The organism is Comamonas trifloxystrobinivorans (genome assembly GCF_043359985.1).
Lineage (GTDB): Bacteria > Pseudomonadota > Gammaproteobacteria > Burkholderiales > Burkholderiaceae_C > Comamonas > Comamonas trifloxystrobinivorans.
This window is the reverse complement of sequence record NZ_JBHZGV010000013.1, coordinates 55449-113119: the sequence shown is the minus strand read 5'-3', so window position 1 is coordinate 113119 and position 57671 is coordinate 55449. Positions and strand designations below refer to the sequence as shown.

Sequence of the window (57671 nt, the reverse complement as noted above, 5' to 3'; positions counted from 1 at the left end):
GGCGGTGCCCACCGGTGTCAAGGTGGTGGAGGCGACCAACCCGAGCACCCTGGCGAAGTCGCGCAAGACAGATGCAGAAGCGGTGTTCATCCGCGAAGCGATGGAGCGCGACGGTGCCGCCATGTGCGCGTTTTACGCCTGGCTGGAGCAAGCTCTGGGCCGCGAGCATGTGAGCGAGTTGACGATTGACGAGCGCATGACGGCCGAGCGGGCCAAGCAGCCGGGCTATGTGTCGCTGAGCTTCCCGACCATTGCGGGCTTCAATGCGAACGGCGCCCTGCCCCATTACCGGGCCACGCCCGAGGCCTATGCGGTGTTGAGCACGCAGGCCGGGTTGACGGCCGAGGGGCTGTTGTTGATCGACTCCGGCGCACAGTACCTGGGCGGCACGACCGACATCACCCGGGTGTGGGCCATTGGCACGCCCACGGCAGCGCAAAAGCGCGACTACACGCTGGTGCTCAAGGGCACGCTGGGCCTGTCGCGGATGCGTTTTCCACAGGGCACCCTGGCGCCGATGCTCGATGCCGTGGCTCGCGCTCCCCTGTGGGCCGAAGGGCTGGACTTTGGCCATGGCACAGGCCATGGCGTGGGCTACTTCCTGAACGTGCACGAAGGACCGCAGTCGATCTCCAAAGCGGTGCCGGTGCCGGACATGGCGATGTTGCCGGGCATGATCACCTCGATCGAGCCGGGGCTGTATCGACCGGGGCAATGGGGCATCCGCATCGAAAACCTGGTACTGAATGTGCCGGTGACGCCTGCGGTGCCTGATGCCGAACCGGGCACGCCGGAATATGGCCGCTATCTGGCGTTCGAGACGCTGAGCCTGTGTCCGATCGACACGCGCTGCATCGACCGCAGCCTGCTGCGCGACGACGAGGTGCAGTGGATCAACACCTACCACGCCGAGGTGCGGCGCCGCCTGAGCCCGCTGGTGAGTGGCGACGCGCTGGCGTGGCTGCAGCTGCGCACCGAACCGCTGTGATCGCCCGCCGCCCTCGTCCATCTGACCGATAGGCCAAAGGACGGTGTCTCGCTAGACTGCGGACAGAACCGCATATCTCCTGGACACCATGAACATTTCGCATTTCAACGACCTGCTGGAAGCCGCCCGTCAGCAACCCGATGCCCAGCGCCTGCTGCTGGTGTTTGCCGGCGCTGGCCTGCCCGACGATGCCACGCCTGAGCAACAGGCTGCCTTTGAGGCCGGGCACGGCGGCGAGCTGACGCCTTTGATGTGCGTGGACAAGACGCCGGACGAGATCGGCAGCTTCGACAAGCTGGTGAGTGAGGCCGAACAGTTCGGTCACGACTGGGCCGTGGTGTTCGTGGCCGGGATGTCGGGCATCGGGCCGCGTGCGCCGTCGAGCGAAGATGCACAGCAGCACCTGCAGGGCATGGTCGATGCGATCAAGGTGGGGCAAATCGACCACTTCATCCCGTTCAACCTGGATGGCGATGCCATCAGATTGAACTGAGGCGACGCGTCACTCGGTCGGCAGCCATTGCGCGACCGGGATCGGCTCGGACTTCGGCGCCGGGTCGGGCGACCATCCACCGCCCAGCGCCTTGTAAAGCAGCACCGTGTGGGTGTTGAGCTCGATCTCGGCCAGCAGGGCTTCGTCTTCGCGTTTGAGCGCGTCGGCCTGGGCCTCCAGCGCGGCCTGCAGCAAGGCCTGTCCGGCACCGAAGTGCGCCATGCGCTCGCGGGCGAACTGGTGCGCCAGGTCTGCGGTCTGCGTCAGGTAGGCCACGCGTGAGGTGAAGGCACGGTGGGCGGTGTAGGCGTTTTCGACGTCTTCCAGCGCGCCCAGCACGGTCTTTTCATATTCGAGGGCAACGCCTTCGAGCTGGGCCTCGTTGGCCGCGATGTTGGCGCGGATGCTCCCCGCAGTGAAGATGGGCAGGCGCAGGCCCACGCCGAGCGACTGAGTAACGAAGTTGTAGCCCTCGATGTCGTCCGGATGGGCACGGCCCGCCGAGGCGCCCAAGCCGATATAGAACTTGGGGAAAAGCTCGGCACGGGCCGAGCCCAGCTTGGCTGCCTGCGAACGCACCTTGCGCTCGACGCCACGCACATCGGGGCGGCGCGCCAGCACATCACCGGGCAAGACCTTGGGCAAGCTGGGCGGGCGTTGGGCGCCCGGTGGCAGCGGCGGCAGTTCGGTCAGGCTTTGCGGCGGCTGGCCCATGAGCACGGCGATGCGGCGCAGGTGGCTGGCCAGCAAGGCCTTCAGCGGTTCGACCTTGGATTGGGCGTCGCGCAGGTGCATTTCGGCGCGGGCGACGTCGGCAGCCTCGGTTTGCCCTGACTGGGAACGCCCGCGGGCGTACTTGACGCCGCGCTCGACGACGTAGATGGCACGGTCGACCAGACGCAGGCGTTTTTCCACGCCGCGGGCCTCGAAGTAGCGAGTGGCGATGTCGGCGGCCACCATGAGCTGGGCGCCGTGCTGCTGCTCGTGCGCGCCCAGGATGAGCTGGTGAACCATTTCGGCATCGGCGTGGCGGGCGCCGAAGATGTCCACTTCCCAGGTGGCGGCCAACCCGTAGGCATGGGTGTTACCCTGAGGCATGCTGACGTTCTGCGGCAAGGATGGGGTCACATTGCCCGGCAGCGGGATGGGGATGTTGCCCGGCCAGCCGGGGATGCTGGTGTTGCCGAGCCCGGTGGGCACCGCTCCACCCTCGCGCGAGCGGCCTGCTCCGGCCGCCACCTCCACCGTGGGGTAGTAGGCCGACTCGGCCATGCCGTGGAAGGCCCTTGCCTCTTTGATGCGGGCCAGTGCGATGCGCACATCGACGTTCTGACGCAGGCCTTCTTCGATGTAGCCGCTCAGGACGGGGTCTTCCAGCTGCCGCCACCACTGGGCGATGTCGGTGTTGCTTTGCGCCGTGGCCGGGTCGACCGAGTCGAATTGCCCCGGCACCTGCACCGCCAGCGGGGGCATGTCCACCTTCACGGTGGTGCAGGCCGAGGCCAGCAAGGTCGCGGTAGCAGTCACCAGCAGGCGCAGGGCCGTGGGACGGGAGGTGGGTCGGTTCACCAGACGGCGATGGGCACGCATGTGTCACTCCGAAAAACAAGAGAGAGGGGTCAGCCCTGACGGGCGAGCATGGAGCGAAAGCGCATCAGCGCCAGCGCCAGGAAAGCGATTCCGATGCCACCCACGGCCAGCATCTGGGGCCAGACGATGTCCACCCCGGCGGCCCGGTACAAGATGCCCTGGGTGAGCTGGACGTAGTGGGTGGAGGGCGAGAGCTGCATCAGGTGCTGCAACCACATCGGCATGCTCTCGAAGGGGGTGGCCGAACCCGAGAGCATGTACATGATCACGAAGACCGGCACGGCCAGCAGGCCGAACTGCGGCATGGAGGCGGCCACGGTGGCCAGCAGGATCCCCAGCGCGGTCAGCGAGAAGAGATAGAGCCCGGTGCCCAGCAGGAACAGGCCCACTGAGCCTTCGATGGGCACGCCCAGCACCCCTTCGATGATGGCGAGCACCGAGACGGCCACCGCCAGCAGGATCACCAGGCCGTTGGCTGCAATCTTGGCCACAGCGATTTCGCTGGGGCGCACCGGCATGACCAGCAGGTGCTCGATGGTGCCGCGCTCGCGCTCGCGGATGACGGCCGCGCCCACGAGCACCACCGACAGCACGGTCACGTTGTTGATGAGCTGCATGACCGAGGTGAACCAGCTGGTGGAGGTGTTGGGGTTGTAGAGCACGTGCACGACCTGCCGGGTGGGCAGGCGCTTGTCCAGGCTGTCCACCTTGAACGCGCTGAGGGTTTCACGCAGCACGATCTCGGTGATGTAGGCGATGCCGAGCTGGGCCTGGGCCATGGCGGTGGCGTCCACGGTGAGCTGCACGGTGGTGGGGCGTTGGCCGTGGATGTCGGCCTCGAACTGCCGGGGAATGTCGAGGATGAAGAGGTAGCGCCCCTCGTCCATGGCGGCTTGCGCGGTGGTAGGCGTGAGGTCCACCGGCGTCTGGAACATGGGGGGTTGCAAGGCCGCTCGGATGCGCTGGGACAGGCCGGACTGGTCGTGGTCGATGATGCCGATGGTGACGTGGGTGACGTCGGCCTTGGCGCCCACAGCCACCACGTAGACGGCGACCGTGAAGGAGATGAGGATGGCGCCCATCATGGTGCGGTCGCGCAGCACGCAGCGCAGCTCTTTGAGGCTGAGGTGAAAGACGTTGAGCAGCCAGATCATGTCAACGCTCCTGCTTGCGCACGAACAGGCGCGCCGCGCTCAGGTAGGCCACCGCAAAGCCCATCATCACGACGCAGGCCACGCCCAGGGTCTGCCACTGCAGCTGCCAGTTCTTGGTGAACACGCCCAGGCTCACTTTCTGGAACCACGAGGCGGGGAAGCCCTGGGCTATGTAGAAGTTGACGCCGTCAAGCGTGGAGACAGGGCTGAGCACGCCGGCGAAGTTGGTGGTGATGATCACGCACAGGATGGCGGTGAGGAACTGCGCAGCGACCTGCGTTTGCACGAATGCCGAGATCAGCAGGCCCATGGCGGTGATGGCGAAGGCGTAGGCCGTAGCGCCCAGGGTGAGCGCCAGGAAGCTGCCCTTGAGCGGCACGCCCAGGCCCCAGATGAGCACGGCCACCAGGGTGAGGTAGCTCAGCAGGGTCAGGGCCACATAGGGCAGCTGCTTGCCGACCAGGAATTCGCTGATGGCGCCGGGTGAGGCGTAAAGGTTGACCATGGTGCCCATTTCCTTCTCGCGCACCATGCCGAGGGCGGTGAGCATGGCCGGGATGAGGGTCAGCGCCAGCATCAGGTTGCTGGGGCCGAACACGAAGAGGCTCTGGTACGAAGGGTTGTAGGCCATGCGCGGTGCCACCGTGATCGGCACCGTGGGGGTCTCCGCCCCGGGCGTGGACCGGGCCAGCTGCACGGCGTGCTCGATGGCCACCGCCTTGATCGAGTTGACGGTGTGGGCCGCGCGCACGAGGCTGCTGCCGTCCACATAGAAGCCGACTTCGGGTTGTCGCTGGCCGATCAGGTCACGGCCGAAACCGGGCGGCACGTCGATCACCAGCCAGGACTGCGAGGAGCGAAGTTGGGCGTCGATCTCCTGGGCGTTGCTCAGGGAGGCTTGCTCGACGAAGTGGGGCGAGTCGGCGAAGTGCTCGACGAAGCGGCGGCTGTCGGTGCTCTGGTCGCGGTCGAGCACCGAGAAGCGGATGTCTTCCACGTCGAAGCTCAGGCCCCAGGTGGCGGCGCACAAGACGATGATGGGGCCGATGATGGCGAAAGCCAGGCGGATGCTGTCGTGGCGCAGTTCCATGGCCTCGCGCTGGGCAAAGGCCCACATGCGGCTGAACCACAGGGCGGCGGCCGACGGCGGTTGGCTGGCCGCTGCTGATGGGGTCAGAGGGGCATCCAGCGGGTCGTGCTCAATGGGCGTGTGCGGCAGGTGCTCGGCTTCCTGATCGGCTTCCAGGTAGTCGATGAAGGCCTGCTCCAGCGTTTCGCAACCCCGCTCCAAGCACAGGTCATCGGGCTTGCCCACGGCCAGCACGCGACCGCGGTGCATCAGCGAGATGCGGTCACAGCGCTGGGCCTCGTTCATGAAGTGGGTAGAGACGAAGAGCGTGACGCCCTCCTCCCGTGACAGGCGGATCATGTGGCGCCAGAACATGTCGCGAGCGGCTGGGTCCACGCCGGAGGTGGGCTCGTCGAGAATCAACACCTCGGGCTTGTGCAGGCAGGCGGCGGCCAGTTGCAGGCGCTGGCGGATGCCCAGCGACAGGCTGGCCGGCATGGTCTCGGCATAGGCGCGCAGCTCGAAGGTGTCGAGCGAGGCTTCGATGGCCTGATCTGCGGTGGCCGGATCCATGCGGTACAGGCGGGCGTGCAGTTGCAGGTTCTGGCGCACGGACAGCTCTTCGTACAGCGAGAAGAGTTGCGACATGTAGCCGATGTGCAGCCGGGTGCGCAGGTCGGAGGCGTCCACTGGCTTGCCCAGCAGGCGCGCCGAACCCTCGGTGATGTCGAGCAAGCCGGTGAGCATCTTCATGGTCGTGGTCTTGCCACAGCCGTTGGAGCCGAGGAAGCCGAAGATCTCGCCACGGGGAATGCAGAAGGTCACGTCGCGCGCGGCCACGAAATCACCAAAGCGGCGGGTCAGGCCTTCGGCTTCCATCGCCGGGGGGCCATCGTGCGGGGGCAAAGGCGGGATCCGCAACGGCGCGGTATCGCCCTTGCGGGAGAGCTTAATGTAGGCCTCCTCCAGGCTGGCCGCGCGGGTTTGCTCCAGCACGCCGATGGTGGGCGCGCACACCAGCACGCGACCCTCGTCCATGGCGACGAGGTGGTCAAAGCGCTCGGCCTCTTCCATGTAGGCGGTGGCGACCAGGACGGTCATGTGTGGGCGCTCGGTGCGCAGGCTCTCGACCAGTGCCCAGAACTGCCGGCGCGACAAGGGGTCCACGCCCGTGGTGGGTTCGTCGAGGATGAGCAGGTCGGGGTTGTGCACCAGGGCGGCGCACAGCGAGACCTTCTGCTTCATGCCGCCCGACAACTTGCCGGCCGGACGGGCATGGAAAGGGTCGAGCGCGGTGGCACGCATCAGGCGCTGAATGCGCGCGTCACGCTCGGCCGACGGTACCCCGAAGAGGCGCGCCGAGAAATCGATGTTGTCGTAGACGGAGAGCGAGCGGTACAGGTTGCGGCCCAGGCCCTGCGGCATGTAGGCCACGCGGGGCGCCAGTTCACGGCGAAAGGCAGCATAGGCCACATCCCCACCCAGCACGGTCAAGCGACCGGACTGCAGTTTCTTGACACCTGCCATGAGCCCCAGCAAGGTGGACTTGCCCACCCCGTCCGGCCCCACGAGGCCGACGGTCTTGCCCATGGGCAGCGTCAGGCTGACCTGATCCAGCGCCGGTTTGTCGTCGTAGGCATGGCTCACCGACTCGACGATGATCGCGGACTGCATGAGCGGCTCACCAGGCGCTGGCGGTGCGGGCGTCGGCGGTCTTGCTGTCGGTGCGGGCGGGCGGCTCGCTCAGGCGCACGAAGCCGTTCCCGGTCAAGCCCCCTTTGAGCAGGCCCACATGGGCCAAGGCCACCTCGGGCGACAGCGACAGCTTCACGCGGAAGCTCAGCTTTTCGCGCTCACTGGCGGTCTCCACATGCTTGGGCGTGAACTGGGCATCGGCCGACACGAAGCTGACCTTGGCGGGCAGACGCAGGTCGGGCGCGGCATCGAGAACGATGCGGGCTTCGTCTCCGACGCGCACCTGACCGGCCACATTGGTGGGCAGGAAGATGGTCATGTGGACCTGCGAGGTATCGACCAACGTGGCCACGCGCCCCCCGGCGGGGATGACCGAGCCAGGCTCCACCACGCGGTACTCGATGCGCCCGGCCACAGGCGCCTTAAGGGTGTGATCGGCAATGGCGTTCTTCAGGCGCTCAATGCCAGCCTCGGCTTCGGACTGCGCCGCTTTGGCCTCGCCCGCAGCGGCGTTGGCAATGCTGACCCCGCTGGCTTCACCATCACGCTGGGCCTGGCGTTTCTTGAGCTCGGACTCGGAGATGAGCGTGTCGTCGCGCATCCGCACAGCGTTGTCATAGTCCATCTGCGCGACCTTGGCCTTGAGGCTTTGCACGCGCACCTCGCCTTGTGCACGGGCCATGGCCTGGGTCGCGCGCTGGCGCATGGCCATCACGCCGTCGAGCTGGCGTTGCAGGTCGGTGGTGTCCATTTGCGCGATCATGTCGCCCACCTTGACCATGTCCCCCTCGTGTACGGCAATGCTTTGCACCTGGCCCGGGAACTTGGTGGCGATCTCGATGCGCTGCACGTCCAGCCGGCCGTTGCCGGAGACGATCTTCGGGGCAGCCTCCTCGGAGCGCAAGGCACCCCAGGTGGCCCAGGCGCCAGACACCGTCAACGCAGACACCACTGCGCCCAGGATGAAACCGCGATAAGGATGGAGAGAGAACTTCATGGTCGTCACTTTGCTGGTTCGTTCAGGTCATGATCGACCCAGCAAAATGCTCGGACATTGAAGTAGATCAGATGCCAGTCTGCGCATTCATAGGGCATGTCGCACAGGCACACCTGCTGTCGGACAGGCACCCCAGGGTTTGCCCGATCCCAAGCAAAAGGCGCCCGGGAGGGCGCCTGGAACCTTGAATCAACCGGGTCGGCCATCCACCCGCGGTTGACCATACCAGCGCCAGTAGCGCGCGCTCCAGGCCCCCAGGGTGAGCAGCCACAACGAGGCGGCAGCCAGCAGCAGCGTGTTGGCGTGTGCGGGCCAGAGCGTGGCTGCCAGCCGGTTCAGCGTTGCCAGTTGAAGGCTCCAGAACAGACCCCACGCCATGCTGTAGGCCGCCAGCACACGCCCACTGTGCCCGCAACTCACGCGGGTGACCATGGCCAGCAGCACACTGCCCAGGAAGCCCATGGTCAAAGCGTGGAGCGGCAGCAAGGTCGGGATGTCCACGCCCTGGGCGCGCATCCACACGGTGAAGGCGTCGAGGCAGAACGCCAGCCCCAGCCAGACAAAGCCCAGGTGCAGCATGGCCAGCAAGCGGTTGCGCAGACTGCGCCACAGCCCCCAGCGCACCGCCAGGGCCAGAATCAGCACACCCGACAAGAGGGCCGTGCCAAAGCGCAGCATCCACAGCCACGGCAGAGTCGGCAGGCTGCGCGCCTCCCACCACACCCAGCCGCCTTGCAGCCAGACCATGCCCAGCATCGTCCACAGCAACCAGTTGGGGCGCCAGGCATCCAGGCTGGGCACAGCCGAGGCCGAGAAGAACGGGATCATACGGTGAGCCACCACCACGTACACCGGCACGATGAAGAGCCACAAACCCAGCAGCGCGGCCACGCGCACCATCAGATAAGCCTGTGTGGACAGCCCAACGGCAGCGGCCATCATGCACAGCAGGCCGATCACGCTGGCTGCTGCAATCAAACGGGCGTGCAGGCGATCAGGGGCGGGGCTGCGCTGCACCATGCCCACGAACCGGCCCGAGAGCATGGCCCAGCCCAAGGTGGCCACGCCCACGCCGAGCGCCGCCAAGCGGTGGTGCACATAGGCTCCCGCCAGGAGCACCGCCCACCCCGCGACCAGGGTCAGCACCCCAGGCAGAACCTGTCGCGCGCTCACCTCCGGCATCCGCAGCCACTTGGGGCCCGCGGTGAACAAGAAACCCGTGAAGAACAAGGGCATGAAGCCAAAGCTCATCAAGAGCGCATGCACAAAGGTGTCGGGTACCACCATGGCCATGTGAAAGGCCCCAGTGCCCCGCCCCACCATCACCAGCCACCACCACAAGCTGGCCAGGGTCATCACGGCCACCGCGCTGGCAAACGCCAGGCGGTGCGGGGCATGCAACAACAGGGCCCAGCGCCAGGGCGCCGGCTGCATCTTGGCCTGCGCGCGGGCTTGGGCCGGGCTCATATTCGCAGGCGCGGCCGCCTGAGACTGTAGGGGGATGGCCGGTCGAGTCGGCTTGTCAGCGGGCATGGTGCGTGGTGGGACGCCCGGCAAACGGCCAACGAGGTGGCCCCACGGCGTCCAGCGTGTTCTTGAGAAGGAGACCATACTCCGTGTCCCCTTCCATGACCATCCTCCGATCGAAGAACAGCGTGTCCGGATCGTCCTGCCCTTGCAGCAGTCGCCAATAGACCTGCGCGGTGGCCTTCAGACGCAACGCGACGGGTTGCCCGGCCGAGGCGGGTGACAGCCCCCGCGGCCCCGCCTGCAAACGGCAGGTGATGCCCAGATCGTCCACCACGAGTTCCACCACACGGCCGGACAACTCGGCCTGCGTGGCCTCGTCCACCAGGGGCCACCACAGGCGGTTGAGAGCCTGCGCCATCACCATGGAGGGCGGCCACACCGGCAGACGCCGCACAATGTCACGCAAAAGCTGTTTCATGAGTTGATCCACACCATGCCCGGGCGCTGGGGCCGGGCGTACCCATTGGACAAAGGCCCCGGCATGCGCAGCGAGCGAATCGCCTCGATCGCGTCCGCGCTGGGGGCACCGTGGTTCATCACGGCATCGAACTGGCGCAGCACTTCGGCAAAGTCCTGCGAGGTGGGGGACAGGCGCAGGCGCTGCACCCCGGCGGCCCGCAAGGCCTCGCGCTCGCCCAGCAGGCACTGCACCGTGCCGGACTGGGTCTGGATGCCGTTGAGCGTCAGGAAGTCCTGCCCTTCACGCGTGCGCAGAGCCAGGCCATCGGGGTCATCCAGACAGCGGAACTCGCAGTGGTCTTTCTGCAGATGATGGTGACGCGCGGTGAAGCAACGCGCCGACAAGGCCAGCGGCATGCGCCCGAAGGCGAAGACCTCGCTTTGCACGGCTGAGCCTGGCGGGCAGACCTTGCCCACGTCGGGCAGGGACATCTCCACCGGGGCCACCCAGCGCGTGGCGCCCAGCGCCGCGTATTCGGCCAGCGACGGGGCGCTGTACACGTTCACATGCAGCCCAATCACCCATGGTGAATGCCCGGCCAGCAGGCGAACCGCCGCCGTGTCATTGGCCTCCAGCATGAAGTCGCCCTGCTCCACCCAGCGGCGCAGGCTGCGCAGTTCGGCTTCGGTCTCCAGCAAGGCCTGGGTGCCGATCACCACCTCCTTGCCCGCCGCTTTCAGGTCTCGGGCCAAGGCCAGCCAGTCTTCCGGCTTCATCTCGTGGCGCCGCGAACACACCACCTCACCCAGACACACCGTGTGCGCGGGCGAATCGGCCACCTCGGCATAAAACGCCGTCAAGGTATCTCGAGACCAGTAGTACTGCACCGGCCCCACGCTCAGTTGGAACATGCTCATTGCTCTCACGCCTCATTGCCAGGGGCGCGAGAAGGCGCCCAAGGTGTGCTGCTGCCCCTCGGCCAGGCGGCCCAGGGCGGTCGTCCAGGCGGGCTGCACCGAGTAACGCTCGGGCTGCGCCTTGCATGCATCGATGGCCTGCCGCCAGGTGCGCGTCACCTGCTCCACATAGGCTGCACTGCGCTGGCGCCCTTCGATCTTGATGGCCGATACGCCTGCTTGCATCAGTTCGGGCAGGATGGCCAGGGTGTTCAAACTGGTCGGCTCCTCGATGGCGTAGTCCACCGTGCCGTCCACATCGAAGCGGCCCTTGCACAGCGTCGGATAGCCGCGCGGCTCATCGGGCTCGAAGCGGTCGATGAGGATGCCGCCCAGGCGCGCGTCCACCCGGTCGCCGCACTGGTCCCAGCGTACCGCCGATGGCGGAGAGCACACGCCTGCGTTGTTGGGCGACTGGCCCGTGGCGTAGGAGGACAGCGCGCAGCGCCCTTCGACCATCACGCACAGGCTGCCAAAGCCAAAGACTGTTAATTTCCACGCAAAACTGACCCGCCGGGGATGCGGACAAAAACTTGGACTACCAGGAGGTAGTTCATGTACTCATACGCAGACAGGATTCGTGCAGTTGAGCTTTACATCAAGCTTGGCTTGCGTGCCAGAGCCACGATTCGCCAGTTGGGGTACCCAACCAAGAACGCATTGAAAGGCTGGTATCAGCGCTACCTGAAGCATCAGGATTTGCCAGCAAGCCAAGCTCCAAGAGCACCAAAATATTCTCTGAAGCAAAGGGAGGTGGCGGTTGCTCATTACCTCGCCCATGATCGCTGTATTGCTGCAACGATGAGGGCTTTGGGTTATCCGGGTCGAGGAACGTTGACTGCGTGGGTTCGGCAAGACTGCCCTGACACCTGCAAATCGAGAGTAGGCAGATCTTGGCCGGCTACAAAGCCTGATACTTTGATGTGTGAGGGCGTGGTGCAACTGTGTACCCGTCAATCAACTGCACAGGAGATTGCGGACAAGTTAGGGGTGTGTAGGGGGACCTTGTACAACTGGAAAAATCAGTTGCTTGGCCCTTGTGCCCCTGCCTCGATGAAACACAGTCCAAAGCGATCGCCAGTGTTGGATGAAGCAGCACTCAGGCGCCAAGTTGAATCATTGCGCCAGGATGTTCGGCGGCTGAAGATAGAGCGGGAGCTTCTCAAACAGGCCCATGAAATCTTAAAAAATGGGGCTGGCATTGATCTGCATAGCCTGGCAAACAAAGATAAGGCTGTGCTGGTTGAAGCGTTGCGCGGTCAGTATGAATTGCCAGAACTGCTTTCTCTTGTTGGCCTTGCTAGAAGCTCGTACTTTTACCATCGTGCCCGGCTGAAGCTGGCTGACAAATACTTGGATGTACGCCGAAGCATCACAGAGATCTTCGACAACAACTACCGTTGCTATGGGTACCGCAGGGTACAGGCATCTCTGCTCAAGGAGTGCACGGGCATCTCAGAGAAGGTGGTTCGTCGGCTGATGAAGCAGGAGGGGTTGATCGTGGCCAAGCCCAAACGCCGCAGATATAACTCCTACCTTGGAGAGATAGGTGCTGCCCCGCAAAACCTCATCAATCGAGACTTCCATGCTGCTGCGCCCAATGAGAAGTGGCTCACAGACATTACTGAATTCCAAATCCCTGCTGGCAAGGTTTACCTGTCGCCAGTCATTGATTGCTTTGACGGGCTGGTGGTGAGCTGGTCGATTGGGACTCATCCCAACGCAAATCTCGTCAACACAATGCTGGATGCGGCCATTGATGCTGCTCAAGGCAGTGAGAGCCGCCCTGTGATTCATTCTGATCGTGGAGCTCACTACCGCTGGCCGGGCTGGCTCTCGAGGATCCATGATGCAAAGCTGATTCGCTCGATGTCTCGCAAAGGGTGCTCGCCAGACAATGCTGCATGCGAAGGCTTCTTTGGAAGGCTGAAAATAGAGTTGTTCTATCCCGGCAACTGGCAATCAACGACGATTGAGCAGTTCATCGAAGCTGTCGATGCGTACATTCGTTGGTACAACGAAAAACGTATCAAGGTATCTCTGGGACGTTTAAGTCCTGTGGAATACCGGCACAAACTTGGCCTAGCCGCATAAAACCAGTCCAAGTTTTTATCCGCACCCCCAGTGGGTCAATTCTGGTTGGAAATCAACAAGGTAGAGGCCTTCGCAGGTATCACCGGCCGCAAAGATCTCGGTACCTCTTGGCAAGCGACGAACGATGGATGCAGCGGCGATGCGTTGCAACTCCGCCTCAGGCATGTTCTGAAACAAAACCTGACTGCCCAGATAAGACACCACATCCAGCCGACGTGAAACCATGATTGTTTCCTCCAAATCCAATTCGCTGCAGTGGATTCTGGGTATAAGTCACGGACGTGGATTTGATGCGGCGCAAAGCCCACCTTAAGGAGGATACGCTCGTTATCCCCTCGTTCTAAAGGCTTAGGCCCTCAACAGGGCGGATACCAGGACGAGTCGACCTCGTTGAAGATCGAACTGCTGTCGACGTCCATGTCGTGATAGGGACCGGTGCCGCTGTGCTCCGCGTCCGAGGCCGGGACGAATTTGCCCGATTTGACATCAAAGACGTGGATCTCGCCCTCTTCGATGACGTAATGCCAGCCATGCAGGGCGATCTGGCGTTTTTCCACCCACTGGCGAACCATCAGGTACTCCATCAGACGCTCGAGTTGCAGCACCACAGAACGCTGCTCCGTGCGACGCAAGGCCTCCTGCGTCACCTGCACAGGCAAAGCTGCCTCACGGGCCAGGTCCAGCCAGACGTTGAGGTTCTGCGCTTCTGGAGAGATTTCTTCGTAGAGCGCCTTCATGGCGCCGCAGTGCGAGTGCCCGCACACCACGATGTGGCTCACATGCAGGTTGAGCACCGCGTATTCAATGGCCGCTGCAGTGCCATGCAAACCGTGCAGGCCGTTGTAGGGTGGCACCAATGCGCCCAGGTTGCGCACGATGAACAACTCACCCGGCCCTGCCCCCGTCAACATGTAAGGCAAAAGGCGGGAGTCGGAACACCCCACGAACAGGATCGTGGGGTGCTGGCCCTGCTCAACCAACTCCTTGAACTGCCCCTGATACTGGGGAAAGTAGTCCGTTCTGAAGCGGCGGATCCGCTTGAGCAGTTCGTCATCCATGGGCTTATTGCAGCAGGGGTGAGTCAGCAGCATCCAGATCCACACCGTGGACCTCCCAACGGCCGGCCAGCAGTTGCATGGCCTGGCGCAAGGCCGTCACCCACACCTGCTGACGCAGAGACTGGGCGACCGCCTCTTGCACGGCTTCGAAGGGCTGCATCTGACCGGGGTCGCGCTGCAGCACCTCCACGACATGCAAACCAAAGCGGCTGTGCACCAGACGCGGCAGCACCCCCACATTGGCCGAACCCTCATCTTGCCCGAAAAGTTCGCGGGCAAACTCGGGTGCGCAGTCCTCGGCACGCAACCATCCCAGATCACCGCCCTGCGTCGAGCTGGGGCAGTTGGACAGGTCACGGGCCACCTCGGCAAAGCGACGCGGCTCGGCACGCACGTCCAGCAAGGCCTGCTCGGCACGCTGACGCAGCGCCTGCACGTCCACGCCGGGCGTGACCGCAAACAGGATGTGGCGCGCCTGAACGCGCTCACCCTGTGCGTACTTCGCCGGATGGGCGGCGTAGTGCCGACGGCAGGACGCCTCATCGGGATCGGGCACGCGCAGGTTTTGCGCGAGCCACAGGTCGATGGCCTCGGCGGCTGCCTCGGACATCACGCCCTCTACCGGCTGTGGGTCGTCGGCAGAGAGCAGACCAGAGTCGATGGCCGCCTGGCGCAACAACTCCAGGCTGGCGCGCTGGCGGCACTCGGCTTCTGTCAGGCTGGCGATGTCATCGGCCAGCAGCACGTCACCGACGCGCAGGGGGCGTGCCCCTGAGGTGGAAAGGTTCACGCTCATCATGCCCATACCCCTTACTTGTTCAGACCAATCTTGCGGCTGCGCACGACCTGCCACGGACGGGCGATGTAGCCCACCGAAGCGAAGCCGCTCCACACGTGCACGAGACGGGTGAACGGGAAGATGGCGAACAAGCTCATGCCCATGAACATGTGGATCTTGAAGACGATCGACACGTCCGTGATGAAGCTGGGGGCATCGCCCTGGAAGGTGACCAGGTGTTGTGCCCAGGACATCAGCTTGAGCATGGTGGCGCCGTCGCTGTGCTGCACGGACAGCGGCACGGTGGACAGACCCAGCAGCAGCGTGGCCAGGATCCAGAACAGCACCAGGAAGTCACGACCACGCGAGGTGGCGCGGACACGGGCGTTGGTCAGGCGACGGTGGATCAGCAGGATCAGGCCGATCAGGGCGATCGTGCCCAAGATGCCACCGGCCACCACGGCCAGCATCTGCTTCTGTGCTGGCGTCACACCCAGCGCGTGGATGATCGAATGCGGCGTCAGCATGCCCACAAAGTGACCAAAGAACAGGCCAATGATCCCGATGTGGAACAGGTTGGAGCCCACGCGCAGACTGCCGGTGGACAACATCTGGCTCGATTCGCTGCGCCACGAGTACTGCTCGCGGTCAAAGCGCATCAGGCTGCCGATGATGAACAGCGCGCCGCAGATATAGGGATAGATGCCGAAGATGAATTGATGAGAGAGGCTCATGCTGATGCTCCTCGTTGTTGGTTCGATGCGGTCCGCCGCACGATCTGGATGGGTTGAGGCTGATCAGGACTTTGCTGCCCCTTGCTGCTGCAGCCTGCAAAGGCTTCAGGCTCGGCCCAGCTTTCGTCCAGGTCTTCCTCGGCCACCACGGCCACGGTCTCGATATCCTGCTTGCCAATATCCAGCACCGCCGCCACCACGTGCGCATACAGGCTCTGGCGCTTGACCAGGGCCGTGTGCACCGCGTTCAGGATGTGGGCGATCTCACCGATGAAGTCGCGCATCTGCGCGGCCGTCAGGGTGGAGACGAACTCCAGCACCACGGGCAGGTAGTCAGGCAACTCGCCGCCGACCTTGTTCGGGTCCAGCATCAGGCCGGCCTGCTCATAGGTCTTGATCAGGTCGATCATGGCCGGGCCACGGTCGCGCGAGTCGCCGTGCACATGCTCGAACAGGTGCAGCGAGGTGGAGCGGCCCCGGTCGAACAGCTCGACGTAGGCCTCTTCCACCGCAAACGGGTCCTGGTTGACCAGGGTGCCGAGCAGCTTGTTGAGGCCCAGCAGACGCTGGTCGCTCACCGCACCTTCATTGGCCAGCACCTGCTGCAGCTCGGGCACCACGGCGCGCAGCTCGGCGCCGGGGTAGCTCAGCAAATGGGCCAGGGCCCGCAGCGTGTAGCTGGGTGTGACGTCGGGTTGACGTTGGAAAAACGACGTCATGCTCACACCTCCGACTTGATGGGAATGGTGCGCTTCTTGGTGCCACCGAACAGGCTGGCCTCGCTGGCGCCATCCGAGCAACCGTTGCCGAACGAGAAGCCGCAGCCGCCACGCAGGTCGAACGCGTTCTCGGCGTACTCGCGGTGAGCCGACGGAATCACGAAGCGGTCTTCGTAGTTGGCAATGGCCATCACGTGGTACATGTCCTCGACGGTGTGCTTGTCCAGGCCGAACTGGTCGAGCACCTGCTTGTTCTCGACGCCGTCCACGTGGCGGCTGCGCATGTAAGCGCGCATCGCCAGCATGCGCTCCAGCGCGCGAGTCACCGGGAAGGTGTCGCCGGCAGTCAGCAGGTTGGCCAGGTACTTGACCGGGATGCGCAGCTGCTTGACGTCAGGGATCTGACCGTTGACGCCCAGGTCGCCCACGTTGGCCGCAGCCTGGATGGGAGACAGAGGCGGCACGTACCAGACCATCGGCAGCGTGCGGTACTCGGGGTGCAGCGGCAGGGCCACCTTCCAGTCCACGGCCATCTTGTAGACGGGGCTGTGGCGGGCAGCCACCAGCCAGGCTTCAGGGATGCCGTCCTTGCGGGCCTGTTCGATCACCTTCGGATCGTTCGGGTCCAGGAACAGGTTGAGTTGGGCCTGGTACAGGTCACGGTCGTGCTCGACGCTGGCCGCGGCTTGGATGCCGTCTGCGTCATACAGCAGCACGCCCAGGTAGCGGATGCGGCCCACGCAGGTTTCGGAGCAGACCGTGGGTTGGCCGGCTTCGATGCGGGGGTAGCAGAAGATGCACTTCTCGGCCTTGCCCGACTTCCAGTTGTAGTAAATCTTCTTGTAGGGGCAGCCCGAGACGCACATGCGCCAGCCGCGGCACTTGTCCTGGTCGATCAGGACGATGCCGTCTTCCTCGCGCTTGTAGATCGAGCCCGAAGGGCACGATGCCACGCAGGCGGGGTTCAGGCAGTGCTCGCACAGGCGAGGCAGGTACATCATGAAGGTGTTTTCGAACTGGCCGTAAATGTCCTTTTGGACATCGTCGAAGTTCTTGTCCTTGCTGCGCTTGCTGAACTCGCCACCCAGGATTTCTTCCCAGTTCGGACCCCACTCGATCTTCTCCATGCGCTGACCGGTGATCAGGCTGCGGGGACGCGCGGTGGGCGCGGCCTTCGACTTGGGCGCGTTTTGCAGGTGCTCGTAGTCGAAGGTGAAGGGTTCGTAGTAGTCGTCGATCTCAGGCAGATTCGGATTGGCGAAGATCTTCATCAGCAAGCTGAGCTTGCCGCCTTGGCGGGGCTCGATCTTGCCGTTGGCATTGCGCACCCAGCCACCATTCCACTTGTCCTGGTTTTCCCATTCCTTGGGATAACCAATGCCAGGCTTGGTTTCGACGTTGTTGAACCAGGCGTACTCGACGCCAGGGCGACTGGTCCAGACGTTCTTGCAGGTCACCGAGCAGGTATGGCAACCAATGCACTTGTCCAGGTTCAGGACCATGCCAATTTGAGCGCGGATTTTCATGCGTGTGCTCCTTGTGCGCTGGTGGCGGAACCTTCACCGTCCAGCCAGTCAACCTTGTTCATCTTGCGGACCACCACGAACTCGTCACGGTTGGTACCGATGGTCCCGTAGTAGTTGAAGCCGTAGCTCAGCTGGGCGTAGCCGCCGATCATGTGGGTGGGCTTGAGCACAATCCGGGTCACCGAGTTGTGGATGCCGCCGCGGGTGCCGGTGATCTCCGAGCCCGGGGTGTTGATGATCTTTTCCTGAGCGTGGTACATCATGACCATGCCGTTCTTGACGCGCTGGCTCACCACCGCACGGGCCGCGATGGCGCCGTTGGTGTTGAACAGCTCGACCCAGTCGTTGTCCACGATGCCGGCCTTCTTCGCGTCGTCTTCACTCAGCCAGATCACCGGGCCACCGCGGTTGAGCGTGAGCATCAACAGGTTGTCGGTGTAGGTGGAGTGGATCCCCCACTTCTGGTGCGGCGTGATGAAGTTTAGCGCGATCTCCTTGTGGCCATTGGGCTTGCGATCCTGCACTTCATGCAGGGTCTTCAAGTCAACCGGCGGACGGTAGGAGACGAAGCCTTCGCCGAAGGCGCGCATCCAGGCGTGGTCCATGTAGAACTGCTGACGCCCGGTCAAGGTGCGCCATGGGATCAGCTCATGCACGTTGGTGTAGCCGGCGTTGTACGACACCTTTTCGCTTTCCAGGCCCGACCAGGTCGGCGAGGAAATGATCTTGCGCGGCTGCGCCTGGATGTCGCGGTAACGGATCTTCTCGTCTTCGCGGTGCAGGGCCAGGTGGGTGTGATCCCGACCGGTCTGCTTGCTCAGGGCGTCCCAGGCCTTGACGGCGACGTGGCCGTTGGTCTCGGGCGCCAGCATCAGCACCACTTCGGTGGCGTCGATGTCGGACTCGATCTTCGGGAAGCCCTGGCTGACACCTTCCTCACGCACGCGGCCGTTGAGGTCGCCCAGCGCATGGACTTCGTCGTCCGTGTTCCAGCCGATACCCTTGCCGCCATTGCCCAGCTTATTCATCAGCGGGCCCAGCGAGGTGAAGCGCTTGAAGGTGTTCGGGTAATCGCGCTCGACCACGGTGATCTGCGGCGCGGTCTTGCCGGGGATCAGGTCGATCTCGCCACGCTTCCAGTCCTGCACGTCAAACGGCTGGGCCATTTCGGCGGCCGTGTCGTGCATGATCGGGGTCATCACGACCTCCTTCTCGGCGCCCAGGTGGCCCACGCAGACCTCGGAGAAGGTCTTGGCAAAGCCCTTGTAGATCTCCCAGTCAGAACGGGCTTCCCATGCCGGGTCCACCGCTGCCGACAGCGGGTGGATGAAGGGGTGCATGTCGGACGTGTTGAGGTCGTTCTTCTCGTACCAGGTGGCCGTGGGCAGCACGATGTCCGAGTACAGACAGGTGGTGCTCATGCGGAAGTCGAGCGTGACCAGCAGGTCCAGCTTGCCTTCGGGGGCCTGGTCGTGCCACTTGACTTCCTGCGGCTTGGCATCGCCCGCGCCCAGGTCCTTGCCCTGCACGCCGTTGGTCGTGCCCAGCAGGTGCTTGAGGAAATACTCGTGGCCTTTGCCCGACGAGCCCAGGATGTTGGAGCGCCACACGAACATGTTGCGCGGCCAGTTCAGCGGGTTGTCCGGGTCTTCGCACGACAGCTTGAGCGAACCGTCCTTCAGGGCACCCACCGCGTAGTCCTTGGGGTCCATGCCCTTGGCCTGCGCGTCCTTGACGACCTTCAGCGGGTTGGTCTGCAGCTGCGGTGCCGAAGGCAGCCAGCCCATGCGCTCGGCGCGCACGTTGTAGTCGATCATGCTGCCGCCGAACTCGCTCTTGTCGGCCAGGGGCGAGAGCACCTCTTCCACGCCCAGCTTCTCGTAGCGCCACTGGTCGGTGTGCGCATAGAAGAAGCTGGTGGAGTTTTGTTGACGGGGCGGACGCGACCAGTCGAGGGCGAAGGCCAGCGCGGTCCAGCCGGTTTGTGGACGCAGCTTTTCCTGGCCCACATAGTGAGCCCAGCCGCCACCGCTCTGGCCGATACAGCCGCACATCATCAGCATGTTGATGATGCCGCGGTAGTTCATGTCGCAGTGGTACCAGTGGTTCATGGCCGCGCCGATGATGACCATGGACTTGCCCTTGGTCTTGTCGGCGTTGTCGGCGAACTGGCTGGCCACGGTGATGACCTGAGCGCGCGGCACCCCGGTGATCTGCTCTTGCCAGGCGGGGGTGTAAGGCACGTTCTCGTCGAACGACTTGGCACCATCGTCCACCAGTTGACCGGCGGCGTTCTTCAGACCGCGGTGCACACCGTAGCTGGCCACCTGCAGGTCGAACACGGTGGCAACCCACACGTCGCGGGTCCGGCCGTTCTTGTCCTGCACGGTGATGCGCTTCATGGGCACATTGCGCAGCAGGATGTCGCCTTGCTTGTTGCTCGGGAAGTTCGGGGTGTCGATGCCACCGAAGTACGGGAAGGCCACCTTGTTGACCTCGGCCGTCTGGTTCTCTGCCTTGGCGGCATCTTCCAGCACCGACAGCTTCAGGCCGACCAGACGGTCGCTGACGCCTTCCTTGGTCTCCAGGTTCCACTTGCCCTCGTCGGCACGGCCAGCGGCGCCCCAGCGGAAGCCGATGGAGCCGTTCGGCACCACAATGGAGCCGTCGGCGTCGTACGCCAGTGTCTTCCACTCGGTGTTGGTGCCGGCACCGATCTCACCGCTCATGTCGCTGGCGCGCAGGTAGCGGCCGGGGACCAGGGCCTTGCCAGCCGGGGTATCTTGCTCGTCGAGCATCACCAGCATCGGCAGATCGGTGTAGCGACGGGCGTAGTCGTCGAAGTAGGCCGAACGCTTGTCGAAGTAGAACTGCTTGAGGATCACATGGCCCATGGCCATGGCCACTGCCGAGTCGGTGCCCTGCTTCGGGTGCATCCAGATGTCGGCCAGCTTCGAGATTTCGGCGTAATCGGGGGTGACCGCCACCGTCTTCGTGCCCTTGTAGCGCACTTCGGTGAAGAAGTGCGCGTCAGGGGTACGGGTCTGGGGCACGTTCGAACCCCAGGCGATGATGTAGCTGGAGTTGTACCAGTCGGCCGATTCGGGCACGTCGGTCTGCTCACCCCAGATCTGCGGGCTGGCGGGCGGCAGGTCGCAGTACCAGTCGTAGAACGACATGGCGACGCCACCGATCAGGCTCAGGTAGCGCGTACCGGCGGCATAGCTGATCATGGACATGGCCGGGATCGGCGAGAAGCCGATGATGCGGTCCGGACCGTATTGCTTGATCGTGTAGACGTTGGAAGACGCCACGATCTCATTGACCTCGTCCCAGCTGGCGCGCACGAAACCACCCAGGCCGCGCTCCTTTTGCCAGCTGCGACGGGTGTCCGGGTTGCTCATCAAAGCAGCCCAGGCGTCCACCGGCGACTTGGCGACGGCACGTGCCGCACGCCAATGCTTCAGCAACTCACCACGCACCATCGGGTGCTTGACTCGGTTGGCGCTGTACAGATACCAGGAATAGCTGGCGCCACGGGCGCAGCCACGGGGCTCGTGGTTGGGTAGGTCGTCGCGGGTGCGCGGGTAGTCGGTCTGCTGGGTTTCCCAGGTGACGATGCCGCCCTTGACGTACACCTTCCACGAGCAGGAGCCCGTGCAGTTCACGCCGTGGGTGGAGCGCACGATCTTGTCGTGCTGCCAGCGGTTGCGGTAAGCGTCTTCCCAGGTGCGATCCTCGCCCGTGGTGACGCCGTGGCCTTCTGCAAACTCTTCCTTGGGTTGAGCGAAGAAGGTCAAGCGGTCAAGAAAGTGACTCATGTGTTGACTCCTGTCAGATTCACGTGTGAGAGATCAGCAAGGCTGCTCGGCACCCTTGCGGGCGTAGTACCACCAGGTGGTCGCAATGCACAGCAGGTAGAAGGCGATGAACGCCATCAGCGCCAGCTCCGGGCCGCCCGTGGCACCGATCGAAGTGCCATAGCTCTTGGGGATGAAGAAGCCACCGTAGGCCGCCACTGCAGCGGTGAAGCCCAGCACAGCGGCCGCTTCGGTGTTCGCTTCCTTGATGGCGGCGTTCATGCCGGCTTCGTCGTTGCGCTTGACGCGGCTGGTCTTCAGATTCAGGAAGATCACCGGGATCATGCGGAATGTCGAGCCGTTGCCGATGCCAGTGGTCAGGAACAGCACCAGGAACATCAGGAAGAAGCCGGTGAAGTTGCCTGCAGCGGGGCCGATCGACAAGGCGTACGCACTGCCCGTACCCTTGGGCAGGAAGAACAGCACCCCCACCACCGCAAGGGCCATGACGATGAAGTTCCAGAAGGTGACGCGGGCGCCGCCCAACTTGTCAGACAACCAGCCACCCACAGGGCGAATCAGCGCACCGACCAGAGGACCGATCCAGGCGTAGGCCAGCGGATTGACATCCTTGAACTGCGACTTGATCAGCAGCGGGAAGCCTGCGGCGTAGCCAATGAAGGAGCCGAAGGTGCCCAGATACAGGATGCACATCAGCCAGTTGTGCTTGTTGCGGAAGATGGCCGCTTGCGTCGCAAACGAAGCCTTGGCGTCCGCGATGTCGTTCATGAAGAACCAGGCGGCCAGGCTCACGATGATGATCCAGGGCACCCACACGAAGGCGGCGTTCTGCGCCCAGATCTCGGACGACTGACCGGCCTTGTTGACGATGGTCTGCGACTCACCGCCCAGCACGCCGAACAGCCCCACCGAGATGATGATGGGGCTCAAGAACTGCACCACCGACACGCCCAGGTTGCCCAAGCCGGCGTTCACGCCCAGCGCCGAGCCCTTGCGCTTCTTCGGGAAGAAGAAGCTGATGTTGGACATGGACGACGAGAAGTTGCCACCGCCAAAGCCGCACAGCAGCGCCAGGATCAGCATCGTCGGATATGGCGTGCTGGGGTCCTGCACCGCAAAGCCAATCCCGATGGCAGGGATCAGCAGGGAGGCGGTGGAGATCGCCGTCCAGCGACGACCACCGACCAGCGGCACCATGAAGGAATAGAAGATGCGCAGCGTGGCACCCGACAGGGCGGGAGCCGAGGCCAGCCAGAACAGCTGGTTGGTGCTGTAGTTGAAGCCCATCAACGGCAGGTTGACGGCGACCACGCTCCACATTTGCCAGATGGCAAACGCCAGGAACAAGGCCGGGACCGAGATCCACAGATTGAGCTTGGCAATCGCCTGGCCTTCTGCTTCCCAGAAGGCCTTGTCTTCTGGGGTCCAGACCGTCAGGGTCGTGCCTGGACGGGCCTTGCCCGCCGAGGTATGGGAGGTTGACATGATGTGTCCGTGAGGAGGGAAATCAGGCGCGCTTGCCGACGGGAGCGTGCTGGGGCTCACCGCCCACCACGTCACGCGAGCGAACTTCGGTCATGTACATCCAGATCAGCGAGACCCAGACGACGCCGTAGAGCAACATGAAAGCGCTGGAGCGAACACCAGTGAGGTCCAGCAGGTAACCGAACATGATCGGCAGCACGAAGCCACCCAGGCCACCAGCGAGCCCCACGATGCCGGAGATGGCGCCGATGTTGGTGGGGTAGTCGTTGCTGATGTACTTGAACACGCTGGCCTTGCCGAAAGCCATGGCGATGCCCAAGGTGAACATCACGATCGTGAAGGCGTAGACGTTCAGGCCAATGTGAAAGGTTTGCGGGCCGTTGACGGTGGCAATGGTGAAATCGGTCTGCGGATAGCTCAGGATGAACAGGCAGATCCAGCACACCCACAGCACCCACCAGGTGACCTTGTGCGCGCCGTGCTTGTCAGACAGATAGCCACCGATGGCGCGCAGCACCCCACCGGGCAGAGAGAAACAGGCAGCCAACAAGGCGGCGACGCGGATGTCGAGGCCATACTCACCCACGTAGTACTGCACCATCCACAGGCTCAGGCCCACATAGCCGCCAAACACGATGGAGTAGTACTGGCAGTACTTCAGAACGCGCGGGTCCTTGAGTTGCTTGAGCTGGTCGCTGAAGCTGGCCTTGGACTGGACCAGATGGGTGGGGTCGGAGTAGCTGAAGAACCAGAACAGCAGGGCCGTGCCTAGCATGATGGCAGCGTAGACCTGCGGCACCATGGTCCAGCCTGCCGCGACCAGAATGACCGGCGCGATGAACTTGTTGACCGCAGCGCCCGAGTTACCCGCACCGAACACGCCCATCGCGAAACCTTGCTGGTCCTTCGGAAACCAGCGGGCCACGTAAGGGGTGCCGACCGAGAACGAGCCGCCGGCCAGGCCCACGAACATGCCCAGCACCAGAAACTGCCAGTATTGCGTGGCGTAGGCCATCAGGTAGATGGGCGCCACACACAGCATCATCGTGATGAAGAACACGATGCGACCACCGAAACGGTCGGTCCAGACACCTAGCGGCACCCGGATGAGAGAGCCCGTGAGCACGGGCATGGCGGTCAGCAGGCCGAACTGCGCGTTCGTCAGACCGAGGGTCTTCTTGATGGGGACCCCGATGACGCCGAACATCATCCAGACCATGAAGCACACTGTGAACGCCAGTGTGCTGACTACCAGGACTGATAAGGCCTTACCTCTCTGAGACATGGGAAGCTCCTATTCCTATGCCTCACAGTGTTCAAAAATAACCCTTCTGTGAACATCCTTCCGTTGGTCAGGCGGAATCGGTCAAAAGGAGTAGTCCGTCACGTTCCTTGATTTAGATCAGTCACGGCAAGCACCGCCGCCTGCACCCGTGAGGTCAGGTTCAACTTGCGCAAAATGTGCTGCACATGGCTCTTGACCGTCGTTTCGGCAATGCTCAAGGTGCGAGCGATCTCCTTGTTGCTGGCCCCGCGTGCGATCTCCCTGAGAATGTCGCGCTCCCGCGGCGACAGACGTGAAACCGCGCTGCTGCCTTCATCTTTGGTCCGATCGGTGCTGCCCGCATCGTCTGCAGGCACTTCGGCCACAGCGGCCCCGGCGGGGGCATCGGCAGTCACCGGCGTGCTGGCGACCACCTGCCGGTAGGCCGCCATCAACTTGCCTGTCATCTCGGGTGACAACACCGATTCACCCCTCGTGGCACGCAACACCGCATCGACCAACTCTTCCCCCTCCACGGTCTTGAGAAGGTAGCCGGCCGCACCCCGCGCCAGGGCTTGTGCCAGATCGTTGGCATCCTCACTCACTGTGAGCATCACGATGCGCGCTTCCGGCACGGTCGCGCAAAACTGGGGCAAGGCCTCCACCCCATGAACGCCAGGCAAGTGGTTGTCGAGCAAGATCACATCGGGGCGATGCTGCGCACCCAGCTTGAGCGCCTCGCCCGCGTCGCGCGCCTCGGCAACGACCTCGATGCGTTCGTCGCGCGACAGCAAGGCGATCAAGCCGCGTCGAAACAGGTTGTGATCGTCCACCACCATCAGGCGAACCGTGCGGGTATCCGTTCATGTCAAAACACCGGGTTGGGTCGTGGGAGCACCAGAGCGGCTGGCCACCAGATTGGGGAGCCGCAGCTCGATCAGCGTGCCATCCGGCCCTGACTCACAGTGCAAGTCGGCGCCGATGCGCTGTGCGCGCTCGCGCATGATGCTCATGCCCACATGGGTATGGTCGGGTGGCCCTGCTTTCAGGTCAAAACCACAACCGTTGTCGCGCGCCTGCACCCGCCAATGCGGCTGTGTCTGCACATCCACCCACACTTGGGTGGCCTTGGCATGTTTGCGGGTGTTGGACAGTGCTTCTTGCACGATGTGCAAAACCTGAATCTGAACATCCGGGGGCAGCGGTAGACCGTGGCCATGGACACTCAGGTGCGCCCTGATCTTGGACTGAAGTTCAAACTTGGAGATCGTCTCGCGCAAGGCGGGCTCGATGTCGTCGGTGTGGGTACGCACACGGAAATGGAGCAACAACTCGCGCACGTCGCTGTAGCTCTCTCTCACGCCCACGTCCAACTCGTCCATGGCCGCATCAACGGCTGGCTGATCATGACGGGCCATGGCATCGCGCAGCAGCTGCATCTGGATCTTCAGGAACGCCAGCGACTGGGCAATGGAGTCGTGCAACTCCTGCGCCAACAGCTGTCGCTCGGACGCAATCGCGGCCTCCCGACCCAATGCGGCCGCCCGCAAGCTCTCCATGGCGCCGGCCAGGTGGCTGGCCAAGGCCTCGAACAGCGCCTTCTCTTCCTCACTCAAAGCCGGATCACCGCGGTAAAACAGCTCCACCTCGCCCAGCACCCGCATGTGAAGGCCCAAAGGCACGGTGATCAGGGTGGTGTAGCCCGCACGCTCACAATGATCGTGCACGCGCAGTGCGGCCGACTGTCTCGAGAGGCTGCGCGTGGCGTCCAGAATGGGAATCACCCTCACGCTGGGCATGGTGCCTGCCTCCACCTTGGCGCCGCACAGGCAGTCACCGGACAGGACGCATTGCTCCTCTTCGGTCATGACATGCGGCAGGCAATCGCTGCCCAGCAGCACGTAGCGCTCATTGGCCACATCCGACCAGCGAATGGCCACCGCGTCGGCCTGCGCAATGCGCCGCATGTGCTTGGCAAAGCCGTGTGCCAACTCCTCCAGGGTCTCGGCACTGGCCACGAAGGCGGCCACCTCGTACAACGCACTCAGACGCTGCTGCTTGGTCTCCAGGCTGGCGGTCTTCTCACGCACCTTCGACTCAAGGTTGCCATAGAGAGACTGCAGGTTCTCCGCCATGCTGTTGAAGCCATCGGCGAGCGAACCCATTTCGTCCACCGCATCGACGATGACACGTGTGGCGAAGTCGCCCTGCTCGATGTCACGCAAAGCCGATTTGAGGCGGGAAACCGGCTCCAGAATGACCACATAGCCCGCGTACATCAGCGCCAAGGCACTCAGAATGGCCAACACCATCATGGCCAGCTGGAAGGTCCGCAACAGCGTGGTCCACCCCGAGAGATGGCGCTCGACCGCAGACACAAACAGATCCACCTGTCCAACCAGATCGCTCACGTGCGCGCTCAAACTGCCCGGTGGCGCCGCCCCATTGGCAATCGACAACGCTTGCGCACGCAGCCTTTGCCAATCCCTCACCACGCCCTCGAACTGCGCGCGGGTGTGTCGGTCCCAAGGCACCGCCAACGGACGCGTGGAGTCTCCGCGCCGCAACAAGGCCACGCTCCGATCAAATTCGGCCAACTGCGCAGACACCTCGGCAGAAAACTTCACAGCATCCACAGGCTTCTGCTGCAAGCTAAGCGCCAACTGGTAACTGCGCATGCGCATGCGCCCCGCCTCATTGACGGCGGCCGCACCGCCCCCCAACTGCCAGATCACCCACAGCGTCAAACCAATGGAGGCCAGCGCCAGCACCAGAAACACCCCGCCAATCGCCATGAGCTTGCTTGCCAGGCGCATGCCCCCAAAGCGCGAACGCCAAGGCCGATACAGGCTTTGAAGCGGCGCATCGGCAGTTGGAATGGTCTGATCTTTGAGGTAAATGGGCAATCCGGACTCCGTCAGGGCACGGGCCCTGAGCACAGATCATGATGGCGCTGGCGGGCCGTGCTCATGATCAGCCCCCGGTTTGTGACATGAAACGCACAATCTGCTGCGGACGCTCGTTGAATTCATGACGCTCGGGTTTGACACGGATGCCTTCGTGAATGGCGGCCACCAACTCCTCGTCGCTCGCGCCGTCCCTCATCATGCGCCCCAGTGGCACCTGATCGTTCTGCCCCAGGCACAGGTAGAGCGTCCCATCCACGCCCAGCCGCACGCGGTTGCAGGCCTCGCAGAAGTGTTGAGACATCGGGGTGATGACCCCCAGGCTCATTTGCCGATCGGGGGTGCACCAATAACGTGCCGGACCTGCCCCCTGCCCCATGATCTCCGGCAGCAGGCCATGCTGCTCGGCCAGGCGCTCACCCAACTTGCTGAGGTCAACCCCTCGCGTGGCGCGGCCGGTATCCCCCACAGGCATGGGCTCAATCAAACGCAACACAAAGCCTTGCTCGATGGCAAAAGCCACCATGCGCTGCACCTCGTCCACGTTGACGTCGGCCTGCACCACCATGTTGAGCTTGATCGGCCGAAAACCCACCTCGCGAGCAACGCGCAAACCATCCAGAACATCAGACAGGCAATCCCGCCCCGTGATGCGGGCAAAACAATCGGCATCGAGCGAGTCGAGACTGATGTTCAGACGCCTCACACCCGCCTCACGCAAACCCGCCGCATGACGCGCGAGTTGCGTGCCGTTACTGGAGACCGACAGGTCACGCAAACCCGGCAAGGCGGCAATCTGACGCGCCAGATCCGTGACCCCCCGACGCAACAAAGGCTCGCCCCCAGTCAGCCGAACCTTGCTGACGCCCAAGCCGACGAACAGCCCGACAAGGCGGGACATTTCATCGTGGCGCAGCCAATGCGCCGGCTCTTCAAACCCCTTGAAGCCTTTTGGCAGGCAATAGGTGCACCGCAGGTCGCAACGGTCGGTCACCGACACCCGCAAGTAATCAATGCGGCGCTGGAACGAATCAATCAGACGGGTCATGTTATGAGGCTCGGTGGTCGCCCAGATGGACGGACGGCAGCTTGACGATCACTCTAGGGAAGTCGCCCCATTTTACCTATCGATCGGAAGGAGTAGTTCATTGTGGACATCCAGATGTGCCACAGACGTGCTATCAATGCGACATGCGCCCCCCGCTTCAACCCGTCGCCCCCAGCATCGACGATCCGATCGAATTGCTGCAAGCCTGCCACGACAAAGTTCGCCGATTTGCCGCCCTGACGGTGCGCCTGCGTGCCCACCTCGCCGACCGGGGTGCGGACGATCAGGCTCAGGAAGCAGCCAAGTCCATCCTGCGGTACTTTGACGTGGCCGCCCCCCTGCACCACGAAGATGAAGACATGGACTTGTTCCCGGCGCTTCGTGCACTGGGGCAAACCGATCTGAACGCCCGAATTGATGAACTGCAAGCCCAGCACGACAGCCTGGGAAGGCTCTGGCAGGCGTTGCGACCATGGCTGATGGCCGTCTCTGCCGGACAAACCCACGAGATCCCGGCCGAGGCAGACGACTTCGCCATGGCATACCCCGCTCATGCCGCGCGCGAAGAGTCGGAGATCTACCCCGCAGCGTCTCAGTTGAGTACTGCCGCCGTGCAACGCATCAGCGAGGCCATGGTGCGGCGACGTACAGCCTCTTGAACCGAGGGTGTGCAAAATTTTGTGTAAACGGCCAATCAACAGCCGGCGTAAGCCGGCCTGTCCGTAAACACTATGAACACCAAGAAACACGACGTACCCGAAGAACTGCTGTCTGGCCTGCTGGCCAACTACAAGAGGCCCGAAGACCTCATCGGCGAGAACGGCCTGCTCAAACAGTTGACCAAGCTACTGGTCGAGCGAGCCCTGGACGCCGAATTGACCGAACACTTGGGCCACGAACGCAACGAAGCAGTGTCCAACCCCGTTGGCAACACCCGCAACGGCAAGAGCAAGAAGACCCTCAAGGGCGATTTCAGCGAACTGCCCATCGAGGTACCCCGCGACCGCCATGGCAGCTTCGAGCCTCAGCTCATCCCCAAGCACCAGACCCGCTGGGCCGGCTTTGACGACAAAATCATCTCGCTGTACGCCCGTGGCATGACGGTGCGCGAGATACAGGCCCACCTCGAAGAGATGTACGGCACCGAAGTTTCGCCCAGTCTGATTTCCTCGGTGACCGACGCCGTGGCCGATGAGGTCAAGGCCTGGCAGGCCCGGCCGCTGGAGCCGATTTACCCCATCGTTTACCTGGACTGCATCCACGTGAAGGTGCGCGAGGGCGCTGTGCGGGTCAAGGCGGTGTACCTGGCCATTGGCATCACCATGACGGGCGAGAAGGAGGTGCTGGGCCTGTGGTTGGCCCAGACCGAGGGTGCCAAGTTCTGGCTGCAGGTGGTGACCGAATTGCGCAACCGGGGCGTGCAGGACATCTTCATTGCCTGCGTCGATGGGCTCAAAGGTTTTCCGGAAGCCATCGAGGCCGTCTTCCCCAAGGCGGTGGTGCAGCTGTGCATCGTTCACATGGTGCGCCACAGCCTGAACTACGTCTCATGGAAGCGCCGCAAAGAAGTAGCTGCCGACCTGCGCCGTATCTACACGGCCGCCACCGCCGAGGAGGCCGAGCTGATGCTCGGTGAATTCGAGCAGCGCTGGGATACCGAGTACCTGCCCATCGGCCAGTCCTGGCGCAGGAACTGGAGCCGCTTGACCCCGTTCTTTGACTACCCGCCGGAAATCCGCAAGGTCATCTACACCACCAATGCCATCGAGTCGGTGAACATGGGCCTGAGGAAGCTGACCAAGAACCGGGGCTCGTTCCCCTGCGACGAGGCGCTGACCAAGCTGTTCTACCTGGCCCTGCGCAACATCAGCCAGAAGTGGACCATGCCCATCCGGGATTGGAAGGCTGCGCTGACCCGCTTTACCATTGAGTTCGGAGACCGCATCTCCGTCAATTGAAGTCCGAACCGTTTACACAAAAATTCGGACACGCCCGTTTCCTGAGGAAGGCTACAAGTACGGCACTGCGCCGAATACCTTTCTGCAAAGTGAAACTCACCGCATCGCACCATGTTCCAAGGTGCTTGTGCCCGGTGATGGCGAGGGGCGCAATAGGGGACGTCTCAGAAAACGGAAAATAAAGCACGTTAAGCCCATTGCAGACGCTAGATATTGACGAGTACGTCGGGTTTTCTCTTGTTTGAGTTGCCTCTTGTGGTAAGATAGTAATCAATTACTATCTTACAAGGAGTGCTCGTGGACACCCATCCAAAGCATCTGCCGGCCGATGAACGTCGTGCCGTAACTGTCGAGTCCGTCGTGGCGCTTGCCGGTTCACAAAACCCAAGCGAGATAACCACTGCAGCTATCGCTAAACACATGAACTTGACCCAGGGTGCGCTGTTTCGGCACTTCCCGAACAAGGAAGCCATTTGGCAGGCGGTCATGGAGTGGGTAGCAGAGCGCCTATTAGCCAGAATCGATCGATCCGCACAAGGAATCGAGTCGCCCTTGGCAGCCATGGAGGCGATGTTCATGAGTCATATCGAATTCGTAGCTGAGCACCCAGGCGTGCCAAGAATGATGTTTGGTGAGCTTCAGCGTGCCGAATCGACACCGGCCAAGCGCATGGTGCAAACCTTGATTCAGCGCTACGGCGAACGTTTGCATCGTCTCATCGAGAAAGGCAAGGCCAGCGGCGAGTTGTCTCCCTCGCTTGACAACGAGGCGGCGGCAACGCTGTTCATTGGCACGATCCAGGGCTTGGTCATGCAATCGCTGTTGGCGGGTGATGTGGGACGTATGCACCGCGATGCGCCGCGCGTCTTTGCAATTTATCGGCGTGGCATAAGGAGTGCGCAATGAAAAAGTTACCCTTGCAAGGCCGCACCCTGGCGCTGCTTGCCGTCATCATTCCTTTGCTGGTGCTTTTTATTTATGTCGGTCTGCGATCAGGGCCGCTCGCCCCGGTCGCGGTGACGGTGGCAAGCGTGGAATCACGGGCTATCACACCGGCGCTGTTCGGCATCGGCACGGTGGAGGCGCGCTACACCTACAAGATCGGGCCGACGTTTGCCGGGCGCGTCAAACGCCTGGAGGTGCATGTAGGCGAAAGGATCCATCAAAGCTTCGTGTCGCCCTTCTTCCAGATGAGAACGCTGCCAGCATCATCCAGAACGCGCAGCCTCTTAAGCGCTATCTTGAACAGCAGCTCAAGAAGGATGTTGAGATTGTGGTGGCCATCCCGAGGGCCATCCGGTCATGAGCACATCTGATCGTTGGAAAGTGCTCGAACACAAGTGTCGCTGCATCGAAGGGCGCGGCATGGCGCCCTTGATCGTCACGCAATTTGCCTTCGATGCCGACATCGTGCTGGCCTGGCTGGAAGCCCTGCGCGGGCGTGGCGTCGAACATCCCGTACGCGTGGGCGTGCCGGGCCCTGCAGGCGTGGCGGTGCTGGCGCGCTATGCCGCCTTGTGTGGCGTTAGCGCATGCGCGTCGATGTTGTCCAAGTACGGCATCTCGATCAGCAAGCTGTTCGGCATAGCAGGCCCGGATCTCTTTGTGGATCGTCTGACCACCCGCCTGACCGAAGCACATGGAAAGGTGAGCCTGCATTTCTTTCCATTCGGAGGCATCGCTCAGTCCGTGAAGTGGGTAGAGCAGTACTGCTCGCGTGCCGAGCCTGAACAACCCATCGACACGGCTCCCATGTGATTACTGCGCCTCCAGCAGTCGCTTGCACTGGCATGCCCCATAGAAGCAGACCTCGTTGGGGCGAACGCTTCGAGAGCATCCTACCGCCCGCCTCAGCCTTCGCGTTGCGCAAGCGCCCCATGGGCGCGATCCCATTGGCACAGGACACACGCGGCCAACATCACCGGACGCAGGCGCAAGTGCCACATCGAAATGGATCGCCCGCATCATCGGCTTCGACGGTGCGAGCTATCGATTGGCAGATTGGGGGGGCAAACACGATAAACGCCCTTCTCGAACTGCCTTCTGTAGGAAGATGGTGATAGACCGAAACTTTGATGATGCGACTTTGCTCGCTGAGACATCCTTACGTTTGCCACTGCAAAGCGCCTATGTGGCACCTAGCTCGCAAATCAGCAAGGATGCGTAGCGACCAAAATATGGACTAACCTGTTATTCCATAAGACCTTTTACGGAACTGTCCGTCTACATCAAAGACTTGACAGCGGACATTTTTCATGGCCGCAACGGCTTGCGGTTGCAGCGAACGCTGGCTTACGTGCTTTGCACTACTAGGGAAAGCACTTGGTTGCAAACGCAACTTTGTTGACGACAATCAGCGCATATCGCATCGCCGCAGAAGGCGAGCTATTCCTTCAGGAGACAAACCATGTCGTCGCGTTTTTCCCTGCGCCAGGTGCTGGCTGCAGCTGTGTTCACCGTGCCCGCGCTCAGCTTTGCGGCCTATCCCGATCACCCCATGGAATGGGTGGTGCCATACGCTGCCGGTGGCGGCTCGGACGTGGTGGCCCGCGTGGTGGCCGAGCCCATGGCCAAGGCGCTGGGGCAGTCGATCATCATCATCAACAAGCCGGGCGCGGCCACCAATATCGGTGCCGATTACGCGGCCCGTGCCAAGCCCGATGGCTACACCTTGCTGACCGGTGACACCGGCACGCTGGCGGCCAACCCGTATCTGTACAAAAAGCTCAGCTACAGCGCTGAGAAAGACTTCGCCTCGGTCGGCATGCTGGTGCGCTTTCCGATGATCCTGGTGGTCAACCCCAAGCTGCCGATCAAGAACCTGCAGGAGTTCGAGGCCTGGGCCAAGGCGCAAGGCGGCGGCGTAAGCTATGCCACGCCGGGCGCGGGTTCGCCGCACCACCTGGCTACCGAAATCTTCCGCGAGCGCCAGCAACTGAACCTGGTGCATGTGCCTTACAAGGGCGCAGCGCCTGCCGTGCAAGACGTGATGGGCGGCCAGGTGCCTTTCATGTTTGTCGACTCGGTCACCGGTTACCAGAACATCCAGGCGGGCAAGCTGCGCGCCATCGGCATTGCCACGCCGCAGCGCTCCAAGGTTTTCCCGGATATTCCCACGCTCGATGAGCAAGGCGTCAAAGGCTACGCCGCCTATGCCTGGCAAGGCGTGGTGGTGCCCAAGGCCACGCCGGCCGACCGCGTGGAGCTGCTGAGCAAGCAACTGCAAGCCACGCTCAAGGAGCCGGCCGTGGTCAAGCGTCTCGAAGACATGGGCCTGGAAGTGACTCCGTCCAACAGCGCCGACATGGACAAGTTCCTGGCTGACGAGCGCGCCAAACTGGGCCCTGTGATAAAAAGCAACAAAATTCAGCTAGATTGAACAAAAAGTAGCGAATTGGGATAAAATGGCAAGGCCAGTAGGTTAACCATTCCCTTGGTTAAAAAAGTTGAGTCACCAAGCGCGATGTCCCAGACATCGCGCTTTTTTTTGCCAAAAATCCAGTGTTCATAGACACTTGGGTGATACGTTCAGCCACTTTTTTGCGCCATGCTGCCTTTTATTTGGGCAAGAAAGGCAGGCCATGGCAGCAGCACCCGTGCAGGTTTTGGCGTTTGACGTGTTTGGTACCGTGGTTGACTGGCACGGTTCCATCGTGCAACAAATGGAACAGCTTTATCCACAGGTGGACGGCGATGCATTCGCCAACGCCTGGCGCGCGGGTTACCAGCCAGCCATGGAGCTGGTGCGCAGCGGCCAACTGGGCTGGACGCGCATAGACGCGCTGCACCGCCGCATTCTGGACGACATCCTGCCGCAGTTCGGCCTGGGCGCCATGCCCGAGGCCGAGCGCGCCGCGCTCAACCGCGTCTGGCACCGGCTGCAAGCCTGGCCCGATAGCGTGGCCGGCCTGCAGCGGCTCAAACGCCGCTTTGTCATCACACCACTGTCCAACGGCAATATCGCGCTGCTCACGCACATGGCGAAAAACGCTGGCCTGCCCTGGGATTGCGTGCTCTCAGCCGAAGTCTTCCGCGCCTACAAGCCCGATCCTGCTACTTATCTGGGCGTGGCCGATGTATTTGACGTTGCGCCTGAAGCGGTAATGCTGGTGGCCGCGCACCAGGACGATCTGGCCGCAGCGCGTGCTTGCGGGCTGCAGACTGCTTATATCCAGCGGCCGCTGGAGTTCGGCGCGGCCCGGCCCAAGGATGTGTCGGCTTGCCCAGCCAATACCTGGCATTGCCGAGATATCGTTGATCTGGCAGATCAACTGGGGTGTTGACACGCGGCAAGCCTGAACAGCGGCACCAGTTGGGAAAACAATCTATAAAAAAGCGCCCCGCAGGGCGCTTGCTGTTTTGGACAGCTTGAAAACGCTTACTTGGCGTTGGCCTTGGCCAGCCACTGCGTGGCCAGCTGCACCCAGTAAGTGGCACCCAAAGGGATCAGGTCGTCGTTGAAATCGTAGCTGGCGTTGTGCAAGGTGCAGGGGCCGCCGCCGTGGCCGATGGCGCGGTGGTCGCCGTCGCCGTTGGCGATAAAGCAATAGGCGCCGGGCTTGGCTTGCAGCATGAAGGAGAAGTCTTCCGCGCCCATGGTGGGCTCTTGGGCTTTGACGCGGTCTTCACCAATGATATCTACCATCACCTGGCGGGCAAACTCGGCCTCGGGCGCGCTGTTGACGGTAGCCGGGTAGTTGCGGTTGAAATAGAAATCGCACTTGGCGTTGTTCATGGCGCAGCAGCCTTCTGCTACCTGGCGCATGCGCGATTCGATCAAATCCAGCACTTCTACCGTGAAGGCGCGCACCGTGCCTTGCAGCTCGACGGTGTTGGGGATCACGTTGTTGGCTTCGCCGCCGTGGAACATGGTCACCGAGATCACGCCGGTATCGAGCGGCTTTTTGTTGCGCGAGATGATGGTCTGGAACGCGGTGACGATCTGGCAGGCGATGGGGATCGGGTCGTTGCCCATGTGCGGCATGGCACCGTGGCCGCCTTTGCCGGTGATGGTGATCTTGAAATCGTTGCTAGACGCCATGACCGGGCCGGGGCTGACCGCCATGTTGCCAGCGGCCATGCCGGGCCAGTTGTGCATGCCAAACACGGCTTGCATCGGGAATTTCTCGAACAGGCCGTCCTTGATCATCTCGCGCGCACCGCCGCCGCCTTCTTCGGCGGGTTGGAAGATCAGGTACACCGTGCCGTCAAAATTGCGGTGTTTGGCAAAGTGCTTGGCCGCTGCCAGCAGCATGGCGGTGTGGCCGTCGTGGCCGCAGGCGTGCATTTTGCCGGCGTGCTTGCTGGCGTGCTCGAAGGTGTTGATCTCCTGCATGGGCAGCGCATCGATATCGGCGCGCAAGCCCACGGCCTGGCCGCTGGCGCCGCCATCTTTGCCGTGCACGATGCCCACCACGCCGGTGGTGCCCAGACCGCGGTGGATGGGGATGCCCCATTCGGTCAGCTTGGCGGCCACCAGGTCGGCGGTGCGCACTTCTTCAAAGCACAGCTCGGGGTGGGCGTGGATGTCTTTGCGGATCTGGGCAATGCTGGCCGCTTCGGCCACGATGGAGTCAATCAGCTTCATGGGTTGTCCTGGTAAAACCCGCGCTGGCGCTGCGTTGCAGCCGGTCTGCGCCGGGTGTTGGTTAGCAAGCGCCGCAGCGCAGGAGCCAAGCTCTCTATGGTGCAGCAAAGCAGGCGCCGTGCAGGGCGAAAAAACCTGGGAATAACCCTTGCGCGGCACTCGGCGACACCGCAAGCCTGCTTGTGCCAGGCCAGCGCGCTACGATGTGCGCTCTTGCCAAATACTCCCCCCTCGATTGCCCGCCATGACCACTGCCACCGCTGCCGCCACTACCGTGTTGGGCGCTTGCCCGCACGACTGCCCGGATACCTGCTCGCTTGTGACCACCGTGGTCGACGGCGTGGCCACCAAGGTCAGCGGCAACCCGGCGCATGCGCATACCGGTGGCGTCTTGTGTGCCAAGGTGAGCAAATACACCGAGCGCAGTTACCACGCCGATCGCGTGCTGCAGCCGCTCAAGCGCGTGGGCCCCAAAGGCGCCGGCCAGTTCCAGCCCGTGAGCTGGGACGAGGCACTGAGTGATATTGCAGCCCGCTTGCACGCCATCGCACAGCGCAACCCGGAAGCCATCTTGCCCTACAGCTACGCCGGCACCATGGGCTATGTGCAAGGCGAAAGCATGGATCGGCGCTTTTTCCACCAGTTGGGCGCCAGCCTGCTGGACCGCACCATCTGCGCCAGCGCGGGCAGCGAGGCGCTGCTGCACACCTACGGCGGCAAGCTGGGCATGCGTGTGCAGTTTTTTGCCGAGAGCCAGCTCATCCTCATCTGGGGCAGCAACAGCATTGGCAGCAATCTGCATTTCTGGCGCTATGCGCAAGAGGCCAAGCGCAACGGCGCCAAGCTGATCTGCATTGACCCGCGCAAGTCCGAAACTGCCGACAAATGCCACGAACATATCCAGCTGCTGCCCGGCACCGATGCGGCGCTGGCCTTGGCGCTAATGCACGAGCTGATTACCAACGATTGGCTCGACCACGACTACATTGCCCAGCACACACTGGGTTGGGACGAACTGCGGGCCCGTGCGCTGCAATGGTCGCCCGAGCGCGCTGCGGCAGAGTGCGGCATCACGGCCGAGCAAATTCGCCAGCTGGCGCGTGACTACGCCACCAGCAACCCCGCGGCGATTCGCCTGAACTACGGCGTGCAGCGTGCGCGCGGTGGCGGTAATGCGGTGCGTGCGATTGCCTGCTTGCCAGCGCTCACGGGCGCGTGGCGCCACCGTGCTGGCGGCCTGTTGTTGTCCACATCGTCCACCGCGCCTGCGCGCCGGGCCGATCTGCAGATGCCGCAACTGCTGGGCGCACGCCGCCCGCGCACCATCAACATGAGCACGATTGGCAACGCCTTGCTGCAACCGGCCAGCGCCAGCTTTGGCCCGCAGGTGCAAGCCCTGGTTTGCTACAACAGCAACCCGGTGGCCGTGGCGCCAGAATCGGCCAAGGTGGTGCAAGGCTTTGCACGCGAAGACCTGTTCACCGTGGTGCTGGAGCACTTTGTCACCGATACGGCCGATTACGCCGATTACGTGCTGCCCGCCACCACGCAGCTGGAGCACTGGGACATTCACACCACCTACGGCCACACCGATGTTTTGCTGAACCGCCCAGCGATTGCGCCGCAAGGCGAGGCGCGCAGCAATGCGCAGATCTTCCGCGACCTGGCCGCCCACATGGCGCGGCATGACGCTGCTTTTGCCGCGCCGCATTTCCGCACCAGCGACGAAGACCTGTGCCGCGCCGCCATGGATGCGAACCGCGTCAACTTCGACACCTTGCTGGCCCAGGGCTTTGCCGTGCAGGCGCTGCCCGATGCGCCGTTTGCCGATGGTGGCTTTGCTACGCCATCGGGCAAATGCGAGTTCTACAGTGCCGCGCTCGAAAAACTGGGCATCAACCCGCTGCCCGATTTTCTGCCTAACTACGAGCAGCCCACCGCCGAGCACCCGCTGGCGATGATCTCGCCGCCGGCGCGCAATTTCCTCAATTCCACCTTCGTCAACGTGCGTCAGCTGCGCAGTGCCGAGGTGCGGCCTTTGTTGGAGATTCACCCGGACGACGCCGCCGGCCGCCAGATCGCCGATGGCGACGCGGTGCGTGTTTTCAACCAGCGCGGCGAGCATGTCTGCCACGCCAGCATCAACGGCCGCGCCAAGCGCGGCGTGGTGGTGGGCCTGGGTATCTGGTGGCGCAAAGACGGGCCCAACGGCACCAATGTGAACGAGCTGACGCACCAGCAGCTCACCGACATGGGGCGTGCGCCTTCTTTCTACGACTGCGCGGTACAGGTGGAGCGTTTACCCGCATAGCGCTGCGGCGACACTTGTTTTGCCAATCTGCTCCGCTAGACTGTTACATCTAACAACAAACTAGCTGGAGACCCGATGATTGCAGTGCGCGATGCATTTTCTGAAAGCTACGCCAAAGCGCGGGTGAAGTTTCTGGAGGGCGCCGTTCTGGCCGGCCTGCAGATCGAATCGCACAACCACCCGCTCGATGGCGCCGACGACGAAACCCTGGCCATGGATGTGGCGCGCGATGGCGCGGCCGATGCCGACAAGCTGCTCATCGTCAGCAGCGCCTGCCACGGCATCGAAGGCTATTGCGGCAGCGGCGTGCAAGTGTTTGCGCTGCACGATGCCGAGTGGCTGGACAAGGCGCGCGCCGCTGGCGTGGCCGTGCTTTATGTGCATGCGCTGAACCCGTATGGCTTCTCGTTTGGCCGCCGCGTCACGCACGAGAACGTGGACCTGAACCGCAACTTTGTCGACTTCTCGCAGCCCTTGCCGCACAACGCCGCGTATGACGAAGTGCAGGATTTGATCTTGCCCGAACACTGGCCACCCACGCCGGCGGTGCAGCAGGCGATTGACCGCTACATCGCCGAGCGCGGCCAGAAAGCCTGGCAGGCCGCTGTGGGCCAAGGCCAGTACCAGCACCCGACCGGCGTTTTCTTTGGCGGCCAGGCGCCCACCTGGAGCAACCAGACCATCCGCAAAGTGCTGCGCCAGCACGGCGCTAAAGCCAAGAAGCTGGCTTGGATCGATGTGCACACCGGGCTCGGCCCCAATGGCTATGGCGAGCGCATCTTTACCGGTCCCAACGATGCGGCCATGCTGGCGCGTGCGCGCCGTTGGTGGGATGGGGGCGGCACTACGCCGGTGACATCGTTGGACGACGGCAGCTCTTCTTCGCCGCCGCTCACCGGCCTTTTGTGGAACAGTGCCTTGCAAGAATGTCCACAAGCCGAGTTCACCGGTATCGCCATGGAATACGGCACCGTGCCGGTGCTGCAAACCACGGGTGCCATCCGGGCCGACCACTGGGTGCACAACAACCCCGATGCGCCGCAGGAGCAACGCCAGGCCATCCACCAGCAAATGCGCGCCGCTTTCTACGACGAGAGCGAAACCTGGCAAGGCCAGATCATCAGCCAGGCGCGGCAGTCCATGTTCCAGGCGGTCGATGGCTTGAGCGCGGGCTAAACGTCGGCCTGGGGTGGCAACAGCACCAGGCTGTGGCAGCCCCAGTGGTGCATGCACTCGCGCAGCAACGTCAGGCAAACCGCTTCTGCAGGAGCCAGCACCACCGCGGCGCTGCGGCTGCCCATGGCGGCATCGGCAAAGCGGTTGAACAGCTGCTCTAACTCTTGCAGGCTGTAGAACACATCGTCCCGCTGCGGCAACAGTTCGGCCAGCGCTTGCAGTGGCGCAGCGCTGGCGGCCAAGGTACGTTGCGCCGTTGCGGCCGGCCATTGCCGGGTGAGCGGCATGATCACGTCTTCCACAGTCTCAATCACCCGCTCCACCTGGCTGCCGTTGATGGCGCTGCCAGGCATGTGCTGTGCCGCCAGTTGCGTGTAACCCAGCGGCAGCATGTGTCGGCTTGGTGACTGGCTGGCGGGCGTGCACAGCCAGGCTTCGCTCAGCTCGGCACCGATGAAAAGCAGCAGCCAATCGCGGCCGGGGTGCTGCGCTTGCAGGCCTTGCAAGGTGGCGTCGATAAAGGCTTGGTGAGAATCTGGCATGGGCGGAAATTCAAGTTTGTGCACACCTACTGTAGCGCTGCATGGCGCTGCACGCATGCCCGCGCTGGCCGTATGTGTGTCAGAGAGCTGCCCTTGACGTGTCATGTTCGCTGACCACAATGTTTGGTATGAATCCCCTGCAGTCCAAGCTTGAGTCGAAGCTGGCAGGTTTGCCAGTGTCTGTTGCCATTGCTCTACCCCAAGGCGGGTGGACAGGCTCCCCCGAAAACGCGCAAGTACGCATCCGCTGCCACACCGCAGCCGGTCTGGCGGCATTGGCCGCCGGCGATGTTGGCATTGTCGGCAGTGCCATTGTGGAAGGCGGCGTAGAGATTGAGGGCAGTATGCGCGATGCCATGGCCGCCGCAGTGGCACTGATGCCCAGCGACCCGGTGGCGGCGCGCTCCACCTGGTGGAGCCGCATGCTGGCGCGCTCGCGCTCAGCGGCCCTGCACACGCTGACCAAAGATTCGCAGCAGATCCAGTTCCATTACGACGTATCGGACGACTTCTATGCGCTGTGGCTGGACCCGCGCCGGGTCTACTCCTGCGCTTACTACGCGCAGGCAGATTTTGACTTGGCGCAGGCGCAAGAGGCCAAGCTTGATCTGATCTGCCGCAAGCTGCGCCTGCACAGCGGCGAGCGTTTTCTGGACGTGGGTGCGGGCTGGGGCGGCCTGTTGCTGTGGGCTGCCGAGCATTACGGGGTGCAGGCCACCGGCATCACCTTGTCGAAAAACCAGCACGCTTATGTGAACCAGCTCATTGCCGAAAAAGGTTTGCAAGAGCGCGTGCAAATGCTGCTGATGGATTACCGCGAGCTGAAGGCCAGCGAGCCTTTTGACAAGATCGCCTCGGTCGGCATGTTCGAACACGTGGGCCGCGCGCGCATGCACGAGTATTTCTGCGTGCTCAAAAGCCTGCTGCGGCCCGGTGGCTTGCTGATGAACCATGGCATCACCGCCGGCGGCACCGAGAACGAGCAGGTGGGCGCGGGCATGGGCGAGTTCATCGAAAAATACATTTTCCCCGGTGGCGAGCTGCTGCACGTGAGCGTGGTGCAGCAAGAAATGGCCAACGCCGGCTGGGAAATGGTGGATACCGAGAACCTGCGCCCGCATTACGCCAAAACCTTGTGGGCCTGGTCCGATGCGCTGGAAGCCCAGCTGGACGAGGCCCAGCGCGTGCTGGCGCAAAAAACCGATGCCGAGCAAGCGGCTAAAACCCTGCGCGCCTACCGCCTCTACCTGGCCGGTTGCGCCACCGGTTTTGAGCGCGGCTGGATCGCCTTGCATCAGATGTTGGCTGTCGTGCCTGATGGCTCCATGCTGACAGGCAGCCTGCCTGGGGCACAATCACAATACCCGTTCACCCGGGATTACATGTACCGATAAGGAGAAGACTGTGTTGTACAAATTTGTGTCACGCGCCACGGCCGAGCTGATCCTGCTGGAGCCCGATGGCAAGAAGATTCTGCAAATCATCGGCAAGGACCCGTCGCCCACCGGCATCATCACCGTGGCACAGATTCCTGCTGCCATCCAGGCGCTGCAAGCCGCTGTGGCTGCCGAGGACGAGCGCAGCAAGCAGCCGGCCGAAGCCATCGACAAGGATGCCGAAGACGAGGACGGTAAAGACGTGAAAGCCACGGTCGGCCTCAAGCAGCGCGCCGTGCCGTTTATCGACATGCTGCAACGCAGCGCGGCCGAAGGCGCCGACGTGGTGTGGGGCGCTTGATCTGGCACTGAGCGCCGCGCCCGGCGCTTTGCCAGCAAGCCAGAAAAAAAGACTGCTCGCGGCAGTCGTTTTTGTTTTCAGCTGCCGGTGTGGAGCTGTGGACCGGCGCGTTACTCCGCCACGCGCGGCTTGACCAGTGCTGCCGCCTTCTTGGCGTTGACGCGAGCAGTGTCGGTATCGGCCGCGCGGGCGAGGGCCACGCCCATGCGGCGGCGCTCAAAGCTCTCGGGTTTGCCGAACAGGCGCACTTCGGTGCCAGGCACTTGCAGGGCTGCTTCCACGCCGTCAAACACAATGCCTTGGGCTTCGACGCCGCCGTAAATCACGGCGCTGGCGCCCGGCGTTTTCAGGCTGGTGTCGACCGGTAGGCCCAGAATGGCGCGGGCGTGCAGCTCGAACTCGTTTTGCCACTGCGTGATCATCGTCACCATGCCGGTATCGTGCGGGCGCGGGCTGACTTCGCTGAACCAGACCTGATCGCCCTTGACAAACAGCTCCACGCCGAACAGGCCCAGGCCGGCAGGCTCGCCATTCAGGCCCTGGCCGAGGTTGGTGGTGATCTCGCGGGCAATGTCTTGGGCCAGTGTGAGCGCGGCAGGCGCCATGCGGGCCGGCTGCCAGCTTTCCACATAGTCGCCCTTGACTTGCACGTGGCCGATGGGTTCGCAGTACTGGGTTTCGATCTGGCCGGCCGCGTTCTTGGCGCGCACGGTCAGCAAGGTGATCTCGTAGTCAAAATCGATAAAGCCTTCGACGATGATGCGCCCGCCTTGCACACGGCCGCCTTCCATGGCGTAGTTCCAGGCCTTTTCCACATCGGCCGGGCCGTCGATCTTGCTCTGGCCCTTGCCCGAGCTGCTCATCACCGGCTTGACGACGCAAGGGTAGCCAATGCCGCCGTCAATGGCCGCTTGCAGCTCGGCCAGCGAATCGCAGAATTGGTAGGGGCTGGTGGGCAGGCCCAGGGTTTCGGCGGCCAGGCGGCGGATGCCTTCGCGGTCCATCGTCAGGCGCGTGGCGCGGGCGGTAGGCACCACGCGCACGGTGCCGGCGGCTTCCAGCGCCTGCAGGGCGGGCGTGGCGATGGCCTCAATTTCGGGCACCACCATGTCGGGTTTGATTTGCTCGATCAGTGCGGTGAGCTGCGCCGGGTCGCTCATGGTGATGGTGTGCGCATGGTGCGCCACCTGCTGGCCAGGCGCGTTTTCGTAGCGGTCGACGGCAATGGTTTCCACGCCCAGGCGTTGCAGGGCGATCAGCACTTCCTTGCCCAGCTCGCCGCTGCCCAGCAGCATGACTTTGGTTGCGTGTTTGGAGAGAGGGGTGCCGAGGGTGGTCATAACAAGCCTTGTGGTAAATCAAAGAGGCGCGCAGGGGCGCTGCGGCCGATTCTAGGCGGGGCGGCTTACCCCAGCAGGGCTGTCGCCCAGTTTTTGCCGCAGTGCAGCATGAGCCGCTATGATGGACAAAGAGGGCGGCCAAGCCGCCTGTGAACGACAGCAAACCTCCAAAGGAAGACAGATGACGATCCAGACCGTAGGCGTGATTGGTGCAGGCACCATGGGCAACGGCATTGCGCAGACTTGCGCGGTGGCCGGTTTGAATGTGGTGATGGTGGATATCTCCGAGGCCGCCGTGCAAAAGGGCTTGGCCACCGTGGCGGGTAGCCTGGACCGTCTGATCAAGAAAGAAAAGATCAGCGAAGCCGACAAGGCCGCTGCGCTGGGCCGCATCAAGGCATCGACCAATTACGACGACCTGAAGGCCGCGCAACTGGTGATCGAAGCGGCCACCGAAAACTACGAACTCAAGCTCAAGATCCTCAAGCAGGTAGACGATCTGCTGGCGCCGGAAGTGCTGCTGGCATCGAACACCTCGTCGATCTCGATCACGCAGTTGGCTGCCGCCACCAAGCGCGCTGACAAGTTCATCGGCATGCACTTCTTCAACCCCGTGCCGCTGATGGCGCTGGTGGAAGTGATCCGCGGCGTGCAAACCAGCGATGCTACGCACGACGCCGTCAAGGCCATGGCCGAGAAGCTGGGCAAGACCCCGATCACCGTGAAGAACTCGCCCGGCTTTGTCGTCAACCGCATTCTGGTGCCGATGATCAACGAAGCCTTCTTTGTGCTGGCCGAAGGCCACGCCACGGCCGAAGACATCGACGCCGGCATGAAGCTCGGCTGCAGCCACCCGATTGGCCCGCTGGCGCTGGCCGACATGATCGGTCTGGACGTCTGCCTGGCCGTGATGGAGGTGTACCTGAAGGACTTTGGCGACAGCAAGTACCGTCCCTGCCCGCTGCTCAAGGAGCTGGTGAGCGCGGGGCACCTCGGCCGCAAGACCGGCAAGGGCGTGTACCAGTACTAAGCCCAGATTTTTGAACCGCAAAAGCCGCGCAGTGTTTGGCACTGCGCGGCTTTTTTGTTTTTGACGGGGAGAGTAAGTGCGGTGACGAAGCTGGCTGTAATGCTTGTGTTGGGAGTCTTCGTTTTGGGGTGGCGATATGGCCGCGTATGCTTTGTTGCTGCGGGGCCGGCCATCCGGCTTTGCCGTACATGTGTACTGTCTGCAGCTCGGCGTCGCGCCAGGATGGCCTGCCCCTACACAGCCATCTCGCCATTGTGGTGAATGATTCCAGCGCCCGCTTTACTGCGAAGTGATGCTGTTTGAATACCGGTGAGACGCTCTTGGTAGCGAGCTGATGTGGCCGAGGTGGCCATCTTGTGGGTCGTTACCAGCCCCGCCGCCGCTCAATCCGCAAAGCTCAAAATCACGCGGCGGCTGTTGGCGCCTTTTTTCTCGGTTTTGCTGATGATGACGGCGCCGATCTCCTGCGTGCTGGCAATGTGGGTGCCGCCGCAGGGCTGAAAATCAATGGCGGGCAGGGGGCCGCTGCCATCGCCGCCAATGCGGATGGTGCGCACCTGGCCGCTGCCGCGCGGCGGCTGCACGCTCATGCTTTTGACCAGGGCGGGGTTGGCGTCCAGCTCGGCGTCGCTGATGGACGACACCTGCACTGGCAGCGCTTGCGCTACGACGGCGGCCAGGCCTTCGGTGATGGCATCTTTGTCGATGGCTTCGTTGGTCACAAAATCGATGCGCGCTTGCTCGGGCGTGATCGAGCAGCCGTTGACCAGGTGCGGCACCAGGTGGCAAAGCACATGCGAGGCGCTGTGCAAGCGCATCAGGCGGTGGCGGCGCTGCCAATCAATCTTTGCGCTCACGCGCTCGCCCACTTGCAGCGCTGGCGCATCGGCTGCGGGCACATGCACTACCAGCGGCAGCGGCTGGCCGTCTTCGGCCTTGCCTTTGCGCGTATCGACCACCGGCACCACACGGCCATCGGCGCAGCGCAGTTCGCCAGCATCGCCGGCCTGCCCGCCGCCCAGCGGGTAGAACACGGTGCGGTCGAGCACGATGCCGGCCTCGCTCACGGCCAGTACGGTGGCTTCACAGGTTTGCAGATAGGCGTCGGCGCGGAACAGTTCTTCGGTAGCGGGCAAGGTGGTCATGGACGAAGGGCAACAGCTGAGACACATGGGAGACAGTCATGCTAGCGGCTCAGCGCTGTCGGCTTTGTCGCCTGGGCAACCCTGAATTTTTGCGGCTAGGGGTTGTTGATAGCTTGCGCGAATGGGTGCATTGGTGTCCGATATTAGACAAGGCAGACACTGCTGACCACAATCAAGCGTTCACGAATAAGCAAGCAAGGAGACAAAAGCATGATTGAAATCCCACGCCGCCACTTTCTCAGCACCCTGGCCGGTGCCGCTGCAGCAGCGGGCCTGCCGCAATGGGCGCAGGCGCAGTCGGCCTACCCGAACAAGCCGGTGCGGGTGATCGTGCCTTTTGCCGCCGGCGGCACCACCGATGTGGTGGCCCGTCTGGTGATGCAGAAAATGGGCGAGCTGATGAAGGCCTCGTTCGTCATCGACAACAAGGGCGGCGCCAACGGCATGATCGGCACCGGCGAAGTGGCGCGTGCCACGGCTGACGGCTACACCTTGCTGTTCAACACGGCGGGTGCGCAAACGCTCAGCCCCGTCATCTACAAAGCCAACTACGAGGCAGCGGCCAGCTTTGCGCCGGTGGCCAAGGTGTGCTCGGTGGGCTTTGTGGTGATTGCGCGCAAGGACCTGCCCGCCAACTCGATGAAAGAGCTGATCGCGCTGGCCGGCAACAAGGACAAGCCGCTCACCGCCTCGTCGGGCAGCGCCATCATCAACCTGATCACCGAGCAGTTCAAGCATGTGATCAAGGCGCCACACATCATCAACGCGCAGTACAAGGGCACGAGCCCGCAGATGCAGGCGGTGGTGGCGGGCGAGGTGGATTTCTCCTTCGACTCGTTTGCAGCGGTGGAGATGATCAAATCGGGCAAGGTCAAGGCGCTGGCCGTGATCTTGCCGCAGCGTGCCGCTTCCTTCCCCGACGTGCCCACCTTCCAGGAGCTGGGCATCAAGGACATGGAATTCAGCTCCTGGGCCGGCCTGCTGGCGCCCAAGGGAACGCCCAAGGAGATCATCACCGCGCTCTCGCAAAACGTTGACAAGGTCATGCAGATGCCCGATGTGCTGGCCAAGCTCAAGCAGTACGACTACATCCCGGTGAAAACCTCGCCCGAGCTGTTTGCCGAGCAAATCCAGGCCGAGACGGACCAGTGGAAGAAGGTGGTCAAGGACACCGGTTTCAAGATTGAATGAGCACAGCTGGCTGGCGGTTCTTGGCAACCGCTGACAAGCTGAACAGCGCAACGCTCCAAAACGCCCCCAACAAGGGGCGTTGTTGTTTTCAACTGCTCCGCTGGTGACGTCGAGGCTTTTTGCCAAAGCCCATAATGTTTGCCGGCCCGCTGTTGTGGGCGGGCCACCCTGAATTGATGGAGAACAACGTGCAAACCCCGAGCAATACCTTCAAACAAGCCATGGCGGCAGGCGAAGTCAAACTGGGCCTGTGGCTGGCGCTGGCAGACAGCTATGCGGCGGAAATCAGCGCCGGTACTGGTTTTGACTGGCTGTTGATCGACGGCGAGCACGCGCCCAACGATGTGCGCAGCGTGCTGGCACAACTGCAAGCGGTGGCCAGCGCCACGCTCAGTCTGCCGCCCGACGTACCTGCACCGCACCCGATAGTGCGCGTGCCCACGGGCGATGCGGTGCTGATCAAGCAATACCTCGACATTGGCGTGCAAACCATTCTGGTGCCCATGGTCGATACCGCCGAGCAAGCCGCGCACCTGGTGCAAGCCATGCGCTACCCGCCGCAAGGCATTCGCGGCATGGGCAGTGCGCTGGCGCGCTCTTCGCGCTGGCAGGCCTACCCCAACTATCTGCACGAGGCCAACGCCCAAACCTGCCTGCTGGTGCAGGCCGAAACCGTAGAGGCGATGAAGAACCTGGACGCGATTGCCGCCACGCCGGGCGTAGACGGCGTGTTCATCGGCCCGGCCGACCTGTCGGCCTCGATGGGCCACGTCGGCAACCCCGGGCACCCCGAAGTGCAAGCCATGATCGCCGACGCCATCGCCCGCATCCGCCAGGCCGGCAAGGCCGCCGGCATTCTGTCTACCAACAAGGCCCAGGGTGACAAGTGGCTGGCCGCAGGCGCCCAGTTTGTTGCCGTGGGCGCCGACACCATGCTGCTGCACGCCGCCGCCAAGCAGTTGTTGGCGAGCTACCGCGGCACCGATGGGGCGGTGAAGAATACGTATTGAGCAGGCCAGCACCGGACAGGTCGGGCGTTTTCGACAAGGCATCAGTGGGGTGCTGGTGCTGTAGTCAATCAGTGATGAGGGCGAGTGCCAGGTGTCTGGAAAACACCTAGCCTTGCCCTCTTTGCATGGTGTGGGTCTTGTCCCTAGAATGGTCTTATGAAAAATGGAATTCAGAATTCAATTTCATCTGCGCCGCAGTACATCGATCAGGTGTTTGAGAGTCTCTTGCTAGCCATCTCCTTGGGAGAGTTCAAGCCCGGTGAGCGCATTCGCCAGAACGAGCTTGCCGAGAGGTTGGGGGTGTCACGTCAGCCGGTCAGCCATGCATTGCAATTGCTCAAGCACCAGGGGCTGGTGCGCGATGCCGGCAAGCAAGGCGTGGAGATAGCGCCTGTCGATCCTGCACACATCATGGGCTTGTACCAGGTGCGCATACCGCTCGAAGGCTTGGCGGTGTCGCTGGCCGCTGCACGGCTCCAGAAGAATGAGCTTCCGGCTGCTCAGATCAAAGCCTTTGAACAGGTCTTGCGCAAAGGCCAGCAGGCTTGCAAGGCACAGGCTTCCTTGGCGGAGCTGGTGCAGGCTGATTTCAATTTTCATTGCGCTCTGTACCAGCTGTCCGGCAATCCCGTGATAGAGCAGATGATGCAAAACCAATGGTCGCATCTGATGCGCGCCATGATGAGCGTCTTGGCCGACCCTGGCGTGCCTGTACGGGCTTGGCAGGAACACGCCGATATAGCTGCTGCGATCTTGGCAGGTGATGCAGGCAAGGCACAAGCATGCATTACGAGCCATTTGCATAGGGCGGGCACTGAATGGTGCGAGCGCCTTGTGTCCTGAACGCCGATTTGTTTTCTGTTCGCCCTGCAAAACAGGCGCGATTTTCGCTACTTCCCACGCAACCGATAAACCAGGAGATGACGATGAGACTCAGCCCGGAACAGTTGGAGAGTTTTGAAGAGCAAGGCTATATCTTTATCCCAGATTGCTTCACGGCGGAGGAGACCGAGTTGCTGCGCAAAGCCTCCAGCGAGGTATTGGCTGAGCAGCGCCAAGAGGTCTGGCGCGAGAAGGACGGCACCCCGCGTACAGCATTTGCTTGCCATGAGTACAACCAGGCTTGCAAACTTCTCGCCCATGACCCGAGGCTTGTGGAGCCGCTGGAGCAATTGTTTGGCGAAAGCCTCTATATCCACCAGTTCAAGATCAACGCCAAAGCCGCATTCACTGGCGATGTGTGGCAGTGGCACCAGGACTTCCCAACTTGGCACAAGGACGATGGCATGCCTGAGCCGCGCGCGATGAATATTGCGGTTTTCCTGGACGAGGTCATGCCTATCAACGGGCCTCTGATGCTGGTGCCGCGCACGCACCGAGAAGGGGCTTTGAACGCTTCGCACGACCGCAAAACCACGTCATATCCGTTGTGGACACCAGATAACGAAACCGTGACCCGACTGGTGGAGCGCAATGGCATCGTCACCCCGGTGGGGAAGCCCGGTGGCGTTTTGATGTTCCATGCGAACCTTTTGCATGGATCGGCCGGAAACATCACACCTTATCCACGGCGCATTGTTTACCTCACTCTGTCTGCAATTTCTAACGCCATCCGTAAACCAACGCGGCCGGCATTTATTGCGCACCAGGATTTCACTCCCATCCGCGCCAATGCGGCAGAGTTGCTTGGCCAACACGCGCGCTCCAGCGTGACAGCATCGTTCTCTTGATTGCTTGACACTGGCGTGTCTGCTGCCGGAATAAGCTTTCACTGAAGGCTATGCAAGCCCTGCGAAGTCTTGGGCCATTGAGGCGACCGGCTGCGACATGTCTAAAGAACTAATTTCTATGTATTGGGAGCGACATGGTAGATCGAATGAAGGGCAAGGTAGTTGTGGTGGTGGGCGCCGGAGCCTCGGGTGCCGGCTGGGGTAACGGCAAGGCGGCCGCGGTTCTTTATGCGCGTGAAGGAGCCAAGGTGTTTGCAGTGGATTTCCGGCTGGAAGCGGCGCAGGATACGCAATCCTTGATCGCTGGTGAAGGCGGGGAGTGCGTGGCCTTTCAGGCCAATGCCGCCGATGAGGCCAGTGTGCAAGCCATGGCCGAAGCCTGCGTAGCGCAGTACGGGCGCATCGATGTGTTGCACAACAATGTGGGCATTGTGGAAACTGGTGGCCCGGTAGAGACCAGCAAGGAAAGCTGGGATCGCGTGATTGCCGTGAATCAGACCAGCGTATTCCTGGCTTGCAAACATGTGATTCCGCACATGCTCGTCAACCAGCAAGGATCGATTGTCAACATCAGTTCCTTGGCTGCTATTCGCTATATCGGCTTCCCTTACCTGGCCTACAGCGCTTCCAAGGCAGCCATGGTGTCAATGACATCGAACATTGCCTTGCAATATGCCGCCCAGGGCATCCGTGCCAACTGTGTGTTGCCTGGCATGATGAATACGCCGTTGATCCGTGAGCCCTTGCTCCAATCTTATGGAGGAAATCTCGATTCGATGATTGAGCAGCGCGACAAGATATCGCCAACTGGCAAGATGGGCGATGCGTGGGATACTGCTTATGCCGCGCTGTTTTTGGCAAGTGATGAAGCGCGCTACATCACCGGCACTTCGCTGGTAGTCGATGGTGGCTTGAGCGCCCGTTGCGCTTGATGCTCACTTGAGCGTTCAAACTGTGGGCATTCCAATGCCCGCGATTGCGCGGATGGAGTCTAAGCGACGGGCTCCAGCACCAGCTCAAAAGTCACCAGGACCGGATTGTCGCCTGGCACCAGCTGGCCGCTGTAGGTGCGGCCATGGTAGTCCACCATGCTGGCCTCAATCACCACCGCCTCTGCCAATGGCTTGCTGGTATCGATGGTGCCGCTGTGCAGAAATACTTCGGTGGCCAGAGAGTCGATGACGGTGCCGTCAGTAAAGCGCACACCGTTCAGGCTACCCACTCCTCCGCGAATTCTGGCTTGCTGTATGCCTGCTTGTTGGCAGATATTCAGCAGGGCGCCGCAAAAATCCTGGTTGGGGCGCAGTGTGACAACCCATGCTGGCAATGCTGCAGGCGCATTTTCGGGAGCTGTTTTGCTGTCTTGATGGCGGACAGCATTGAAGAGGCTGAAGTTCGTTTCGGCGCAAGGCAGTACTTCAAAATCTGCGCCGTCTATGTACCATATCTTCATTTGCGGCGCGGCCTGCACCAAGGTTTCGTTCGGTATGACATGGCCCGCTTGCGAGCCATCGGCATTGCGCCAGATGGCGTGGCAATGCATCCAGGGTTTGCCATCGCGCACGCCCTTGGTGATGGTGGCAGATTCAAAGCTGACCGGTGTGCTGGAGCTGTGTCGGTCGCTATAGAAGACAGCATGTTCCGGGCTGCTTGACAGCGCGGGCATCAAGTACGCGAAAGGCAAAAAACTGCCGCCGCTGAACTGCGCCACGGCGCTTTGAACGCCTTGTGTCTGGCAAAGTGCATCGAAGGCTTCCAGCAGGCTGACGCCGGTGGGCAATTGGTCTTCACCCATGCGAATCTGTGCATCGGCAATGCAGTGCCTGGCTGCATACGGCTGCCCGGGATGGGCGATGGTTCTCATGTTTTGTCTCCTGTGTTTTGTTGTGTATTCAGTGTTCTTTTTCGTCGGGCGCGGGCAGCCATTCTTCCAGCGTGATCTCGAAGGTGGTGCAGATGGAGTTGCCGCCCGCGACAAAAGGCCCGCCGTAGACGGTGCCTTCCGGATCGGCCACTACGCCTGAAAGTGTTGCCTGCACAGAGCCGTCGGCCAAGCTACGCACTTCACCGGCCAGGCTGACAATTTCTACCGCTGGCCCGCTGACGCGCAGGTAGTCGCCTTGACGGGTTAACAGGCAGGCATCCACCAGGCTGCCCAGGGCACCGCGCACGAAAGCGTTTTTGAAGCCCAGCGAGAGGCACAGCTTCTCGACGCCTTGCACCAGATCTTCGTTAGGCGCGATGCGTGCGTAGGCGACTCGGCCCATGGCGCCGCTTTCTACAACGGTTTCATGCATGGCTTTCTCCTGGTGTTGGTTGCAACAAGGACATATGGGTTTCGGCGTCGTAGGTGGCTTGCAGCTTGAAGCCTTCCAGTGCAAGCGCCAGCACTGATATGGGCTGTGGCCCGATGACGGTCTGTTGCGTGATGATGTGGCCCCCCGCCAAAGTGCCTGCAGCCGTGCTGACCACGGCGTGGCAATGCACCAGCGGCTTGCCCTTTTCGTTCTGGCCTACGGTGGCATTGCCAAATACCAGGGTGGAGTGTTCGGTGCAGATGGGTGCGGTGTAGGCAATCAGTGTTTTGTGCGAAGGGTCAGGCGGTGCCGTGCAGTACTGCAGCTTGTCGAAAAATCCGCCTAACAAGGTCATGGATGCATTACGAATGCCGTGCGCTTGCAGGCTGTCAATGATGGCGTCAAAGAGATTCCGGCCAGGTTGCAGCAGCAGGCGTAAATGGCGTCCTGTTTGGGCGCTGCAGCTTTGCATGCGGACCGGGTTGAAGCTGCCTGGGTGCGCCATGGTTCTGGCACGAGGAACTTGGGCCGAGCGCTTTGAACGCTGGTTGAGCGAGAGTGTTTGCATTTAGTACTCCTGGCGCTTGTGGCGATGGACTAAAAGGCAGAAAACAGCATGGCAGAGTCGCTGCGCTACTGTCGATGGGAAAGTCAATCACGCATGCTTCTGGAGTGCCCGGTAAGGCGAAGATGCGCTGCTTTCAGGATGCACATACGGTGTGGGTGCTTGGCCTGCGCCAAACGCGTTCTGAGAAAAGCGTTTGGCGCAGGCATGGCAGGCTGTGCTGTGGCGGAACCAGCGCGGCTATCAGGCTGCCATCAGGCCGGCTGCGGTGAAGCCGCCGTCCACAGAAATCACCTGGCCGGTCACATAGCTGGATTTGCTGCCGTCGAGCAGCCAGGCAATGGTGCCGGTCAGCTCGTCGGGCGAGGCATAGCGGTGCATGGGGACGACGCGCATCCAGATTTCACGGGCTTCGGCGGTGTGCACTTGCTTGACCAGCGGTGTTTCCACCGGCCCGGGTGCAACTGCGTTGACGCGGATGCCATGTTCTGCCAGCTCCACCGCCATTACCTTGGAGAGGTTGATGACAGCGCCCTTGGAGGCGCCGTAAGCAGAGCGCCCCAGGTTGCCGCGAATGCCTGAGACGGAGGCGATGTTGACGATGGAGCCATGTTTGCGCTGGCTCATGCGGCGCGCTACTTCGCGGGCTACGACAAAGGTGCCCACCAGGTTGACGTCCATGATCTTGCGCACCGTGGCGGTGTCGGTTTCGAGGAAGGGGATGTCCTTGGCAATGCCGGCCGAGTTGACGAGGCCGGCCAGCGGCGCAAACTCTGCTTCGATCTTCTCAATGGCCTGGATGACGCCAGCTTCGTCGCTGACATCCATGTGCACAAAGCTGCAGCGGTCTGAGGCGATCTCTGCGTTTGCGCGCTGCAGTTGCTCGGTGGACAAATCAGCAATCGCCACTTTCCAGCCTTCGGCCAACAGGCCTTGTGCCACTGAAAATCCTATGCCCGATGCGCCACCTGTCACCAAAATGGCGTGGTCCTTGTTATTCATTGTTGTCTCCGTTGGTTTGTTGTTGCTAATGAATTTTTTTGGGGAATGGTTCAGTTGCCGGTGCTCAAGTCTCCTCGCTCGTACAGCGTCTCCCGTACCAGCTTCTTGGTGATCTTGCCGTAGCCCGAGCGTGGCAGCTCATCCCAGAAGAACACGTGCTTGGGCAGCTTGTAGCGCGCCATCTTCGGTGCCATCCATTCGATCATTTCGTTGGCGCTGACCGACTGCTCGGCACGGGTGACGCAAACCATTACGCCCACTTCGCCCCAGGTCGGGTCGGGGATGCCAAGTACGGCCACTTCGGCGATGGCGGGGTGGGTGAGCACCTTCTCTTCGATTTCGCGGGGGTAGATGTTGGAGCCGCCCGAGATGTACATGTCGGACTGGCGACCGGTGATGAAGAGATAGCCTTGCGCGTCTACATAGCCCAGATCGCCGGTGCGGAACCAGCCGTTGCGAAACGACTTCTGGTTGGCCTCGGGGTTGTTGTAGTAACCGGCGAACACGGCAGGGCCGCAAACACAGATTTCGCCCGATTCTCCAGGTGCCAGCTCTTGCCCATCGTCACCTTGGATGCTGATTTGCATGCCGGTGCGTTCAAACCCGCAGGTACCCAGCCGGGCCTGGGAGTCGTCGAGGTGGTGCTCTGCCGGCGGCAGCACGGTGATATTGCCGGTGACTTCGCCCAGGCCAAAGTACTGCACCAACACCGGCCCCAGTTTTTGCAGTGCGTATTTCTGGTCTTCCCGGTACATGGGCGCACCGGCATAGATGACATAGCGCAGCGTGCTGTGGTCGTACTGGTCCACCGAGGGGTGCTCCACCAGCAGCTTCACGATCGTCGGCACGGTGAACATGTTTGTCACCCGATGGTTCTGGACCAGCTCCCAGATTTCTTCGCAGTCCATCTTGTCCTTGGCGGGCAGTACCGAATGCACGGCACGCGCGACCTGGGTGACGTAATGGATGCCGGCGCCGTGCGAGAGCGGTGCCACCACCAGGCTGACATCGGCTGCGGTGGTGCCAGGCATCAGATCGCACAGGTGGTTGGTCACCACAAAGGCCATCTGGCCATGCGTCAGCACGGCGGCTTTGGGCTTGCCGGTGGTGCCCGAGGTGAAGAAGAACCAGCACGGATCGTCATGCTCCACCGCTGCCTCGGGTGCCACTTGCCCGGCGTGCTCAGCCAGAAGATCGCTCAGCGTGCTGTTGCCGAACGGTGCTTGGCGATGGCTTGGCGTGTCGATGCAGATCAATTGCTGCATCTCGGGCATGGCGGCGGCGACCGCTTGGGCGTGCTCAGGAAAATCCGCATGGCAGAAAAAGGCTTTGACGCCGGAGGCCTGGGCCAGGTAGACGGCTTCGTCTGGCGAGATGCGGAAGTTGGTGGGCACCCAAACCGCGCCCAGGCGCAAGGTGGCGAACAAGGTCACCACCATGCCGATGCAGTTTTTGGAGTGCGTCAGCACCCGGTCGCCCTTGCCGATGCCTTGTGCTTGCAGTGCGTGGGCCAGCGCAGCAGCGCGCTGCTCCAACTGCTGCCAAGTCACTTGCTCAGAACCATGGGTGAGTGCTGGTTTTTCTGGGTGGCGGCGGGCAGCCTGAGACAGAAAATGGGCGAGGTTCATCACCCGTTTGGTGCTGGGTGCAACGCCACCCACTGGCGTGCTGGGAAGTTGGTCGTACTGAGGGCGGGCGTTCATTTGGTGCGCTCCAGAATGCTCACGTAGTTGGCAACCGCTGCGCCACCCATGTTGAATACACCAGCCAGTTTGGCGTTCGGGATTTGCATGCCCTGGGCTTCGCCCATCAACTGCATGCAGGCCATCACGTGCATGGAAACGCCGGTGGCGCCAATCGGGTGGCCCTTGGCTTTGAGGCCGCCCGAGGCGTTGACGGGCAGCTTGCCGTCTTTCTCGGTCCAGCCTTCCAGTGCGGCGCGGTAGCCTTGTCCCTTGGGGGTCAGGCCCATGGCTTCGTACTCGAGCATTTCTGCCACGGTGAAGCAATCATGGGTTTCTACCAGGCTCAGGTCGGACAACTGCACGCCTGCCTGGGCGTAGGCTTTTTGCCAAGCGCGGGTGGCGCCTTCAAAGGCAATTGGATCGCGGCGGCTGAGGGCCAGCATGTCATTGACCTGTTGGCGCGCCCGGAAAGAGATGTTGCGCTGCAGGCTGGCGGCGGTCTCTGCATCGGCGATCACGAGTGCTGCGGCGCCGTCGGAGATCAGCGAGCAATCGGTGCGGCGCAGAGGCGCTGCGACGTACGGATTTTTTTCCGACACCGTATTGCAAAACTCAAAGCCGAGATCCTTGCGGATTTGTGCGTAAGGGTTATCAATGCCGTTGCGGTGGTTCTTGGCGGCGATGCGCGCCAAGGCTTCGCTTTGGTCGCCGTGGCGCTCAAAATAGGTGCCTGCAATTTTGCCGAAAATGCCGGCGAAACCGCCGTCAATATCAGCTTCTTCCTTGCGGTAGCTGGCGTTAAGCAGGATGTCGCCGATCTCCCGCGTGGGCTTGGAGGTCATCTTCTCTGCGCCAATCACCAGCGCAATACGACCACGCCCGGATTCGATGAAATCCATGGCCGCATAGAGAGCGGCAGAGCCTGTGGCGCAAGCGTTTTCCAGACGCATCGCTGGCACATAGGCCAGCTCTGGCACAGCCATGGCTACCAGGGCGGCGTGGAAATCCTGCTTCTGGAAGCCACCATTCATCACGCCCACATAGATGCCATCCACCGCTTGGGCGGGCACGCCAGCGTGCTCCAGGGCGTCAGCGCTGACGCGTGCCATCAGGCTTTCGGTATCGGGATCATCCAGTTTGCCAAAGGGAATATGGCTCCACCCGGCGATGACGGCTCGTTGGTTCATGGTTTCGTCTCCTGTTCCTGTAATAGATGGGGTTTTATGGACTTGAAATTCGTTCAGGCTTGGCGTTTTTTGCTGCTTGGCGCAGTTGTGGTGCTGGCCGCGGTTTGGTCCGGTCCTGGCAGCTTGGCCAGCAGCCGTACGGCTGCTTGTTTGAGCAGCTGGACTAGCTCAGGCTGGCGTTCGGGTCGCATGCGGGAATCGGGAGCCGCAATGCTGAGTGCTCCCAAAATATCGCCGCTGTGCGTCTGCAAAGGCACTCCCACTCCCCAAGAGCCAGGGAGAACCAGGCCTTCATTGAGTGCATAGCCTTGAGCCCGCGTTTGCTGCACTTGCTCATGCAGCAAAGACAGGGAGTAGTGGGGGTAAGACTTGGCGATGAGCTCGGCATTGCTTTCCAGGCAGGCCTCAATGTCTTCGTCTGGCATGGCGGCCAGTAAAGCCAGGCTGCCTGCGCCCACGCCCAGTGGGTGGCGATCACCCGGCATGAGTGCGTGGGTCTTGATCGGGTAGTCGCCGTCTTCGCGCAGCACGCAGACGGAATAGCTGCCATTGGCAACTGTCAGAAATGCAGTGTCGCCGCACTCATTGGCGACGCGGGAGAGGATGGGGGCGGCTATATGGTGCAAGCCATGGCGTTGGCTGGCCGCGCTGCCCAGCACATAGCATTCGACACCCAGGTGGTAGCGTCGCGATGCCTCGTCTTGCTCCACCATGCCTTCGGCCATGAGCGCCAGCATCATGCGGTGAACGGTTGCTTTGCTCATGCCTGTTTCTCGCGTGAGCGCGGTCAAACCTATGCCTTCCGCTCTTGCTCGGCATACGCAGCGCAGCAGGCCCATGGCGCGCGCTATGGCTTGGGTTCCGTCAACCTTCGATACAGTCAATTTGAAATTCCATACTGGTTCATTATGTGAACCATTGATTTTATCGAGTCAAAATTCCGATACCGAAATTTAATCTTATTCAGAAGAGAAATCAATGTTTTTGGCGGCTACTGATGTTTTCCCTATGGTCCACAGGCTAGACCATGAAAAGAAATTTTGGCAATATCCAACGCCGTAGGTTTCTGATTTCAACGCTGACACCCTCATAACTTCAAGGAGACAACATGGATCGAGCTCGACGTAATCTGGTAGCTGCTGTAGGCAGCGGTGCTGTGCTGGCGGCAACCCCATTCCGCAGCGCATTTGCGGCGCCGGAGTTTCGCTACAAATACGCCAACAACCTGCCGCCTTCGCACCCGATGAATCTGCGTGCGCAAGAGGCTGCCAAGAACATCTTGCGCGATACCAATGGCCGTTTCGAGCTGCAGATTTTCCCGAGCAGCCAGTTGGGCTCCGACACCGATACGCTGAGCCAATTGCGCTCAGGTGCGGTGGAGTTTTTCACCCTGTCGGGTTTGATTTTGTCAACCCTGGTGCCTGCAGCATCCATCAGCGGCGTGGGTTTTGCCTTCTCGGATTACGACAAGGTGTGGAAAGCCATGGATGGCAAGCTCGGTGAGTACATCCGTGGCCAGATCCAGGGCAAGGGTTTGCATGTGATGGACAAGATCTGGGACAACGGTTTCCGCCAGATCACCACCAGCAGCAAGCCGATCCAAGGCCCGGCTGATTTCAAGGATCTGAAAATCCGTGTTCCTGTCAGCCCGATGTGGACCTCGATGTTCAAGGCCCTGGGCTCGGCGCCCACCAGCATCAACTTCAACGAAACCTATACCGCGCTGCAGACCAAGGTGGTGGATGGCCAGGAGAACCCCTTGGCGATCATCGAAACCGCCAAGCTCTACGAAGTGCAGAAGTACTGCTCGGTCACCAACCACATGTGGGATGGTTTCTGGTTCTTGGCCAACCGCAGGGCCTGGGAAAAACTG

Annotated in this window: 50 protein-coding genes and 2 pseudogenes (2 of these 52 cut by a window edge); 21 read left to right on the top strand and 31 right to left on the bottom strand. The window is 62.1% G+C overall.

All coding sequences use genetic code 11. From position 1 onward, the window contains the following. Together ACFIQF_RS17065 and ACFIQF_RS17060 are read left to right on the top strand one after the other, a co-directional pair. Positions 1-988, top strand: partial view of an aminopeptidase P family protein gene (locus tag ACFIQF_RS17065; protein WP_393944709.1) — the 3' portion only. Its footprint begins 890 nt before the window's first position; 988 of the gene's 1878 nt are visible here — the last part of the coding sequence; its start codon lies beyond the left edge, outside the window; it ends in the stop codon at positions 986-988. Between the two features lie 88 nt (positions 989-1076). Then, positions 1077-1481, top strand: coding sequence for a ribonucleotide reductase subunit alpha (locus tag ACFIQF_RS17060; protein WP_393944707.1), 405 nt, complete (start codon positions 1077-1079; stop codon positions 1479-1481). Between the two features lie 9 nt (positions 1482-1490). Here ACFIQF_RS17060 and ACFIQF_RS17055 read toward each other — a convergent pair whose 3' ends face one another. From ACFIQF_RS17055 to ACFIQF_RS17020, 8 genes and pseudogenes are all read right to left on the bottom strand, one after another. Then, complete coding sequence (locus tag ACFIQF_RS17055) at positions 1491-3071, bottom strand: TolC family protein (RefSeq protein ID WP_393944705.1); 1581 nt, start codon at positions 3069-3071, stop codon at positions 1491-1493. A gap of 29 nt (positions 3072-3100) precedes the next feature. Then, positions 3101-4225, bottom strand: a complete 1125-nt coding sequence (locus ACFIQF_RS17050) for an ABC transporter permease (RefSeq protein ID WP_393944703.1) — start codon at positions 4223-4225, stop codon at positions 3101-3103. Between the two features lies 1 nt (position 4226). Next, the gene (rbbA, locus tag ACFIQF_RS17045) at positions 4227-6968 is read right to left on the bottom strand and encodes a ribosome-associated ATPase/putative transporter RbbA (RefSeq protein WP_393944701.1); all 2742 of its coding nucleotides are present in this window, start codon (positions 6966-6968) and stop codon (positions 4227-4229) included. Between the two features lie 7 nt (positions 6969-6975). Continuing rightward, positions 6976-7986 (bottom strand): HlyD family secretion protein, encoded by a 1011-nt coding sequence (locus ACFIQF_RS17040; protein ID WP_393944699.1) that lies wholly within the window; start codon positions 7984-7986, stop codon positions 6976-6978. 189 nt (positions 7987-8175) lie between these two features. Next, complete coding sequence (locus ACFIQF_RS17035) at positions 8176-9453, bottom strand: NnrS family protein (protein ID WP_393944698.1); 1278 nt, start codon at positions 9451-9453, stop codon at positions 8176-8178. A gap of 55 nt (positions 9454-9508) precedes the next feature. Beyond that, a complete protein-coding gene (gene ubiT, locus ACFIQF_RS17030; protein ID WP_393944696.1) occupies positions 9509-9934 on the bottom strand; it encodes a ubiquinone anaerobic biosynthesis accessory factor UbiT in 426 nt (141 codons plus the stop codon). Next, the gene (locus ACFIQF_RS17025; RefSeq protein ID WP_393944695.1) at positions 9931-10833 is read right to left on the bottom strand and encodes a U32 family peptidase; all 903 of its coding nucleotides are present in this window, start codon (positions 10831-10833) and stop codon (positions 9931-9933) included. The genes ubiT and ACFIQF_RS17025 overlap by 4 nt, the downstream gene beginning before the upstream one ends. 12 nt (positions 10834-10845) lie before the next feature. Beyond that, positions 10846-11367: pseudogene (locus tag ACFIQF_RS17020) on the bottom strand (peptidase U32 family protein); the annotation flags it as partial. A gap of 60 nt (positions 11368-11427) precedes the next feature. Between ACFIQF_RS17020 and ACFIQF_RS17015 the strand changes: the two are divergent. Continuing rightward, a complete protein-coding gene (locus ACFIQF_RS17015; protein WP_054075751.1) occupies positions 11428-12966 on the top strand; it encodes an IS3 family transposase in 1539 nt (512 codons plus the stop codon). 15 nt (positions 12967-12981) lie between these two features. On the opposite strand, the gene ACFIQF_RS17010 is transcribed toward ACFIQF_RS17015, so the two are convergent. The 12 genes from ACFIQF_RS17010 to moaA all read right to left on the bottom strand — a co-directional run bounded on the left by ACFIQF_RS17010 (position 12982) and on the right by moaA (position 28305). After that, entirely contained in the window at positions 12982-13191 is a 210-nt protein-coding gene (locus ACFIQF_RS17010; protein WP_393944693.1) for a hypothetical protein, read from the bottom strand. A 131-nt stretch (positions 13192-13322) separates the two neighbouring features. After that, positions 13323-14024 carry a carbonic anhydrase gene (locus ACFIQF_RS17005; RefSeq protein ID WP_393944692.1) on the bottom strand — a complete coding sequence of 234 codons (702 nt, stop codon included), beginning with the start codon at positions 14022-14024 and terminating at the stop codon, positions 13323-13325. Between the two features lie 4 nt (positions 14025-14028). Further along, on the bottom strand, positions 14029-14820 hold the full coding sequence (locus ACFIQF_RS17000; protein ID WP_393944867.1) for a peptidylprolyl isomerase: 792 nt from the start codon (positions 14818-14820) through the stop codon (positions 14029-14031). 14 nt (positions 14821-14834) lie between these two features. After that, entirely contained in the window at positions 14835-15536 is a 702-nt protein-coding gene (gene narI, locus ACFIQF_RS16995; protein WP_393944690.1) for a respiratory nitrate reductase subunit gamma, read from the bottom strand. After that, entirely contained in the window at positions 15533-16255 is a 723-nt protein-coding gene (gene narJ / locus ACFIQF_RS16990) for a nitrate reductase molybdenum cofactor assembly chaperone (protein WP_393944688.1), read from the bottom strand. Before narJ ends, narI begins: the two co-directional genes overlap by 4 nt. Before the next feature lie 2 nt (positions 16256-16257). Beyond that, positions 16258-17781, bottom strand: a complete 1524-nt coding sequence (narH, locus tag ACFIQF_RS16985; protein WP_393944686.1) for a nitrate reductase subunit beta — start codon at positions 17779-17781, stop codon at positions 16258-16260. Beyond that, a complete protein-coding gene (locus ACFIQF_RS16980; RefSeq protein WP_393944685.1) occupies positions 17778-21602 on the bottom strand; it encodes a nitrate reductase subunit alpha in 3825 nt (1274 codons plus the stop codon). The genes narH and ACFIQF_RS16980 overlap by 4 nt, the downstream gene beginning before the upstream one ends. A 33-nt stretch (positions 21603-21635) precedes the next feature. Next, entirely contained in the window at positions 21636-23087 is a 1452-nt protein-coding gene (locus ACFIQF_RS16975; protein WP_393944683.1) for a NarK family nitrate/nitrite MFS transporter, read from the bottom strand. A gap of 22 nt (positions 23088-23109) precedes the next feature. After that, the gene (locus ACFIQF_RS16970) at positions 23110-24372 is read right to left on the bottom strand and encodes an MFS transporter (protein ID WP_393944682.1); all 1263 of its coding nucleotides are present in this window, start codon (positions 24370-24372) and stop codon (positions 23110-23112) included. Between the two features lie 98 nt (positions 24373-24470). Next, a complete protein-coding gene (locus ACFIQF_RS16965) occupies positions 24471-25190 on the bottom strand; it encodes a response regulator (RefSeq protein ID WP_393944680.1) in 720 nt (239 codons plus the stop codon). 24 nt (positions 25191-25214) lie between these two features. After that, a complete protein-coding gene (locus ACFIQF_RS16960; protein ID WP_393944679.1) occupies positions 25215-27257 on the bottom strand; it encodes a type IV pili methyl-accepting chemotaxis transducer N-terminal domain-containing protein in 2043 nt (680 codons plus the stop codon). Between the two features lie 67 nt (positions 27258-27324). Then, the gene (gene moaA, locus ACFIQF_RS16955) at positions 27325-28305 is read right to left on the bottom strand and encodes a GTP 3',8-cyclase MoaA (RefSeq protein WP_393944677.1); all 981 of its coding nucleotides are present in this window, start codon (positions 28303-28305) and stop codon (positions 27325-27327) included. A gap of 143 nt (positions 28306-28448) precedes the next feature. Between moaA and ACFIQF_RS16950 the strand changes: the two genes are divergently transcribed. The 7 genes and pseudogenes from ACFIQF_RS16950 (at position 28449) to ACFIQF_RS16920 (ending at position 34546) form a co-directional block, all read left to right on the top strand. Beyond that, positions 28449-28964, top strand: coding sequence for a hemerythrin domain-containing protein (locus ACFIQF_RS16950; protein ID WP_393944675.1), 516 nt, complete (start codon positions 28449-28451; stop codon positions 28962-28964). A gap of 72 nt (positions 28965-29036) precedes the next feature. Then, entirely contained in the window at positions 29037-30263 is a 1227-nt protein-coding gene (locus ACFIQF_RS16945) for an IS256 family transposase (RefSeq protein WP_393944673.1), read from the top strand. A gap of 297 nt (positions 30264-30560) precedes the next feature. Continuing rightward, positions 30561-31169: a TetR/AcrR family transcriptional regulator gene (locus ACFIQF_RS16940; protein WP_004393990.1), complete on the top strand. Its 609-nt coding sequence runs from the start codon at positions 30561-30563 to the stop codon at positions 31167-31169. Continuing rightward, positions 31166-31501 (top strand): annotated as a pseudogene (locus ACFIQF_RS16935) (efflux RND transporter periplasmic adaptor subunit); the annotation flags it as partial. The gene ACFIQF_RS16940 and the pseudogene ACFIQF_RS16935, both read left to right, overlap by 4 nt. A gap of 64 nt (positions 31502-31565) precedes the next feature. Further along, on the top strand, positions 31566-32021 hold the full coding sequence (locus tag ACFIQF_RS16930; RefSeq protein WP_393944670.1) for a methylenetetrahydrofolate reductase: 456 nt from the start codon (positions 31566-31568) through the stop codon (positions 32019-32021). A gap of 649 nt (positions 32022-32670) precedes the next feature. After that, entirely contained in the window at positions 32671-33642 is a 972-nt protein-coding gene (locus ACFIQF_RS16925; protein ID WP_393944668.1) for a Bug family tripartite tricarboxylate transporter substrate binding protein, read from the top strand. A 202-nt stretch (positions 33643-33844) separates the two neighbouring features. Beyond that, positions 33845-34546 carry a haloacid dehalogenase type II gene (locus ACFIQF_RS16920; RefSeq protein WP_393944666.1) on the top strand — a complete coding sequence of 234 codons (702 nt, stop codon included), beginning with the start codon at positions 33845-33847 and terminating at the stop codon, positions 34544-34546. 95 nt (positions 34547-34641) lie between these two features. Here ACFIQF_RS16920 and ACFIQF_RS16915 read toward each other — a convergent pair whose 3' ends face one another. After that, positions 34642-35850, bottom strand: coding sequence for a M20 aminoacylase family protein (locus ACFIQF_RS16915; protein WP_393944665.1), 1209 nt, complete (start codon positions 35848-35850; stop codon positions 34642-34644). Positions 35851-36094: 244 nt separating this feature from the next. On the opposite strand from ACFIQF_RS16915, the gene ACFIQF_RS16910 reads away from it, so the two are divergent. Together ACFIQF_RS16910 and ACFIQF_RS16905 are read left to right on the top strand one after the other, a co-directional pair. After that, positions 36095-38161: a molybdopterin-containing oxidoreductase family protein gene (locus ACFIQF_RS16910; protein WP_393944664.1), complete on the top strand. Its 2067-nt coding sequence runs from the start codon at positions 36095-36097 to the stop codon at positions 38159-38161. A gap of 75 nt (positions 38162-38236) precedes the next feature. After that, complete coding sequence (locus ACFIQF_RS16905; RefSeq protein ID WP_393944662.1) at positions 38237-39337, top strand: M14 family metallopeptidase; 1101 nt, start codon at positions 38237-38239, stop codon at positions 39335-39337. Here ACFIQF_RS16905 and ACFIQF_RS16900 read toward each other — a convergent pair. Beyond that, complete coding sequence (locus ACFIQF_RS16900; RefSeq protein WP_393944659.1) at positions 39334-39879, bottom strand: hypothetical protein; 546 nt, start codon at positions 39877-39879, stop codon at positions 39334-39336. The two genes, ACFIQF_RS16905 and ACFIQF_RS16900, sit on opposite strands and share 4 nt — an antisense overlap. Before the next feature lie 128 nt (positions 39880-40007). Here ACFIQF_RS16900 and ACFIQF_RS16895 point away from each other — a divergent pair, with 128 nt between their 5' ends. Next, the gene (locus tag ACFIQF_RS16895; RefSeq protein ID WP_393944657.1) at positions 40008-41273 is read left to right on the top strand and encodes a class I SAM-dependent methyltransferase; all 1266 of its coding nucleotides are present in this window, start codon (positions 40008-40010) and stop codon (positions 41271-41273) included. A 10-nt stretch (positions 41274-41283) separates the two neighbouring features. Then, positions 41284-41616, top strand: a complete 333-nt coding sequence (locus ACFIQF_RS16890; RefSeq protein ID WP_393944656.1) for a DUF1840 domain-containing protein — start codon at positions 41284-41286, stop codon at positions 41614-41616. 110 nt (positions 41617-41726) lie between these two features. Here ACFIQF_RS16890 and purT read toward each other — a convergent pair whose 3' ends face one another. Next, positions 41727-42956, bottom strand: coding sequence for a formate-dependent phosphoribosylglycinamide formyltransferase (gene purT / locus ACFIQF_RS16885; RefSeq protein WP_393944654.1), 1230 nt, complete (start codon positions 42954-42956; stop codon positions 41727-41729). 121 nt (positions 42957-43077) lie between these two features. On the opposite strand from purT, the gene ACFIQF_RS16880 reads away from it, so the two are divergent. Then, positions 43078-43986, top strand: a complete 909-nt coding sequence (locus tag ACFIQF_RS16880; protein WP_393944865.1) for a 3-hydroxybutyryl-CoA dehydrogenase — start codon at positions 43078-43080, stop codon at positions 43984-43986. Between the two features lie 383 nt (positions 43987-44369). On the opposite strand, the gene ACFIQF_RS16875 is transcribed toward ACFIQF_RS16880, so the two are convergent. Then, entirely contained in the window at positions 44370-45131 is a 762-nt protein-coding gene (locus ACFIQF_RS16875) for an alanyl-tRNA editing protein (protein WP_393944652.1), read from the bottom strand. Positions 45132-45341: 210 nt separating this feature from the next. On the opposite strand from ACFIQF_RS16875, the gene ACFIQF_RS16870 reads away from it, so the two are divergent. From ACFIQF_RS16870 to ACFIQF_RS16850, 5 genes are all read left to right on the top strand, one after another. Beyond that, entirely contained in the window at positions 45342-46322 is a 981-nt protein-coding gene (locus tag ACFIQF_RS16870) for a Bug family tripartite tricarboxylate transporter substrate binding protein (protein WP_393944650.1), read from the top strand. A gap of 188 nt (positions 46323-46510) precedes the next feature. Continuing rightward, positions 46511-47332 carry an aldolase/citrate lyase family protein gene (locus tag ACFIQF_RS16865; protein ID WP_393944864.1) on the top strand — a complete coding sequence of 274 codons (822 nt, stop codon included), beginning with the start codon at positions 46511-46513 and terminating at the stop codon, positions 47330-47332. 156 nt (positions 47333-47488) lie between these two features. Further along, positions 47489-48175, top strand: a complete 687-nt coding sequence (locus tag ACFIQF_RS16860; protein ID WP_393944648.1) for a GntR family transcriptional regulator — start codon at positions 47489-47491, stop codon at positions 48173-48175. An 8-nt stretch (positions 48176-48183) separates the two neighbouring features. After that, entirely contained in the window at positions 48184-49062 is an 879-nt protein-coding gene (locus ACFIQF_RS16855) for a phytanoyl-CoA dioxygenase family protein (RefSeq protein ID WP_393944646.1), read from the top strand. A gap of 134 nt (positions 49063-49196) precedes the next feature. Next, complete coding sequence (locus ACFIQF_RS16850) at positions 49197-49994, top strand: SDR family NAD(P)-dependent oxidoreductase (protein ID WP_393944644.1); 798 nt, start codon at positions 49197-49199, stop codon at positions 49992-49994. Positions 49995-50053: 59 nt separating this feature from the next. Here ACFIQF_RS16850 and ACFIQF_RS16845 read toward each other — a convergent pair whose 3' ends face one another. The 7 genes from ACFIQF_RS16845 to ACFIQF_RS16815 all read right to left on the bottom strand — a co-directional run bounded on the left by ACFIQF_RS16845 (position 50054) and on the right by ACFIQF_RS16815 (position 56682). Continuing rightward, entirely contained in the window at positions 50054-50926 is an 873-nt protein-coding gene (locus ACFIQF_RS16845) for a PCC domain-containing protein (protein WP_393944643.1), read from the bottom strand. A 28-nt stretch (positions 50927-50954) separates the two neighbouring features. After that, on the bottom strand, positions 50955-51359 hold the full coding sequence (locus ACFIQF_RS16840; protein ID WP_393944641.1) for a PPC domain-containing DNA-binding protein: 405 nt from the start codon (positions 51357-51359) through the stop codon (positions 50955-50957). Beyond that, entirely contained in the window at positions 51352-51927 is a 576-nt protein-coding gene (locus ACFIQF_RS16835) for a PPC domain-containing DNA-binding protein (RefSeq protein WP_393944640.1), read from the bottom strand. Before ACFIQF_RS16835 ends, ACFIQF_RS16840 begins: the two co-directional genes overlap by 8 nt. Positions 51928-52167: 240 nt before the next feature. Next, positions 52168-52926, bottom strand: coding sequence for an SDR family NAD(P)-dependent oxidoreductase (locus ACFIQF_RS16830; protein ID WP_393944638.1), 759 nt, complete (start codon positions 52924-52926; stop codon positions 52168-52170). 50 nt (positions 52927-52976) lie between these two features. Next, positions 52977-54629, bottom strand: a complete 1653-nt coding sequence (locus ACFIQF_RS16825) for an acyl-CoA synthetase (RefSeq protein ID WP_393944636.1) — start codon at positions 54627-54629, stop codon at positions 52977-52979. After that, a complete protein-coding gene (locus tag ACFIQF_RS16820; RefSeq protein WP_393944635.1) occupies positions 54626-55798 on the bottom strand; it encodes an acetyl-CoA acetyltransferase in 1173 nt (390 codons plus the stop codon). The genes ACFIQF_RS16825 and ACFIQF_RS16820 overlap by 4 nt, the downstream gene beginning before the upstream one ends. Before the next feature lie 53 nt (positions 55799-55851). Further along, the gene (locus ACFIQF_RS16815; protein WP_393944634.1) at positions 55852-56682 is read right to left on the bottom strand and encodes an IclR family transcriptional regulator; all 831 of its coding nucleotides are present in this window, start codon (positions 56680-56682) and stop codon (positions 55852-55854) included. A 224-nt stretch (positions 56683-56906) separates the two neighbouring features. On the opposite strand from ACFIQF_RS16815, the gene ACFIQF_RS16810 reads away from it, so the two are divergent. Then, on the top strand, positions 56907-57671 hold the 5' portion of the coding sequence (locus ACFIQF_RS16810) for a TRAP transporter substrate-binding protein (RefSeq protein ID WP_393944632.1). Its footprint extends 249 nt past the window's final position; 765 of the gene's 1014 nt are visible here — the first part of the coding sequence; its start codon is at positions 56907-56909; its stop codon lies off the right edge, out of view.

Coding starts and splice junctions, on each gene's coding strand:
- ACFIQF_RS16950 (WP_393944675.1), top strand. CDS start 28,449: ATGCGCCCCCCGCTTCAACCCGTCGCCCCCAGCATCGACGATCCGATC.
- purT (WP_393944654.1), bottom strand. CDS start 42,956: ATGACCACCCTCGGCACCCCTCTCTCCAAACACGCAACCAAAGTCATG.
- ACFIQF_RS17060 (WP_393944707.1), top strand. CDS start 1,077: ATGAACATTTCGCATTTCAACGACCTGCTGGAAGCCGCCCGTCAGCAA.
- ACFIQF_RS16870 (WP_393944650.1), top strand. CDS start 45,342: ATGATTGAAATCCCACGCCGCCACTTTCTCAGCACCCTGGCCGGTGCC.
- ACFIQF_RS16860 (WP_393944648.1), top strand. CDS start 47,489: ATGAAAAATGGAATTCAGAATTCAATTTCATCTGCGCCGCAGTACATC.
- ACFIQF_RS17035 (WP_393944698.1), bottom strand. CDS start 9,453: ATGAGCCCGGCCCAAGCCCGCGCGCAGGCCAAGATGCAGCCGGCGCCC.
- rbbA (WP_393944701.1), bottom strand. CDS start 6,968: ATGCAGTCCGCGATCATCGTCGAGTCGGTGAGCCATGCCTACGACGAC.
- narI (WP_393944690.1), bottom strand. CDS start 15,536: ATGAGCCTCTCTCATCAATTCATCTTCGGCATCTATCCCTATATCTGC.
- ACFIQF_RS16915 (WP_393944665.1), bottom strand. CDS start 35,850: ATGAAGCTGATTGACTCCATCGTGGCCGAAGCGGCCAGCATTGCCCAG.
- narJ (WP_393944688.1), bottom strand. CDS start 16,255: ATGACGTCGTTTTTCCAACGTCAACCCGACGTCACACCCAGCTACACG.
- ACFIQF_RS16965 (WP_393944680.1), bottom strand. CDS start 25,190: ATGGTGGTGGACGATCACAACCTGTTTCGACGCGGCTTGATCGCCTTG.
- ACFIQF_RS17055 (WP_393944705.1), bottom strand. CDS start 3,071: ATGCGTGCCCATCGCCGTCTGGTGAACCGACCCACCTCCCGTCCCACG.
- ACFIQF_RS17050 (WP_393944703.1), bottom strand. CDS start 4,225: ATGATCTGGCTGCTCAACGTCTTTCACCTCAGCCTCAAAGAGCTGCGC.
- ACFIQF_RS16975 (WP_393944683.1), bottom strand. CDS start 23,087: ATGTCAACCTCCCATACCTCGGCGGGCAAGGCCCGTCCAGGCACGACC.
- ACFIQF_RS17025 (WP_393944695.1), bottom strand. CDS start 10,833: ATGAGCATGTTCCAACTGAGCGTGGGGCCGGTGCAGTACTACTGGTCT.
- ACFIQF_RS16825 (WP_393944636.1), bottom strand. CDS start 54,629: ATGAACGCCCGCCCTCAGTACGACCAACTTCCCAGCACGCCAGTGGGT.
- ACFIQF_RS16845 (WP_393944643.1), bottom strand. CDS start 50,926: ATGAGAACCATCGCCCATCCCGGGCAGCCGTATGCAGCCAGGCACTGC.
- ACFIQF_RS16905 (WP_393944662.1), top strand. CDS start 38,237: ATGATTGCAGTGCGCGATGCATTTTCTGAAAGCTACGCCAAAGCGCGG.
- ACFIQF_RS16925 (WP_393944668.1), top strand. CDS start 32,671: ATGTCGTCGCGTTTTTCCCTGCGCCAGGTGCTGGCTGCAGCTGTGTTC.
- ACFIQF_RS16820 (WP_393944635.1), bottom strand. CDS start 55,798: ATGAACCAACGAGCCGTCATCGCCGGGTGGAGCCATATTCCCTTTGGC.
- ACFIQF_RS16900 (WP_393944659.1), bottom strand. CDS start 39,879: ATGCCAGATTCTCACCAAGCCTTTATCGACGCCACCTTGCAAGGCCTG.
- moaA (WP_393944677.1), bottom strand. CDS start 28,305: ATGACCCGTCTGATTGATTCGTTCCAGCGCCGCATTGATTACTTGCGG.
- ACFIQF_RS16970 (WP_393944682.1), bottom strand. CDS start 24,372: ATGTCTCAGAGAGGTAAGGCCTTATCAGTCCTGGTAGTCAGCACACTG.
- ACFIQF_RS16875 (WP_393944652.1), bottom strand. CDS start 45,131: ATGACCACCTTGCCCGCTACCGAAGAACTGTTCCGCGCCGACGCCTAT.
- ACFIQF_RS16895 (WP_393944657.1), top strand. CDS start 40,008: ATGAATCCCCTGCAGTCCAAGCTTGAGTCGAAGCTGGCAGGTTTGCCA.
- ACFIQF_RS16920 (WP_393944666.1), top strand. CDS start 33,845: ATGGCAGCAGCACCCGTGCAGGTTTTGGCGTTTGACGTGTTTGGTACC.
- ACFIQF_RS16830 (WP_393944638.1), bottom strand. CDS start 52,926: ATGAATAACAAGGACCACGCCATTTTGGTGACAGGTGGCGCATCGGGC.
- ACFIQF_RS17010 (WP_393944693.1), bottom strand. CDS start 13,191: ATGGTTTCACGTCGGCTGGATGTGGTGTCTTATCTGGGCAGTCAGGTT.
- ACFIQF_RS16835 (WP_393944640.1), bottom strand. CDS start 51,927: ATGCAAACACTCTCGCTCAACCAGCGTTCAAAGCGCTCGGCCCAAGTT.
- ACFIQF_RS16980 (WP_393944685.1), bottom strand. CDS start 21,602: ATGAGTCACTTTCTTGACCGCTTGACCTTCTTCGCTCAACCCAAGGAA.
- ACFIQF_RS17005 (WP_393944692.1), bottom strand. CDS start 14,024: ATGGATGACGAACTGCTCAAGCGGATCCGCCGCTTCAGAACGGACTAC.
- ubiT (WP_393944696.1), bottom strand. CDS start 9,934: ATGAAACAGCTTTTGCGTGACATTGTGCGGCGTCTGCCGGTGTGGCCG.
- ACFIQF_RS16850 (WP_393944644.1), top strand. CDS start 49,197: ATGGTAGATCGAATGAAGGGCAAGGTAGTTGTGGTGGTGGGCGCCGGA.
- ACFIQF_RS17000 (WP_393944867.1), bottom strand. CDS start 14,820: ATGAGCGTGAACCTTTCCACCTCAGGGGCACGCCCCCTGCGCGTCGGT.
- ACFIQF_RS16880 (WP_393944865.1), top strand. CDS start 43,078: ATGGACAAAGAGGGCGGCCAAGCCGCCTGTGAACGACAGCAAACCTCC.
- narH (WP_393944686.1), bottom strand. CDS start 17,781: ATGAAAATCCGCGCTCAAATTGGCATGGTCCTGAACCTGGACAAGTGC.
- ACFIQF_RS17040 (WP_393944699.1), bottom strand. CDS start 7,986: ATGAAGTTCTCTCTCCATCCTTATCGCGGTTTCATCCTGGGCGCAGTG.
- ACFIQF_RS16840 (WP_393944641.1), bottom strand. CDS start 51,359: ATGCATGAAACCGTTGTAGAAAGCGGCGCCATGGGCCGAGTCGCCTAC.
- ACFIQF_RS16930 (WP_393944670.1), top strand. CDS start 31,566: ATGAGCACATCTGATCGTTGGAAAGTGCTCGAACACAAGTGTCGCTGC.
- ACFIQF_RS16945 (WP_393944673.1), top strand. CDS start 29,037: ATGAACACCAAGAAACACGACGTACCCGAAGAACTGCTGTCTGGCCTG.
- ACFIQF_RS17015 (WP_054075751.1), top strand. CDS start 11,428: ATGTACTCATACGCAGACAGGATTCGTGCAGTTGAGCTTTACATCAAG.
- ACFIQF_RS16910 (WP_393944664.1), top strand. CDS start 36,095: ATGACCACTGCCACCGCTGCCGCCACTACCGTGTTGGGCGCTTGCCCG.